The following is a 56546-nucleotide window of genomic DNA, read 5'->3' as shown; positions in this document are numbered from 1 at the left end:
CGGTGAACAACCAGGACTTCTGGATTCAGGCGGACGACATCGTCCTGGAAGAACTGCCCTGAGAGAGGGCTGGACGTTCCCGGGGCTCGCCCCGGGATTGTTCGCCGATCGTTGTTCACTTCTCGGCGTCCGAAAACTGACAACGCCCGCCCCGTACAACAGACCTGTCGGCGCCGGTGTCGCGCCGCCCCCGCTCTCCGGGACGTCCCGGAGAGAACCGGAAGGGGGAACGGCGCCCGCCTTCCTCCTGGCCCTCCCGGCCTTCCCGGCCTTCCCGACGAGCACCCGGCCGTCCGGCGACCGCGTATGACACCCGTGAATCCAAGAAAGCCCACGAAAGGCATGAGAAAATGAGACTGCGCAAGACACTGCTCTCCCTGACCGCCCTCGCCGCCCTGGTGCCGACGGTCGCCCTCAGCGCCCCGGCGCAGGCCCAGACCGCCTCGAGAGTCTCCTGCGCCGGAGAGGTCTGCGTCGAGTACAGCGGCAGCAAGAACGGCTTCTACGCCGTCACCCACGGATTCGGCTTCTACGGTCACGTCGACCTGTGGGGTCCGGGCGTCTCCTTCCGGCACAGCCCCGACATGCAGGACCCCGGTGTCGGGGCCAACGGCATCGGCGCGGGCTGGCTGTGCGCCCACGGCTGGAAGCACGAGAACGGCAACTTCATCGACATGGGCTTCCCCTGCGTCGAGGTGCCGGCGTAACACCGCCAGACTTCCCGTCCGGCTCGCCGCGCCCCGCCCTCGCGCCTCAGGCACGGTCCGGCGAACCCCTGGCCGGTCGGGAGTCCACCCCGGGACGCCGCGTGGGCCGTACCGGGGAAAGGGGGCGGCGTGGTGTCCCCGCACCGCGTCGCCCCCGCCCGCCGCGGGCGCTCACCTCGCGCATGGCCGCAGCACACCCGTACAGGACGTACGTTGAAGTGCACAGGTGTTTGCCCTGCCGGCTCCATGAAGGATGTGATCGCCGTGACGGCCTCCGCTGAGGACAACGTGCTGATCTTGGCCGACGACGATGACGACCTTCCCGGAAGCCTCGCGACGGCCCCTGGCGCGACCACGGACCCGGTCAAGGACTACCTCAAGCAGATCGGCAAGGTCTCCCTGCTCAACGCCCAACAGGAGGTCGAGCTGGCCAAGCGCATCGAGGCGGGCCTGTTCGCCGAGGAGCAGCTGGACACCGACGGCGACAGACTGCCGGTCGACGTCCGCGCCGAGCTGGAGTGGATCGCCGAGGACGGCCACCGGGCCAAGAACCACCTGCTTGAGGCCAACCTGCGTCTGGTGGTCTCGCTGGCCAAGCGCTACACCGGGCGCGGCATGCTCTTCCTGGACCTGATCCAGGAGGGCAACCTGGGCCTGATCCGCGCGGTCGAGAAGTTCGACTACACCAAGGGCTTCAAGTTCTCCACCTACGCCACCTGGTGGATCAAGCAGGCGATCACCCGTGCCATGGCCGACCAGGCGCGGACCATCCGCATCCCGGTCCACATGGTGGAGGTCATCAACAAGCTGGCCAGGCTGCACCGGCAGATGATGTCCGACCTGGGCCGCGAGCCCACTCCCGAGGAGCTGGCGGTCGAGCTGGAGATGACCCCGGAGAAGGTCGTCGAGGTCCAGCGGTACGGCCGCGAGCCGATCTCCCTGCACAGCCCGCTCGGCACCGAGGGCGACAGCGAGTTCGGCGACCTCATCGAGGACTCCGAGGCGATCACGCCGGACGACGCGGTGGTGTTCAGCCTGCTGCAGGAGCAGCTGCGGGCGGTCCTGTCCGGGCTGTCCGAGCGTGAGGCCGGGGTGATGTCGATGCGCTTCGGCCTCGTCGACGGCCAGCCGAAGACGCTGGACGAGATCGGCAAGGTCTACGGGGTGACGCGCGAGCGCATCCGGCAGATCGAGTCGAAGACCATGACGAAGCTGCGTCACCCGTCCAGGTCCCAGGCCCTGCGCGACTACCTGAGCTGACGCCGCGCCCCCGCTACGGGACGACGCCGTCGAAGGCCACCTGGAGGTGGCGGGGACCGCGCAGGACCGGACTGGGCCGGTACGGAGGCGGGTCGTCCACGAGCCGGGGGTTGCTCAGCCTGCGGGCGAGCTCGGCCAGCGCGACCTGCGCCTCGAGCCGGGCCAGCGGCGCGCCGAAGCAGTAGTGGATGCCGCTGCCGAACCCGAGGTGCTGGTTGTCGCGGCGGTCGGGGTCGAACCTGTCGGGGTCGTCGAAGCGCCTGGGGTCCCGGCTTCCCGAGGCCAGGACGAGCCAGATCGGAGCGCCCTTCGGGATGACGGCGCCCGCGACGTCGATGTCGGTGAGGGCGGTGCGCTGCGGCAGCAGCTGAACCGGCGGCTCGTAGCGCAGCAGCTCCTCGACGAGCGGGACGGCCAGCCCCGGTTCGCCTCTCAGCCGTTTGAGGACGTCGGGATGGCGCAGCAGGGTCAGCGTCCCGTTGGCGATGAGGTTGACGGTGGTCTCGTGACCGGCGATGAGCAGCAGGACGGCGGTCGTGACCAGCTCGACCAGTGACATCCGCTCCTCCGGGTCCCGCTCGGCGACCATCGCGGAGAGCAGGTCGTCGCCGGGCGCGCGGCGGTGCTCCTCGGCGAGCTCGGCGAGATAGCGGCCCAGTTCGAGCCGGGCCTGCTGGACGACGCGCTGCCGCTCCGCCTGGTCCTGGTCGGGGCTGGGGTCGAGGCCCGTGACGATCCGCTCGGCCCAGACGTGGAAGCGCGGCTCGTCCTCGTGGGGCACGCCGAGAAGCTTGCAGATCACCATCACGGGGAAGGGGTAGGCGAAGTCGTCCACGATGTCGGCCTGCTCCCTGCCCTGGAGGCCGTCGACCAGGCCGGCGACCATCCTGGCCAGTTCGCCGCGCATGTCGTGGATCCGCCTGGGGCTGTGCGGCGGCCCGAACGGCCGCATCGCCAGCCTGCGCAGGCGGTCGTGCTCGGGCGGGTCGAGCCTGATGAAGCTGGGCGGCAGGTTCGCGTCCTCCCCGGGCTCCGCCAGCGGGCCCCCCGCCAGAGGGTCGCGGTTGCGCGCGTCGGAGCTGATCCGCGGGTCGTGGAGCAGGCCGAGGATCTCCCAGTACGTGCTGACGGTGTAGACCCCGCTCTCCTGCCGTGCCACCGGTGTCCTGCGAAGCTCGGCGTACAGGGGGTAGGGGTCGGCACGGCTGGCGTAGTCGGTGATCTGCTGCAGCAGTGTGGCCTGCGTCATGGCGGAGTCCTTGGGCGTGGTCGGTCGAGGGGCCGTCTTCAGGCACGGGCCGGGGTGAACTGGAGCCTGCGCTCGCTGGGCGAGTAACCGCTCAGCGTCACGGTCGGCCCGTGGGTCGGCAGGGAGGGGTCCGGGAAGTCGGCGGGAACCGGCCGTGCGCCCTCGGGGCGTCTGTCGACGCCCGCGAAGACGGGCGGGAAGGGCGCGGCCGACTCGATCAGCCTCCGGTAGAAGTCGATCCATCTGGCCTGGTCGAAGGCGACCGCGGCGATGACCCGGCCCTGGTAGCCGTAGGCCGCGACGAAGCGGTTCTCGCCGAGTGCCCCCTGGGTGACGACGATCTCCTCTCCCATGGGCGGGACGCCGACCGACTTGATGTTGACGCCGAACTGGGCGGACCAGAAGGCGGGCACCCACAGGTGCGGGCGGCGCTCGAGCCCGGAACTGATCATGTTGTGGGCCGCGACCTCGGCCTGCGCGACCGCGTTGCCCCAGTGCTCCAGGGAGAGGAACTGGTATCCGAAGAGCGGATGGGGGGACCGGGCGACGTCACCGGCGACGAAGACGTCGTCGGTGACGATGCCGTGGACGTCGAAGGCGCGGCATCCGGCGTCGCAGGCGATCCCTCTCGGGCCCGCGGCGAGCCCGGATCCGGCGAGCCACTTGGTGTTGCGCATCGCGCCGAGCCCGATCACCGCCACGTCGACGTCGAGGGCGGTGCCGTCGGACAGGTGCGCGCGCCTGAGCCGTCCCGCCATGTCGCCCTCGAGGGAGGTCACCGTGATGCCGCAGCGCAGGTCGACGCCGTGCTCACGCTGCAGCCGCGCCGCGACCGCGCCGACGACGCCGCCGAGGGCTCCCACGAGAGGGGCGGGACCGCGTTCGGCGACCGTGACCTCGAGTCCTCGCTCACGGCAGGCCGAGGCGATCTCCGAGCCGGTGAACCCCGCGCCGACGACGAGCACCCTGCGGGGGCCCGCGGCCAGCTTCCGGTCGAGCCGGGACGCGTCGTCGGCGGTGCGCAGGACGAAGACCCCGTCGAGGGCGGCCTCGCTCTCCCTGAACCACGGCCTGGCGCGGGCGCCGGTCGCGATCAGCAGGCGGTCGAACTCGACCTCCTCGCCGTCCGCGAGGCGAACCCTCCTGTCCGCCAGGTCCAGCCCGGTGGCGGCGACGCCGAGCCGCCACCGGGCGTCGAGCCTGCGACGCCTCGGCAGCTCGGTGTCGTCCGCCGCCGTCCTGCCCAGCAGCACCTGCTTGGACAGGGGCGGCCGGTCGTAGGGGTCGTGCGGCTCGTCGCCGATCATGGTCAGTGACCCGGTGAAGCCCTCCTCGCGCAGCGTCTCGGCGGCGCGCAGCCCCGCCAGGGACGCGCCGACGACGACCACCCGCCCCTGACGCCTGAACTCCCGCGCGGCCGTGTCAGCGGGCATCGGTCCGTGTCTCCTCCGCGTCGGCCCCGTCCACGGTGATGGCCTGCACGGGACAGGCGGCGACGGCCCTGATGACCTGTTCGCGCTGCGCCTGACCGGCGCGGGGACTGTACATGAGGGCCTCCTCACCGTGCATGGTGAAGACGTCCGGAGCCAGGAAGGCGCACTGGGCGTACCCTTCGCACCGGTTCAGATCGACGACAAGCCTCACGGGAACCCTTGTCCCTTCGACGTCCCCCGCAACGGGTACGGCCATCAGGTGCTGCTCAGCCTAGGCCTGTGACCAGGGAAAACAACATCCACAATCACCGTGTTGCGGCTTTTGGCGCTATCTTTGCCGGTTCCCTCCCGAGGCCGGAGGGGTCCTTCGCCGATCATCCGCGTGCGGGGGCGGGCTCGCCGCCGGCCGGGCCGTGGGCGTCGCCGGGCGGGGCGGACGCGTCAGGAGACCTCCATGGGGTCGACGATCGGCGGAGCCGTACGGCCCAGCCTGGCCCTGACCGTGTACGCGAGCCGCGTCACGGCCAGGATGACGAGGACGCCGAGCACGATGGGCCCGACGCCGGGAGAGGTCGCGACGGCGAGCAGCGCCGCGACCAGCAGGACGATCACGGCCCAGCTCAGCCACGGGTGTCCCCACATCCGGACCGGCAGCGTCGCGGGGTCGGCGAGGGCGCGCAGCCTGAGCTGGCTCACCGCGATGAACAGGTAGATGACCAGCGTGAGCAGGCCGGAGGTGTTCAGCAGGAAGCCGAAGATCTCGTCGGGGCCGAGCAGGCCCGCGACGGCCACGACCACGAAGGCGAGGCCGATGCTGGCCAGGATCGAGGGCGCGGGCACGCCCGAGGGGCGCACCCTGGCGAGCGGGGCGGGCGCGTCCCCGCGCTCCGCCAGGGACATGAGCATCCGGGAGGAGCCGTAGATCCCGGCGTTCAGGATCGACAGCACCGCGACCAGGACGACCACGGTCATCAGGCCGCTCGCGCCGGGGACGCCGAACGCGCCGATGGCCGCGGCGAAGGGGCTGTCCTCCCCGTTCGCCGGGACCTTGTTCCACGGCACGACCGCGACGATCAGGAAGACCGAGCCGACGTAGAAGATCAGCACCCGCCACACCACGCGGACGGTGGCCCGCGCGACCTCCCTGGCGGGTTCGGCGGACTCCGCGGCGGCGATCGTGACGAGCTCCGCGCCGAAGTAGGAGAAGATCACCGTCACCAGCGCGCTCAGGACCGCGGTCCAGCCGTTCGGGGCGAATCCCCCGTGAGCGGTCAGCGCGGACAGCCCGGCCCCTCCGTCCGGCCAGAGTCCGACGAGGTACAGCGCGCCGACGGCCAGGAAGCCGACGACGACCGCGACCTTCGCCGAGGACAGCCAGAACTCGGTCTCGCCGAACACCTTCACCGAGACCAGGTTCGCCGCGGTGAGGGCGAGCAGCAGGGCGGGCGCGCCCAGCCACACCGGCAGGCCGGGAACGAGGCCGGACACCAGCCTCGCACCCGCGACCGACTCGAACGCGATCGCCGAGACGGTGAAGTACCAGTAGCTCCAGCCGACGAGGAATCCCGCCCAGCGGCCGAGCGCCAGTTCCGCGTAGCGGGAGAACGACCCGGTGGTCGGGTACGCCGCGGACATCTCTCCGAGCATCCGCATCACCAGGATGACGATCACGCCGCCCACGGCGTAGGCGACGACCGCGGCGGGCCCCGCCGTGGAGATCACCGCGCCGCTGCTGACGAACAGGCCCGCGCCGATGACGCCGCCTATGCCGATCATTGTCATGTGCCGCCGCCGCAGTCCGCGGCGGAGCGCTGTCTCGCCTTGCGCCATCGATGCTCCTTGGTTTCGTGGCCCCCGAGCCGGTTTTCCGGCGTGGAGGGTCCGGGCGCGGCTGAGCGCCCGGACGCCGGCCGCCGAGGCAGGGTGGGAGACGGAGATTCAGCCGCCGCGGAAGTCGGGGCCGCGTTTCTCGCTGAAGGCGTGCAGCCCCTCGGCGAGGTCGTCGCTGCGCAGGCAGGCGAGGGAGCCCTCGACCTCCAGGGCGAGCATGCCCTCCAGGTCCAGTTCCCAGGTCCTGCGCATGTGCTGTTTGATCAGCCTGACCGGGACCGGCGCGGCCGATCCGATGGTCTCCGCCAGCGCGACGGCCGCGCTGAGAAGTTCCTCGCCGGGGACGACGCGGCTGACCAGGCCGGCGGCGAGCGCCTGCGCGGCGCCGATCCGCTCCCCGCCCAGCAGCAGGTCGATCGCCCTGCCGTGACCGACCAGGCGGGGCAGGAAGTACAGGACGCCGTTGGTCGGGTACAGGCCGCGGCGCACCTCCATGAAGGCGAACTCCGCCTCGGAGGCGGCGATCCGCAGGTCGCTGGCTATCGCGAGCTCGGCCCCGACCCCGACCGCGATCCCGTTCACCGCGGATATGACGGTCTTCGGGTAGTCGACGAGCCTCCTCGTGACGTTCTGGAACTCCTCGACGCTCGCCGCGAGGTCCGCCGCGGCCGTACCGTGCAGGCGGGTCATGGTCTCGGCCAGGTCGACGCCTGCGGAGAAGGCGCGGCCGTGTCCCGTGAGGATCACCGTCCGCACCGTCTCGTCGTGTTCGGCCTCGTCCAGGGCCGCGCCGAGTTCGGCGAACGTCCGGTCCCTGAAGGCGTTCAGCACCTCGGGGCGGTCGAAGGTGATCACCAGCGCGGCGCCGTGGCGCGCCGTGCGGATGTCGGTCGCGCCCCCGCTCCCGACTCCGGCCGCGTCCTCGCGCCCGTCCCGCGCCCCGCCCGCCCCTCGGCCGGAGATGTGGCCGGAGACGTCGTGTCCGCCGGTGTCCTCCCGCTGCCCGGTCATCCGGCCTCCCGCCGTGCGTCGTAGGCGTCGCCTCGTCCTGTGGGCAGCAGATGCTTGGCGATCCGCTCGGACGGGGTCATCGGAAACTCGTCGACGTACTCCACGAAACGCGGCACCTTGAACCCCGCGAGCCGCTGCCCGACGAACTCGACCAGTTCCTGCGGCGGAACGGCGGAGCAGACCTGGACGAACGCCTTGACCTCCTCGCCGCGCAGCTCGTCGGGCACCGCGACCACGGCGGCGGCGCGGACGGCGGGATGCCGGGCGAGGGCCGCCTCCACCTCGGCCGCCGCGATGTTCTCGCCGCCACGGCGGATCATGTCCTTGCGCCTGCCGACGAGGTGGATGTATCCGCGCTCGTCGCGACGGCCGAGGTCCCCGGTGTACAGCCTGCCGTCGCGGATGCGTTCCGCGGTCGCCTCGGGGTCGTTCCAGTATCCGAGCATCATCGGGCTGCCGGTGACGACGATCTCACCGTCGACGAGCTCGACCTGTTTGCCCGGCACGGGCACGCCTGCCGCCCCGCTGCCCACGCAGGCGTCGTCGTCCAGGGGGACCGCGAGGTCGACTCCGGTCTCCGTCATGCCGTACGCCTCCCGCCACGGTGCCCCCCAGCGCTGTTCGAAGGCGGCGTGCAGGTCGGCGACGATGCCGGAGCACAGGACCAGCCGCACCCGGTGCGCCCGGTCCTGCGGATCCTCCGGCTGTCTGAACAGGTAGGTCGGCATGGTGCCGAGCAGATAGAGGAAGGTGGCGCCCTCCTCGCGCACCGACCGCCAGAACGTGGAGGCGGAGAAGCGCGGCAGGATCACCAGGGGGATGCCGACCTGCAGGCACAGCACGGTGTTCCACTGCGGGTCCATGTAGGAGAAGGGCTGCGCCGTCAGGTCGACGTCCCCCCGCCTCGCCCCGACGAGTCCGGCCGCCAGCTCGGCCAGGCGCAGCCAGTATCCGTGGGTGAGCATGCACCCCTTGGGGAAGCCGGTCGTCCCCGAGGTGTACTGCAGGTTCACGAGGTCGTCCTGGCCGATCCCCGGCAGTTCGAGGTTCCGCTCGGCGGCGGCCGCCTCGGCGCCCGCGTCGAAGGCGCCGGGAACGGCCTGACGCGCGGGACCGGCGTCCGCCGGGTCCATGAGCCCGACCTGCCCGACCCGCGTGCCGAGGAGCGCGAGCGCCGCCTCCGCCGTGCCCGCGAGCGCCAGCGCCGCCCCCGAGTCCTCGATCACGTGGGCGAGGTCGTCGTGGCGGTAGCCGACGTTGACCGGCACGGCGACCGCGCCGAGCTTGCCCACGGCCAGCCAGGCCACGGGGAAGCCGGCGCCGTTGGGGAGCATCACCGCCACCCGGTCGCCGCGGCGGATCCCGCGGGCTCGCAGCACGTTGGCCAGCCGGTTCGTCCGCTCCTCGACCTCGGCGACGGTGGTGGTGACGCCCTCGAAACGCAACAGCGGGCGTTGCCCCCCGGTGGCGGCCCGTTCCCTGAGCAGGTGGCCGAGGCTGGCGGCGCTCATCGGCCGTCCCCGGTCACGGGGTCGGGCCCGGCGGGGTTCCTGGTGGCGAGGTCGAACATGGCGGTCAGCTCGGCGGCGCACTCGGCGAGGTCGACGGCCGCCTCGTCGAAGACCCACTGGAGCATGACCCCGTCGATCGCGCCCTGGATCGTCGCGGCCAGGGTCCGGGGCGTGAAGTCCCGGAAGTCCCCGTCCTGCTGGCCCTTGCGCAGGATCGACTCGATGTGCCGCCTGCAGGGGTCGTAGGCGGTGGCGTTGAAGGCGCGCTTGGCCTCGGCCGTGCCGAAGCTCCCCCAGATGTCGACCATCGCGACGAAGTTGTCCCGGTGCCCGGCCATGAACGCGAAGCTCGCCTCGACGTACGCGCGGAGCTTGGCGGGACAGCCGCTCTCCTGCTCGACCCTGGATCTGATGAACCGGTTCGACTCCGCCAGCAGGGCGGTGACGATCTCCTCGATCAGCTCGTCCCGGCCGTCGAAGTGGTAGGAGATCACGCTCTTGCTGATCCCCACCTCGTCCGCGATCCGGGCCAGCGACGCCTGGGCGAGTCCCGCGCCGGCGATCGTCGTGATCGCGCTCCGCACGATCTGACGCCTGCGGGCCTCCTCGATGAAGGTGGACTTCTTCCTTCCGGACGACTTCCGTCCGTCCGGCATGTTTTTCGACCGCATGGCCTACATTTAGGCCGCACGGTCCTGACATCGCAAGAGGCCTGTGCGAACTCTCCGGTTTTCCCTACCCCGTGAAGCTGGTGCGCCATGGATGACCTCCCCCCGCTCCGGCCCCGCGAAAGAGAGGTCCTCGCGCTGATGGCGGAGGGCTGCTCGAACGCCGAGGTCGCGGCGCGGCTCCACCTGTCGGCGGGAGCGGTGGAGAAGCACGTCTCCAGCGTGTTCGCGAAGCTGGAGCTGCCGCCGACCGCGACGGGAAACCGTCGCGTCCTGGCGGTCCTGCGTTACCTGGGCCACCAGAGCGCCCCCGCCGACGGGCGGAACCGCCTCAAGCCGGACTGAGCGGTCCCGCCGCGTGGACGCGGTCAGCCGGTCGGCATGCCGCTGGGGGTGACGCCCCCGGTCGGAGTGCTCTGGGGCGAAGGCTCCTCGCCACCGCCGCCTCCTCCGTTGCCGCCGCCACCGCCGCCGCGGGCCTTCTCCAGCATTTCCAGGTGCCCCTGCACGATGGGCTTGGCCTCGGAGGCGAGCTTCTTCACCTCGGCGGAGGAGCCGTCCTGCAGCTCGTTGTTGATGTTGGAGAGGGTCTGCCGGTGCCCGGCGATCTGTGCCCTCACCCAGCCGGTGTCGAAGGCCGCCCCGTCCAGCCTCGCCAGCGCCTCGAGCGCGGCGCGCTGCTTGGGCCCCGGCTGCTGCGGAAGCTCCACGCCGGCCTTCTGAGCCGCCTGCTTGACGGCGTCGTCCAGCTTGGTGTGGTCGGTGATGAGTTTCTGGGCGATGTCCTTCAGAGTGTCGTTGCTCGACTTCCTCTCCGCGAGCTTCGCCGACAGGATCTCGGCCAGATTGGACCGGTGGGCCTGTACGAGGAACTTCTTGTCCTGCTCATTGAGCTCGGGTTGAGCCAGAGCGCCGGTGGTGGTGCCGCCGACTACGACGAACACGACGGTCAGCAGGACCATGATCCTTCGAATCATTCGAACCTCCGTCGATCGGTTCTTGAGCGTAATTAGGACTTTCTCCTCATCAGCACCGATATTCACCGTTATAGCAATAGTTATCCGCAAACCATGTCAAAGGTTCTATAGAGAGGTGCGCCGCCCGGTGACCCGCGGGCGGACGGCGTGCCCGCCCGTCAGGCCGTCGCGTGGAAACGGCGGTGCAGCTCGCGCACCTGTTCCGCCAGAGCGGGAACCGGGCCCTCGACCACGACGCCGGGGACGATCTCCCCGATGGGCAGGGGCCGCACGGGAGCCGGGGGGACCCCCAGCTCGGCGAGCCAGGCCGCCGTCTGCGCCGAGGAGCTCGCGTACACGATGCGGCCCAGCCCGACCCAGCCGTGCGCGGCGGCGCACATCGGGCAGTGCTCGCCCGAGGTGAAGACCGTCGACGTCGCCCGCTCCCCCGGAGCCATGTTCGCCGCCGCCCAGCGCGCCAGCTCGAACTCGGGATGGCGGGTCCGGTCTCCGGAGGCCACGCGGTTGCGGTCCTCCGCGAGGAAACTCCCGTCCCCGGCGACGAGCACGGAGCCGAAAGGCTCGTTACCCGCCTCCAGCGCCTCGGCCGCCAGCTCCACGCAGCGGCGCAGGTGCCCCAGATCGGCGTCGCTCACCATGACGGCCTCCTCGAATGTGATCTCCGGCGCGGCTCCGGCCCTTTCCCTCATGGTCCTCCGGCCGCCCCGTCACCCGGGCGTCACCCCGGCCAGGCGTGGGAACGGCGTGGGAACACGGTGAGCGAACGATGCCTCTCAGAAATTCGCCCCGTGCCCGGCCGTTCGCTCGCCTTGACGGTTATCCCCGTTTCCGCGGTGACGGACGCCGATCGACGCGGCGGCTGAGGCGCTCAGCCCGCCTCGCGACGGGGCGCGGCGGCCGGCCCGTCCTCGCCGACCGGATCCGCCTCGCTCCTGTGGGTCGGACCGTGCGGATCGGCGCAGTGGGGACCGGTCTCGCCGATGGTGAGCAGTTCGGCGGGCGCGTGGTCGACCTGCATCGTGGTGTGGCGGATGCCGTACTCCTCGTGGACCATCCGCTCGGCGGCGGCGCGCACGGCGTGGCAGTCGGCTCCCGGCTCGACCAGGATGTGCGCGGACAGCGCCGCGTATCCCGAGGTGACCTCCCAGATGTGCAGGTCGTGAACTTCGACGACGCGCTCGAGGGCGGCCGTCCTCCTGCCTATCTCCGCGGGGTTCATCCCGGCGGGGGCGGCCTCCATGAAGACCCTCCCCGCGTCGCGGACCAGGCCCCAGCCCGCCTTGAGCATCAGCGCCGCCACGACGAGGGCGGCGACGGCGTCGGCCCTGCTCCAGCCGGTCAGCCAGACGACGGTCCCGGCCACGGTGGTCGCGATGAACGCGTAGAGGTCGTTGAGAATGTGCTGAAAGGCCCCCTCCACGTTGAGACTCGACCGGTTCGCCCTGCTGAGCAGCCAGGTCGCGACGAGGTTGACCGCGATCCCGGCCAGACCTGTCACCACGACGTACAGGCCCTCGACGTCCGGCGGCTCGATCAGCCGGCGGACGCCCTCGTAGACGAAGTAGACGCTGAGCAGCAGCAGGGTGATGCCGTTGATCTGCGCGGAGACGATCTCCGCTCGTTTGAGCCCGTAGGTGAAGCCGCCCTGCGGGGGTCGCGCGGCGATCCGCATCGCGACCAGCGCGAAGACGATCGCGATGGCGTCGGTCAGCATGTGCCCGGCGTCCGAGACCAGCGCGAGCGAGCGGGCGGCGAGGCCGATGACCACCTCGACCGCCATGAATCCGGTGATCAGCACGAGCGCGCCGGTCAGGTAGCGGCGGTCCGCCTCGGCGCTAACGCCGTGCCCGTGCCCGTGACCGTGCCCTCGCCCCCGGCCGTGGTCGTGCCCCTCGTCCCGGTTCCCCGCGGTGGCGTCAGACATCGTCCGGCCCGCCCTCACCGTGCCCGATGTGGGTGATGGCCAGGTCGAAGAGCATCCGCACGTGGGAGTCCGCGAGGCTGTAGTAGGCCATCCGCCCCGATCTGCGGACCTTCACCACCCGGTGCGCGCGCAGCAGCCGCAGCGCGTGCGAGGCGGCCGACATGCTCTGCCCGGTCGCCGCCGCGAGGTCGCACACGCACATCTCACCGCCCTCGAGCAGCGTCGCCAGCAGCCGCAGCCGCCCCGGGTCGGCCAGCAGGCCGAAGACCTGGGCCAGGTCCTGCACCGCCTCGTCGGAGGGCAGGAACCGGCGCACCGAGGACACGCGCCCGGCGTCCACCGCCTGGGCCTGGCACGCGTCCTGGTCCAACGGCACAACAGTTGAACGATTACTCATATGTTCAATTTAGCACGCGTTCTGGAGGCCGTGCCGTACGGCTGTGGCCGCACGGCACGGCCGGTGACCGCGCCTGTCGGAGCGGTGCTCACCCCGGGCCGAGCGCCGCCCGCGCCGGTACGGCCGCGCCGAGACGGCCACGCCGTTCGAGACCGCGGACGAGGGCCGAGGAGACCAGCCCGGCGGCGGCCAGCAGCAGCCAGGGCAGGCTCGCCAGGCCCGAGGAGGCCGCCAGGTCGATCACCGCGCCGCTGAGCAGGTTGCCCGCCAGGACGCCCACGCCCGACAACAGGTTGTAGAGCCCGTAGTAGGTGCCGATCAGACGCTCGCCGCCCAGATCGGTGATCATGGCCATCTCGAAGGGGAAGGCCACCATGGTTCCCAGGGTGAGCAGGACCACGCACGCCACGACGGGGGCCAGCGCCGCCCACGAGGACGGCCCGGCCCCGGGCGAGGCGGTCAGCGGCACGAAGGACACCCCCATGAGCAGCAGGCCGAAGGCGACCGCCCGTCCTCCGCTCAGCCTCGCCGAGCACCAGGCGGTCAGCCGTATCTGGCCGAGGACGCCGAGCAGGGCGGAGATCGTGTACAGGAGCGCCACCCCGGAGCCGGAGCCGGTGACCCGCCGTACCTCGAGGGGCAGCCCCAGGTACATCTGGTACGACAGTGCGTACGAGGCCGTCATCGCGGCGGCGAAGGACAGGAAGGCCCGGTTGCCGAACGCCTCCCTCCAGTCGTGCAGGACCGGCCGCGCCGACCCCGCCTCCGCCCCCCTCCTGGCCGGCAGGCAGGCCCACTGCAGAACGGCCAGCAGCGCGAAGACCGCCGCCGCCGACAGGCAGACCGCGCGGAAACCCGCCCCCAGCAGAGCCATGCCCACCGGCGGCCCGAGCAGGATTCCCGTCTGGTAGAAGACGTTGAACAGCGCGAACGCCTCGACCTTGCGTGCCCCCGCCTCGTGGGCGAGGTAGGCGCGGGCCGCGGGGTTGAACAGCGCCCCGGCGAACCCGGTCAACACCGCGGCGACGACCAGGATCGGCAGCGACCCCGAGAGCCCGAAGAGGGCGAACCCCGCTGTGCGGAGCGCGCACCCCGCCATGATCATCGGCTTGTAGCCGAGCCGGTCGGACAGGGTGCCGCCGACCAGGAACAGTCCCTGCTGACTCAGGCTGCGCAGCCCCAGGACCAGCCCCACGGTCCAGACCGCCAGGCCCGCGTCACGGACCAGGTGGTCGGCCAGGTACGGCATGAGCATGTAGAAACCGAGGTTGATGCCCATCTGGTTGACCTGGAGCACCTGGATCGGGCGGCCGAAGGAGCGGAACCGCCTGACGGTCTCGATCACCGCCTCCTCCCCCGGGCACGGACGTCGGCCGGGTCGGCCACGTCGGCGCAGCGCGTCCAGCGGCGCACCTCGCGTTCCGTCAGGGAGGCGACCTCGTCGGGCTCCTCCGCGGGGACGGTCGCGAGCAGGCCGTTGGCCAGGCAGTAGTCGTCGGCGAAGATGGTGTTCCAGTACCGCCACGGCCCGTCGGGGAAGATCGCCACGATCGTCCGGTCCGCGGGACCGGTGCGGGCCAACCAGCGGGCGACGAGGGTGACGGCTCCGGTGCTCCACCCTCCTGAGACGTAGTGCCGCGCGGCGAGCGCGCGGCAGGCCCAGACGGCCTCGGCCGCGCTCACCCAGTGCACCTCGTCGAAACTGTCGTAGGCGACGTTGCGAGGATGGATGCTGCTGCCCAGGCCCCTCATGAGCCGGGGCCTCGCGGGCTGGCCGAAGATCGTCGAGCCGACGGTGTCGACCCCGACGAGCTTCACACCGGGGTGGTGCTGGCGCAGCACCCGGTGGATGCCCGCGCTGTGCCCGCCGGTGCCGACCGAGCAGACCAGCACGTCGATCTGGGGCAGCCTGCCCATCAGTTCGTGGGCGAGCCCGGCGTAGGCGGTGACGCTGTCGGGGTTGTTGTACTGGTCGGGGCAGTAGGAGCCCGGCAGTTCCTCCGTCAGCCGCCGGACCCGCCTGCGACGGGCCTCCTGCCACCCGCCGACGGGGTCGGGCTCGGTGACGATCTCCAGGCGCACGCCGTACGAGGTCAGCAACCTGCGCATCAGGGGCTCCAGGCCGGGGTCGCCGACCAGGACGACCGGATGGCCGAAGACGATCCCCGCCAGGGCCAGGCCGAGGCCGAAGGTGCCGCTGGTCGACTCGACGACGGTCCCGCCGGGGACCAGGTCCCCCCTGGCCCTGGCCTGGCGGATCATGTGCAGTGCCGGGCGGTCCTTGATGCCGCCGGGGTTGAAGCCCTCGAGCTTGGCCCAGAACCCTCGCCCCTCGGGGACGATCGGCCCCGAGACGAAGGCGAGCGGGGTGTTGCCGACGGTCAGGGCGAGCGAAGGGCAGCCCGAGGAGGCCGCGCGCCCGGGGCGCGCGGCGGTGTCATGTGGTGTCATGGTGGATCCCTGATGTGAACGACGTGGTCACGGCATGCCGTACGGCCACGTCACGGATAAGGAAGTGGACGCGGATGGGACGACGGGACAGGCCCGCCACGCACGGGCGGGCGAGCGGCGCGTCGGCCTATATGCGCATCACGCAGAGATCCAGGAGGCCGGGCGTCTGACGCGCGGAGCCGTCATGGCGGGCCCGCGGCCCGCGTGCCGTCGGCGAGGACGGGAGCTCGGGGAGCGACGCCGCCTCGGACGGGGACCCGGACCCCGCCGCGACGACAGCCGAGCAGTCGCCCTCCGTGCCGTGACGGTGCCCGGACGGCAGGTCGCGATGGTGACATCCCGTGTCACGCGGCGCCTCGGGGACACGGCACTCCTCGCCCCGCCACACCGAGGTTCTGTGGGGCCCCTGCGCCGTGTGGGCGGCGTGCCCGCCCTCCTCCGACATGACCACCGCCGCGCAGGCCCCGCCGTGCGCGAAGACCAGCCCGACGAGCACCGACAGGGCCAGCAGGGCGCCCGCAAGTGCCGAGCCCGCGGCGGGTGCGGCGGGCCTGTGACGACGAGGTGATCGTGTCCGGGACATCAGCCGTGATGATGCCCGCGAAACGGCAGGACGCGCCCCGCGGGAACAGAGGATTGCGTAAAGCCCGCCGCCCCGGCCCCGGACGCCGGACCGTCCCGCGGCGGGCGCCGGACGCCGCGTCGCCCTCACCTCGCCCCGCCGCGGACGCCTGGCGACGGAGGCAGGGCGGGGGCAGGGCGGGGGCAGGGCGCTCTCGCCACGCCACGGCGGCGCGAATGCCGCCCCGGCAGGCCCGGGTCGCCCACACTGGGACTCGACCAGCCACCACCCCGGTCGCCGTCCGGGCAGCGCGCCGGCGACCGCCGCCTCGGACGCCGCCGGGCGACCCCGCAGGCGGCCGCGACCACGGGCCGGGGCTCCGCCGCGTCGCGGACCCTCGCCGTCCCGCGCGGAGGGCTTCGATGATCCTGTCCAGACGTGAGGTGCTCGCCGGGCTCGGCTCGCTGGCCGCCCTCCCCGATCCCGGAGCCCGGGCTCCTCTGCCGCCGGTCGTCCCCACCGGCCCCGCTCCCGAACGGCTCGCCGAGGACGAGGCCCTCTGGCGCGCGGTCGCACGGCACTACCGGGTCAGCACGGACTTCGTCAACCTGGAGAACGGCTACTACGGGATCATGCCCGACCCGGTGCGCCACGCCTACCGCCGCGTCACCGACCATCTCAACGAGGTGAGCTCCCACCTGCTGCGCACGACCTACAAGGCCCAGGCGGAGCGGGCCAGGCGTCGTGTGGCCGCCGTCGCCGGGGTGTCCGAGGAGGAGATCGCCTTCACCCGCGGCGGCACCGAGGCCCTGCAGAACCTGATCTCCGGCTATCGCGGGCTGCGCCCCGGAGACTCCGTGCTGTACGCCGACCTCGACTACCACAGCGCGCAGTACGCCATGAACTGGCTGCGTGACCGGCGCGGCGTGCGGGTCGAGCGGATGGTCGTCCCCGAGCCCGCGACCCGGCAGGCGGTGCTGGACGCCTACGAGCGGGCACTGAACGAGCACCCCCGGCTCAGGCTGCTGCTGCTCAGCCACATGAACAACCGCACGGGGCTCGTCCTTCCGGTCAGGGAGATCGTCGCGATGGCCCGGGACAGAGGGGTCGACACGATCGTCGACGCCGCCCACTCATGGGGGCACCTGGACTTCACCGTCGGAGATCTCGGGGCGGACTTCGCCTTCTTCTCCCTGCACAAGTGGATGGGCGTCCCACTGGGGGCGGGCTTCCTCTACATCCGCAGGGAGCGTCTCCCCGACATCGACCCGGTCTTCGCCGACGAGACCTACCCTACGGACGACATCCGCTCGCGGGTCCACTCGGGCACGATGGACGTCGCCCCGATCCTCACCGTGGAGACCGCCCTGGACTTCCACGACGCCCTCGGCGCCCCGGTCAAGCAGGCGCGCCTGCGCTTCCTGCGCGACCGCTGGGTCCATCAGGTGCGCGACGTCCCCAACCTGGAGATCCTCACCCCGGAGGACCGGGACATGTACGGGACGATCACGGCGTTCCGGGTGGCCGGACGCACCTCGGAGGCGGACAACGTCGCCGTCGCCGCATATCTGATGGATCGCTACCGCGTCTTCACGGTGCGCCGAGGAGGCCCCTCCGCGGGCGACTGCGTCCGGGTCACCCCGGCGTTGTTCACCTCGGCCGACGACGTGGACCTGCTCGCGACGGCGCTGCGGGACGTCGCCCAGCGGATGCGCCGCTGACGCCTCCCGCCCGGAATGTCTCCTTTTACGGTGTTGCCACCATCGAAAAAACCAGGTTATATCACGTTAACAATTATTTTTGTGCTGACAGTAAACCCGGCCCTCCACCCCCACGTCGGTTTGTCATGCTCCTCATATGCGGCAACGGCCAGCCCGATTCCCAACATCAAATGATTTGTCGGAATTGCGAGTAATGCCTGCTTTAACGGCCTACGGAACGCCGGTCCTCCACGACGGGCCAGGAAGCCGCCCGCGACCGTCGCGGACGGACCGGCCGTTCCCGGCGGCACGCGGTTGACCGTCCCCGGCCGGGCCAGGGTTCTCCCTCCCGCCCGCGGACGCGGTCTGAGATCGGAACGACAAGAAAGCACCGATGTGAAGCAACTCCAGGCGAAACCCCGATTCATCCCGGCGGGAAGAGTCCTCGACCCGCTCGTCATCGGCCGCGGGCCGAAGACGCGTCCGGTCACCGGCGTGATCCCGGACGCGACCGGAAAAAGGCCGGACAGCGAGCTCGACGGCGCCGACCTGCCGGACCTGGCCGTCAGGGCGGCCTCCGTCAGGGGAGAGGACCATCGTCGCCGGGGAACCCCGCGCCGGGACGCGATGGGACTGTGGCAGATCGACGAGGCCCGGCTCCTCGCGTGCGTCGCCACGGGGGTCGCGGACGGGGAGCTGTCGCACGTCGGATCGGCCGACGCCTGCTCCGCGGCCTACCGCAACCTGCCCGGCCTCCTGCGCCACGTGGAGCGCGGCGCCCCCGCGGAGTCCTTCTTCGCGGACGTCGCGGGCGATCTTCGCGGACGGGCCGAGCGCGACCGGGTCACGGTCGACGCCCTCGGCACCGCGCTCCTGGTGGCGGTGATCGACACCGGCGAGCACCGCGCCCACGTGGCGCGCGTCGGCGACGGCGCGGCGACGCTCCTGCGTGACGGGCTGTGGACGCCGTGCCTGCCCGAGGCCGCCGGGGCCGCCTCGTCCGCCACGCTCCCCGGGGACGCGGCCTCGGTGGAGACCGCGACGGTGGACCTGCGCAGAGGCGACATGCTGCTGCTGTGCACGGGCGGCCTGGCCAGGCCGCTGCGCGGCGAGCAGGTGAGCGACCAGGTGTCGGCCTGGTGGACCCAGCCGACGACGCCCTCCCTTCCCGAGTTCTTCTGGCAGCTCAGCTTCCGCGCGGAGTCCCACGAGGACGACCGCACGGCGGTGTGCGCCTGGCGGCTCTGAACGGCTCCCGGCACGATCTCCCCGGCGATCCCGGCCGACCGGAGACAACCTCCGGTCAGCCGGGGTCGCCGCCGGGTCTCACGCGTACGTTCCGGCCCGCGTTCACGCAGGCCGCAGACATCAGAGGTCTCGGCTTCCCCAAGGGCGCTCTCTCGTCGATCGCGTACAGCAGGGCCCGAACAGTCGGGCCTCCTTCGCGGACGGCCTGGGGGCGACGCGGGCGATCCGGGGCCGCTGCTCGCCGTCGCGTGAGCGCCGATCCACCGGTAAGCGACCCGGGGGAACGCCCATTCCCGCGGCTTCGCCTTCTTCCCTTTTCACCGATGGAGAACCCTGTTCCCGCCGGAGGACGTCACCGGCCGATTCGAGTTCCACCGGCCGACACGGCGATCGCTGGAACCCGGCGGCCTGGGCACGACGGTTTCACGGGCGCGACCCGGGGAATCTTGCCGGCTCGCGCCCGCGTTTCCATTACTTTTGTCCGCATAAATGACATCACCGCTAAAACAACCGGCTGCACTGTCCAGAGATTTCCTGCCAGGCGAGCTGGAAAACGGGGCTTACCCACGCGGTGGACATTCGATGCGGGGTGTTGCGGCGGTTCGCCGACCGGAGGCGCGCACCGGTCATGCGGCCTGGCAGCTCACCGTGGCCGCGGTGGGGATGAGCAGCCTGACCAGCGCTTCGGCCGCCTGGACGGTGGGGGCCTGAACCATCACCTCGATCGACGCGACGTTGAGGAATGTGACGGAGCACTTGAACGTCGCCGCGCTGGCCGGGGCGGCGAACAGGGTGGCGGCGAGAACGGCGCTCCCGAGAACGCCGGCCGCTTTGGCCGTAATACGCTTGCCGGACATGACTCCTCCTTAGAGTCTGATCACCGATAAAGCGCCTATAATTGGCGTCATGCGAAAAGTACGTCCGCATCAAGCAGGCGTCAATACCGCGCATCGGCGATTTCAAGTGAGACGGAATCCAAAAGAACGCAAATGCTCTCATAAGGATTGAAATCAGCGAACTGAATTCGAGGGATCGAATACCGGGAGACGAAGCAGATCTTTTCGGCCGCCCTGCGCACGGAATCGCCGATGCCGATCCCGCACGTCACGACCGCGGGAGGACCTGACGCCCCTGCCTGGCGGCGCCTGGCCGCCCCGGCACCTCGCCCCACCCGGCGGCGAGGATCCGGAGAGCGATCGGAGCGGGCCGTCCCAGGAATGATGTCGTCGTGGACATCAGAGACATCACGGATACCCTGCTCGCTTTCCTGCGTGCCCGTATCGATGAAGACGAGCAGGAATGGCGGGATCTTCGACCACCCCGACTGTCAGCCGGAGTGGTGGTCTCCGGACGATATCCCCGGCTTTCAGCAGGAGTGGTGGTTTTCTGATGGTTCCGCACCGCACGGGTGAGCCGTGTCGCCGGGAGACTCATGATTCGCGCACGGGTCGGCGGGAAATAACCTCCGGTTGGCCGGGGTTGCCGTTCTCATGGCTGAAGACAACATCCGTGGCGTGGCACGCGGCTCCGCCGAGGTTCCGCTGTCGATCCTGGAGCTGGCCGTCGTCGGGTCCGGGGTGACCCCGACGGAGACCCTGCGCGCCAGCACCGAGCTCGCCAGACGGGCCGAGGAGTGGGGATACCACCGGATCTGGGTGGCCGAGCACCACGGCATGCCCTCCGTGGCCAGTTCCTCCCCCGCCGTGTTGATCGCCCATCTCGCCGCCGCGACCAGGACGATCCGGCTGGGATCCGGCGGCGTGATGCTGCCCAACCACGCCCCGCTGATCGTGGCCGAGCAGTTCGGCACCCTCCACGCGCTGCACCCGGGACGCATCGACCTCGGGCTCGGCAGGGCTCCGGGAACCGACCAGGCCACGGCCAGGGCGCTGCGCAGGCACGGCCTGGACGCCGACGAGTTCCCCGAGCAGCTGGCCGAGCTGACCGCCTTCCTGGACGGGTCGTTCCCGCAGGGACATCCCCTGGAGAGGGTCGTCGCCACCCCCAGGTCCCCCGAGTCGGGGCGCCCGCCGATCTGGCTTCTCGGCTCCAGCGGCTTCAGCGCCCAGCTCGCCGGCATACTCGGCCTGCCGTTCGCGTTCGCCCACCACTTCAGCTCGGCCAACACCCTTCCCGCCCTGGAGCTGTACCGCTCCTCCTTCCAGCCGTCCAGCGTGCTCGACCGGCCGTACGCGCTGATCGGCGTCTCGGCCGTCGCCGCGGACACCTCCGCGCAGGCGCTCCGCCTGGCCCGTTCGGGCGCGCTGTCCACGCTCAGGCTGCGCCGCGGGGCTCCCCAGCCGGTCCCGACCCCGGAGGAGGCCGAGGCCTACCCCTACAGCCCGTTCGAGGAGGACTTCGTCCAGGAGCATCTGTCCAACGTGGTCCTCGGGGACGCGACCGAGGTCAGGGAAGGCCTCAACCAGCTGCGAAAGCGCACCGAGGCGGACGAGCTGATGATCACCACCATGGTCCACTCCCCCGCCGACCGGATCCGCTCCTACGAGCTGGTCGCCCAGGCGTACGGCCTTCCCGGCGGCTCGTGACCGCTCCTCCGCGACCCATGACACTCCGCCCGCGCGGGGCCTCCCCTCTCCGACGCGAAGCCCGCGCGGGCGGTCCTGACGCGCGGGCTTGATGCGAGCCGCGCGGGGACGGTCCGGACTCCGAATTCACGCGAAACATCCACCGGAAGGAGCCTGCCGCCCGCTTCCCCCTATAGCGTCTGTTCCAGACGACCTTGACCACCGTCGCCCGCCCCGTCCGGGCACGACGTGCAGGAGGAGCCGCGTGAACGACCTGCCGATCTGCCTGACCTGCGGCGTCCAGTACGCCGCCCCGCGTGAGAACTGCCCCATCTGCGAGGACGAACGGCAGTACGTCGGCTGGCAGGGCCAGCGGTGGACGTCGCTGAACGAGCTGCGCGAGGCGGGGCACAAGCCGATGATCGCCGAGGAGGGCGCGGGGGTGGTCGGCGTCGGCGTCGATCCCGCGACCGCCATCGGCCAGCGCGCGCTACTGGTCCGCACTCCCGCGGGGAACGTGCTGTGGGACATGGTCACCTACCTCGACGACGACATCCTCAGGGAGGTCACCGAGCTCGGCGGGGTCGACGCCATCGCGATCAGTCACCCGCACTTCTACGGGACGATGGTCGAGTGGGCGCACGCCTTCGACGCTCCTGTCTACATCCACGCGAAGGACCGTGAGTGGGTGGCGCGCCCCGACGAGTCGGTGGTGTTCTGGGAGGGCGAGACCCGCGAGATCGTGGAGGGCCTGACCCTGATCAACGCGGGCGTGCACTTCGACGGCGGCCAGGTGATGCACTGGCGCGACGGCGAGGAGGGCCGAGGCGCGCTGTTCTCCGGCGACATCCTCCAGGTGGTGCCGGACCGGCGGTGGGTCAGCTTCATGCACAGCTACCCCAACCTGATCCCCGAACGCCCCAGGACGGTCCGCCGCGCCCTGTCGCTGCTCGCGCCGTACGACTTCGACCGCGTCTACGGCGGCTGGTGGAAGCGGGTCGTGCACACCGACGGCGCCGACGCCGTGCGGCGCTCCGCGGAGCGCTACCTCGCCTTCGCCCTGGACGACTCCGACTCCTGAGAGCGAAGGCCTGGCCGGGGGGAAGCAGGTGGAAGGCGGCGCCGTCTCGCGGCGGCCTCGCAGTGATCTCGCCTCGCGGTGATCTCACAGTGACCTCGTCGCGGCCTCGCCGGTTACCGGCTTCGCGGCGGCTCACCCCGGCCGGTCGGCCTCCGGCGGCGGCCGGGACCCGGGAGCCGGTCCGGGATCCGGGACGTCGTAGTCGATGTCGACATCGAGCGGAGGGTGCTCCTCCGGCCAGTCGGCGGGCTCGATCAGCTGACGCATCGCGGGGCTGTCGAAGAACGAGGCGAAGGCTCCCATCACCCCCTCCCCCAGCGGACGGAAGGCCTCGACCACGGCCTGGGTGTGCACGCCGACCTCCTGCAGCAGCTCCTCGACGAGGTGCGGCAGGGGCGGCGACGGCAGCGCGAGCCGCGGTTTCGGCGGAGGCTTCTCCGGTGGCGCCCAGCGCATGGAGTCCTCGCTCATGGCGAGCCACTCGTCGACGACTCCGTCGATGGCGTCGAGCACGTGATCGGGATCGCTCGGCATGGCGTCTCCCCCCGTGTCCGGGATTCGATACCTCGACGTTACCTCGCCGAATGCCCTCAGGACAGGGCGCGGGCCCGCTGTACCCCCTCCCACCAGCGGACATGTCCTCGCCGAACGGGATCAACGCCTGGAATAAGCCCAGCCGAACAGGGTAGGAGTCCTCCGCTGGGATCATGGCGGGTCGGGTCGTCCGCCGCAGTCGTCGTGCGAAGGGAAACGTCATGGCCAGGCGACGGGCGGGATCCGGCGTTCTGCGCCGCAAACCCATCGAGCACATCGAGGAACCAGAGGGCGGCAGGAGCGAGCAGCTCACCCGCGTGCTGGGACTGTGGCAGCTGACCGCGATCGGGGTCGGCGGCATCATCGGCGCGGGCATCTTCACCCTCGCGGGCGCCGTCGCCAACGGCGTCGCCGGTCCCGCCGTCGTGATCTCGTTCCTGATCGCCGGCATCGCGAGCGCGGCGGCGGCGTTCTCGTACGCCGAGTTCGCCGGGCTCATCCCCAAGGCCGGATCCGCCTACACCTACGGTTACGCCGTCCTGGGCGAGCTGGCGGGCTGGTTCATCGGCTGGGACCTGCTGCTGGAGTACACCGCGATCGTCGCGGTCGTGGCCATCGGCATCTCGGGTTACTTCTCATTCCTGCTCGGCGACCTCGGCGTGCAACTGCCCGCGTGGATGCTGGGCGCGCCGGGAACCGGTGAGGGGCACCGGGTCGACCTGTTCGCCGCCCTGCTGTGCCTGTTGATCGCCTACCTGCTGAACCTCGGCATGAAGAACGCCGCCAGGTTCGAGATGGCGGTCGTGGGGTTGAAGGTCGCCGTGGTGCTGCTGGTCATCGTCGTCGGCTTCTTCCACATCAACACCGACAACTACACCCCCTTCTTCCCCTACGGCATCAGCGGCGCGATCACCGGCGCCGCCACGGTGTTCTTCGCCGTCTTCGGCTACGACGCCATGAGCACGGCTGCCGAGGAGTCGAAGGACTCCCAGCGCCACATGCCGAAGGCGATCATCTACTCCCTCGGCATCTCGATGGTGCTGTACGTGCTGGCCTGCCTGGTGCTGACGGGCATGCAGAAGTACAGCGAGATCGACAAGGAGAGCGGGTTCTCCACGGCGTTCAAGTCGGTGGGCCTGCGGGGCCTGGCGGACGTGATCGCGGTCGGGGCGATCGTCGGCATCCTCACCGTCATGTTCACCTTCATGCTCGGCGTGAGCCGCGTGTGGTTCTCGATGAGCCGCGACGGACTGCTGCCCAGGTGGTTCGCCAAGACGCACCCGACCCGGCACGTGCCGACCCGCGTGACGTGGATCGTCGGCGTCATCTCGGCCCTCATCGCCGGGTTCCTGCCCATCGTGGAGGCCGCGGAGCTGACCAACATCGGCATCCTGCTCGCCTTCGTCGTCGTGTGCGCCGCGGTGATCGTGCTGCGCTACAGGCGGCCCGACCTGCCGCGCACCTTCCGCTGCCCGGGAATGCCCTTCGTCCCGGCGATCGGCATCCTCTTCTCGCTCTGGCTGATCACCTTCCTGCAGTGGCAGACCTGGGTGCGTTTCGCGGTGTGGTTCCTGATCGGCCTGGTCGTGTACTTCGGATACTCCTACCGGCACTCCGCCCTGGCCCAGAGCGAGCCCGCGGCGCACGGAGACGGCGGCGCGGCGGGCGACGGCTGACGGCCTCCCGTTCCGGGCCCGCGGGACTCCTCCACCGGGAACGCCGGGAGAGCGCGAGCGCCGTCCGCCAGAGCCGCGTCAGCAGGTGTGACGGCCGGAGACGGTGTCGCGCAGACCGCGGACCGCGGAGTTCACCCTCTCGAGCGGCTCGTCCTCGGCGAGCTCGGGCCGCCTCGGCGGGCACCCCGCGCGGACGTCGGCCGCGATGTCCTCCAGGGAGGCGACCACGGCTCTGACCGCCTCCGGCGACGGCGGCGGCGCGCCGTGCTCGGCACGGGCGACGGTCGCGGCGGTCGCGTCCGCCACCTGTTCCAGCGCGGTCATCGCGGGCATCCACGTGGTGACGCGCCTGCTGACCACGGAAGGCTCGGTCACCGCCCGCTGGAAGACCGTCCGCAGATCGGCCAGGGCGTCGTAGACCCGGTGCCGCAGCAGCGCCCTGCCGGTGTGCCCCCTGTCGAAGGCGTGCCCGAGGTAGTTCGCGGTCGCGGAGACCGCGTCGGCGAACCTCGGGCCGACCGGCGCCTCCCAGCTCGCCGGCCACGGCAGGTATCCCAGCAGCAGGACGATCAGGCATCCGGCCAGGGTGTCGACCAGGCGGATCTCCGCCAGCCTCGGGCCGCCGTGGGTCAGCAGGTCGACCAGCAGCAGCACCAGCGGCGCCTGGAAGGCCGACATCAGGCCCCAGTTGCGTTGCATGCCGTACGGCAGGAGCGCCGCGAACACCGCGATCGGGACGAGGATCGCCGGGCCGTACGGCACGGCGACGAGCACCACGGTGCCGATCAACGTGCCCGCCAGGGTTCCGAGGGCGCGCTGCACGGCACGGGCGAACACGGACCCGAAGTCGGGTTTGAGCACCAGCGCGACGGTCAGCGTCATCCAGTAGGAGCGCTCGAACCAGCCGAGCTCGCTCACCGCGCCCGCGGCCCCCATGCAGAGCGCGAGCCTGGCCGTGTAGACGCGGGTCAGGTGGCCCGACCAGACCCTCTCCCAGATCTCGGCGATCCGCCCCCGGCGCCCGAGCCGCTCGTAGGGCAGCTGGTCGGCCACGACGTCCCCGCCGGAGAGCAGTTCGACGGCCCCTTCGACGGCGGAGCCGAGGGCCCGTGTCGCGGGCGAGTCGCCCTCGCGCCGAAGCGGCGCCGGGGGCGGACGCTCTCCCGCGAGGGCGGCGGCGATCTCACCGACGGCCGCCGCCTCCTCCGCCGGCGGCGCGCGGTCCTCCAGGTCCAGCGAGATCAGCGCGTTGCGGATCAGCGACGCCTGGTTCAGCAGGGCGACGAGGCGGGTGCGTTCCGGATCGGTCCCCGCCGCGGCGGAGCGGGCGCTGAAGACGGTGTCGTAGGCGTTCCTGAGAGCGGAGTCGAAGGCCGCCATGGCGTCGGCGCCCCGGCCGGCGAACAGCCTCTCGAGCGTCCGGTAGGCCGCGATCACCGCGGCCTCCTCCGGCGCCCTCGGGTGCAGCGGCCAGTCGGCCAGCGCCAGCGCGAGCGCCCACGCGACGCCGATCAGGAACATGACGGTGTTGGTTCCCGGCGGGCCCGGCAGCGGTATGCCTCCGCCGAGAACGGTCATCACGAGCAGCTGGAGCCCCGCCGTGGAGCCCGCCGCCCCGGTCGTGCTGATCAGCGCGGAGACCACCGCGGCCGCCACCAGGACCAGCACGGTCATCCAGCCGTGGCCGCGGAACGCCGCTCCGACGAGGTAGCCGAGCGCCCCCGCGAGGCCGGCGGCCCCCATCCGGATGATCCTGGCCCGGTAGGCTCCGCCCCGGTCGGCGAGGGCGGTGCCCATGGCCCCCATGGACGGCAGCAGCCCGAGTTCGATCCGCCCCGCGGCGAGCGCCGCCAGCAGCGGGGCCACCACGGCCAGCGCCATGCGCAGCATCGGCCACCACTGGGGCGCGGCGGGCGCGACCCTCACGGTTTCGACGAGCCATCCGGGGGCCGCGTCCGCGAGCGTGCCCGCCGCGCGTCTGAAGAGCCGGGGCATGGCTCGCGCCGCGCTCAGCGCACGAGTCTGTCGAGGCGGATCGGCAGGTCGCGGACACGGACGCCGGTGGCGTGGTACACCGCGTTCGCGACGGCCGCCGCGGTGCCGACGATGCCGATCTCCCCGATGCCCTTGGCCCCCATCGGGTTGAGGTGCGGGTCGTCCTCCTCGATCCAGACCGCCTCGACGTCCCTCACGTCGGCGCAGGCGGCGATGTGGTACTGGGCGAAGTCGTGGTTGAGGTAGTCGCCGAACTCCCGGTCCATGACGCTCTCCTCGAACAGCGCCATCGACAGGCCCATGGTCATGCCGCCGATGAACTGCGAGCGCGCGGTCTTCGGGTTGACGATCCGGCCCGCGGCGAACACACCGAGCAGCCGCAGCACCCGCGTCTCCCCCGTGTCGGGGTCCACGCCGACCTCGGCGAACTGGGCGCCGAAGGCGTGCTGGGCGAAGCGTCTTTTCGCGCCGACCTCCCGCGCGGTGTCGGCGGAGACCTCGAGCCCTTCCTCCGGTACCTCGCCGCCCCGCCGGTCCAGCTCCTCGGTCAGCGCCTCGCAGGCCCTGACCACGGCTGTGCCCCACGAGGCCGTGCCCATGGAACCGCCCGCGACCGAGGCGTCGGGCAGCGCGCTGTCGCCGATCTCCACGCTGATCCGCTCCGGTGAGGCGCGCAGCGTGTCGGCGGCGATCTGGGTCAGGACGGTCCTGGCGCCCGTGCCGATGTCCGTGGCGGCGATCCGCACGCTGAACGTGCCGTCCCACTCGGCGCGGGCGGTGGCCCTGGAGGGGACGCGGTACACCGGATAGGTGGACGCCGCGACGCCGGTGCCGACCAGCAGGCCGTCCCTGCGCCTGATCCCCGGCGCGGGGTCGCGCTCCGCCCAGCCGAACCTGCGCGCGCCCTCGCGCAGGCAGGCGACGAGGTTGCGGGAGCTGAACGGCAGGCCGCTCTCCGGGTCGGCGTCGGGCTCGTTGCGGACGCGCAGCTCGACCGGGTCGACTCCGCAGGCGACGGCCAGCTCGTCCAGCGCCGACTCCAGGGCGAACATGCCGGGGGTCTCCCCCGGGGCGCGCATCCAGGAGGGGGTGGGGACGTCGAGCCTGACCAGCCTGTGGGTGGTGCGCCGGTTGGGCGCGGCGTACATCATCCGGGTCGGCGTGGCGGTCTGCTCGGCGAACTCCCTGATCCTGGAGCTCTGCTCGAACGCGTCGTGGACGATCACACTCAACCGTCCCTCCGTGTCCGCGCCGAGCCGTACCCGCTGGATCGTCGGGGTGCGGTAGCCGGTCACCGCGAACATCTGCTGGCGGGTGACCGCGAGCTTGACGGGCCGTCCCGCGTGCTTGGCGGCGAGCGCGGCGAGCACGACCGGCGACAGGGGCATGCCCTTCGACCCGAAGCCCCCGCCGACGTGCGGGGAGACCACCCGGACGTTGCCCGGCGGCAGGCCGAACAGCGGCGCGACGGTGTCGCGGACCGAGGAGGCGCCCTGGGTCGAGTCGTAGAGGGTCAGCCCGTCGCCGTCCCACACGGCGACCGTCGCGTGCGGCTCCATCGGGTTGTTGTGCTCGGCGGGCGTGCTGTAGATCTCGTCGACCACGACCTGGGCCTCGGCGAGGGCGGCGTCGGGCTCGCCCTGCTCGGTGTCCGCGGGGTAGGCGGGGTTGACTCGCTCGGGGCGGTACATCTCCGGGTGGTCGGCGCGCAGCTCGACGTCGTGCTCCTCGACCTGGTAGTCCACCCGCAGTAGCCTGGCCGCCTCCCTGGCGTTCTCCAGCGTCTCCGCCACCACGACCGCGACGTACTGCCCCCGGTAGGCCACCTCTCGTGACTGGAGCACGGCCAGTTCGGCGTTCTCCGGGGGGGCCAGCCTGGGCGCGTTGCCGTGCCAGATGGCGGCGATCACACCGGGCAGCTTGACCGCGGCGTCGACGTCGACCGTGCGGATCTTCCCGCGCGCGACGGTCGCCTGCACGGGCACGGCGTAGGCGAGGTCGTCCGGGGAGTACTCGAAGGCGTATCTCGCCTGGCCCGTCACCTTCTCCAGGCCTTCGACCCGGTCCAGCGCCGAGCCGACGTACGGCGTGGCCTCACGCGCCGGCAGGGTCGTCGGCGGAGTCGTCGTGGTGCTCATGATGCCTCCGCGAGGTCGATGAGGGTGCGGACCAGCACGTTGCGGGCCAGGGGCACCTTGAACGCGTTGTCCGGCAGGGGACGCGCCGCGGCCAGCTCGGCGTCCACGGCGTCGGCGAACCCGGCCTCGGTGGCGGCGGAGCCGCGCAGCGCCGCCTCGGCCGTCTCGGCCCGCCACGGCACGTGGGCGACGCCGCCGAGCGCGATCCGGCAGTCGCGCACCACGCCGTCGGCCACGTCGAGCGCCACCGCGACCGAGACGACGGCGAACGCGAACGACGCCCTGTCCCTGACCTTGCGGTAACGCGACCTGGCCGCGAACGGCAGCGGAGGGACCTCGACGGCGGTGATCAGGTCGCCGGGGTCCAGCACGGTGTCGCGCTCGGGCTCGTCGCCGGGAAGCCGGTGCAGCCCGGGCATCGGCACGGTGCGAGGACCGTCGGCGCCCCGCACGTGGACGATCGCGCCGAGGGCGGTCAGCGCCACGGCCATGTCGGACGGGTGGGTGGCCACACAGCTCTCCGAGTGGCCGAGGATCGCCAGGTTGCGGTGGTCTCCCTCGCGGGCGGGGCAGCCGGTGCCCGGCAGCCGCTTGTTGCAGGGTTTGGTGACGTCCTGGAAGTAGGAGCAGCGGGTGCGCTGCAGCAGGTTGCCGCCGACGGTCGCCATGTTGCGGATCTGCCCCGAGGCCCCCGCGAGCACCGACTGGGCCAGCATCGGGTGGCGGCGCCGTACGAGGGGGTCGGCGGCCAGGTCGCTGTTGCGCACGCCCGCGCCGATCGTCAGGGTGCCGTCCGGCCCCTCCTCGACGGCGTCGGCGGAGAGCCTGCTGACGTCCACCAGGACCTCGGGGGAGACGACGCCGAGGCGCATCAGGTCGACCAGGTTCGTGCCGCCCGCGAGGTACATGGTGTTCGGCCGCTCGGCGGACGCGGTGACCGCCGACGGCGCGTCGGCGGGCCGCAGGTAGGCGAAGGGTCTCACCGCGCCACCTCCGTGATGGCCGCGACGATGTTGACGTAGGCGCCGCAGCGGCACAGGTTGCCGCTCATGCGCTCACGGATCTCGTCGTCGTCGAGCCTGATCCCGTCTCCGGGCGGAACGTCCCCGCCGGACGGGGTCCCTTCGTCCGGGGAGGTTCCGCCGCCCACGTCCGGGGTGACCGCGCTCGGCCACCCCGCCGCGGCCTCGGCCAGCATGCCGACCGCCGAGCAGAGCTGACCCGGCGTGCAGTAGCCGCACTGGAAGGCGTCGTGCTCGACGAACGCCGTCTGCAGCGGGTGCGGCCCGTCCTCCCCGGCCAGTCCCTCGACCGTGACGATCTCCCTGTCGTCCAGGGTCACCGTCAGCGTCAGGCAGGACTTCACCCGCCGCCCGTCGACCAGCACCGTGCACGCCCCGCACTGCCCGTGGTCGCACCCCTTCTTCGCCCCGGTCAGGCCGAGCCGCTCACGCAGGGTGTCCAGGAGCGTCTCCCGGGTGTCCACGGTGGTCGGGTGGCGGTCCCGGTTGACCGAAAGCAGAAGATCGACCGTGACCGGAGATGGCGCCGATGCCGATATGTCTGGTCCTGTGGTGTGCGCTTCGCCATTCACGGGCGCTCTCCTACCCACTCATCCGCCGCCCTTATCCCCGGGTTCGCCGACGAGCGTTTGACCGTAACAGCAGATGAGGCGTGATGCCGGTCCGGGCGTGGGGCGGCGCTCAGCCCGTCTCGGCGAGCGTCCGCTGCGCCACGGCGAAGGCGGCGTTCGCCGCCGGCACCCCGCAGTAGATCGCGGTCTGGAGCAGGACCTCCTTGATCTCCTCAGGGGTGAGCCCGTTGCGCAGCGCGGCGCGGACGTGCATGGCCAGCTCCTCCAGGTGCCCCCCGGCCACGAGCGCGGTCAGCGTGACACAGCTGCGGACGCGGCGGTCCAGGCCGGGGCGGTTCCAGATCTCGTCCCAGGCGTAGCGGGTGATGAGGTCCTGGAAGTCGCGGGTGAAGTCGGTGGTCGCGGCCGCCGCGCGGTCGACGTGCGCGTCGCCGAGGACCTGCCGCCGGGTCCGCGTTCCCCTGGCCGCGGCGTCGCCGCCGAGGTGGCGGACGATCGCGGCGGTGACCGTCGCGGCCTGCTCGACGTTCGCCAGGTGGGCGGCCTCGGGCACCACGGCGAGCAGCGCTCCGGCGATGCCCGTGGCCAGGGCGACGGCGTGGCCGACGGGCGTCGCGGGGTCGTCCGCGCCCGCCACGACCAGGGTCGGCGCGGTGATGGCGCCGAGCCCGCCGGTGAGGTCGTAGCCGGCGATGGCCTCGCAGCACGCCGCGTACGAGCCGGCGTCCGTGCCGTACGGCATCCGCAGCACCCTGGCGACGTCACCGGAGACGGCCGAGGCGGTCCTGTCTCCCCCGGGATCCCCCGTCCCCGGGACGCCTCCGCCGGGACCGCCGGCGCGGGCGTCTCCCCCCTCTGGGACGTCCCTCGCCTGGCACGAGGCGAACCACCGGCCCGGCAGGACGTCCGCGAGCGGCTTCATGCCGTCCCGTCGTACGGCCTCCGCGCGCTCCAGCCACGGTCCCGGCTCGCCGAAACGGGCGGAGCTGCAGCACAGCACCAGGTGGGTCACCCTGCCGGGGACCCGGGCGGCGACGGTGGCCGCGACCGCGCCGCCGAGGGAGATCCCCCCGATCGCGAACCTCTCCTCGCCGGTCAGCTCGCCGACCAGGTCGAGCACGGCGTCGGCCAGCAGGTCGAGGGTCGCCTCGGTGGCGGGGGCGGAGCCGCCGTGGCCCGGCAGGTCGTAGCGGAGCACCCGCCATGAGGCGGCCAGCGCCTCCAGCTGCGGGTCCCACACCTCCAGGGTGGTGCCCAGCGAGGGGCCGAGCACCAGGAGCGGCGCCCGCTCGGGGCCGTCGAGGCGGTGGGCGAGGCTCAGCCCCGGCCGGAGGGCCCGGTCCTTCGAGGACGGAGAGGGTGTCAAGGCTGCTCCCGGTAGGCGGTGAGGACACGGTCGATGAGGGCCTGCGCGGCCCCCAGGTAGTCGGCGGGGTCGAACACGTCAGCGGGGACCTCGCCCGCGAGCGCCTGCCTGAGCGGCCCGTCCTGAGCCGAGGCCAGGTCGACCCTGTCCCTGCCGAGCAGAGCGGCCAGGCGCTCGGAGACGATCCTGTCCCCGGTGAGGCCGACGTTCGCCCGCATCCGCCCGGGAAGGATCCGCAGTCCGCCGACCAGCTCCGCGGTGGTCTCCGCCGCCCCCGCGGTCAGCCGCAGGCACTCGCGCAGGGGGTGCCACTCGGCCTGCCACGCGCCCGCGGCCCGCTCGTGCTCGGCGAGCTGCGCGGAGGTCAGGAGCTGCGCGTACACCGGCACCTGGAGGGCGGCCGAGCGGACGAGCACCGACAGCGCGGGGTTGCGCTTGTGCGGCATCGCGGAGGACTGTCCGGCCGAGGACTCGGCGACCTCGCCGACCTCGGTCTGCGACAGCATGATCACGTCGAGGGCCACCTTGCCGAGCGCGCCCGCAGTCTGCGCGAGGGCGGCTCCGAGCTCGGCGACGACCGACCGCTCGGCGTGCCAGGGCACCAGGGGTGCCTGAAGTCCGAGCTCCTCGGCGAACAGGTGGGACAGCTCCGGATCCCCGCCGAGGGCCGCCAGGGTCCCCGCGGCCCCGCCCAGCTGGGCGGGCAGACGCAGCCCCCGCAGCCGGTCCCTGGCGTGGAGCAGGCCCGCCAGCCAGTCGGCGGCGCGGAGGCCGAACGTGGTGGGCACGGCGTGCTGCCCGAGCGTCCTGGCGGCCATCAGGGTGTGCCGGTGGGTCTCGGCCAGCCCGGCGAGCGTGCCCATGGCCCGTTCCAGCTCCGACAGGGTGATCCCGACCGCCTCGCGGGAGACCAGCATCGCGGCGCTGTCGAGGATGTCCTGGCTGGTGGCTCCCCGGTGGACGTGTTTGGCCGCCTCGGGGTCCCGCGCGGCCACGGCCCGTCTCAGCTCGGCGACCAGCGGCACGACGGGGTTGGCCGCCTGTCTGGCCCGCCTGGCGAGGTCCGCCGGGTCCACCGTGATCGTCTCCGTCACCCGGCCGATCACGCGGGCGGCGTCCTGCGGCGCCGCTCCGGCTCGCGCCTGGGCGCGGGCCAGGGCCGCCTCCGCCGCCAGCATGGCCCGCAGCCAGGCGTGGTCGGAGGTGGCGGCCTCGGCGGCGGTGCCCGCCCTGACGGGGGCGAGCAGCCCGGTGTCGGGACTCGCGGGGCCTTCGCCGGAAGCCGTGGCGGCGGCGCCGGAACTCTCAGAACTCAAGGAAGACCGTCTCCTTCTCACCCTGGAGCCTGACGTCGAACCGGTAGCCCTCGCCGTCGGGCTCGGCGATCAGGGTCGCCCTGCGGGCCGGGTCAAGGGCGTCGAGCAGCGGGTCGGGGCCGTCCTGAAGGTAGACGCGGGTCGCCACGGAGCGCAGCAGCCCCCTGGCGAAGACCAGCAGCGCGAGGTACGGCCCCGGCGGCCTGGCGGTGCGGAAACGGTAGACCCCGTCCTGCGTGGTCGGGCAGCGCCCGAACCCCGAGACGCCCGGCCCTCCCCTGCCGAGCGCGCCCCGGGTGCCGGTGCTGCCGAGCCACAGTTCCAGCAGGGCGTCGGGCACGGGCTCGCCGGCTCCGTCCAGCACCCGGCCGGTGATGGTGATCGCCCCCGGATGGCCTTCGGGGACCAGGTCGGGACCGCCGCCGTACGGCAGCGCGTAGCCGAAGAAGGGCCCGACGGTCTGGGACGGAGTGACGGCGACCGCGGTGGGCGGCGCCCCCTCCGCGGGCAGGAGAACGGTCATGACTCCTCCGTCGGAGTACGGCCGAGCACGATGTCGAACCGGTAGCCGAGCGCCCACTCGGGCACGGTCGTCTCCAGGTCGAAGCGGGAGACGAGCCGTTCGCGGGCCGCGGGGTCGGGGATGGACTGGAAGATCGGGTCGTAGGGGAACAGCGGGTCCCCGGGGAAGTACATCTGGGTGACGAGGCGCTGGGTGAAGGCGGTGCCGAAGACCGAGAAGTGGATGTGCGCGGGCCGCCACGCGTTGTGGTGGTTGCGCCACGGGTAGGCGCCCGGCTTGATGGAGACGAACCGGTAACGCCCCTCCTCGTCGGTCAGGCAGCGTCCCGCGCCGGTGAAGTTCGGGTCGAGCGGCGCCGGGTGCCGGTCGCCCTCGTGCGCGTAACGTCCCGCGGCGTTCGCCTGCCAGATCTCCAGCAGAGTGCCGGGGACCGGGCGGCCCGCCGCGTCCAGGACCCTGCCGGTGACGACGATCCGCTCGCCGATCGGCTCGCCCGCGTGGTGGCGGGTCAGGTCGGCGTCCAGCGCGCCGAGCTCGTCGTGCCCGAAGACCGGGCCGGTCAGCTCGATGGCGTCGGGGTCTGCGGCGAACACGACGGGCGGCTGGGAGGGGGCGCGCAGGACGCTGCTGCGGTAGTCGGGGCTGAGGTAGGGAGGATGGGTCCCCACGATCTTCGTCATTCGTTCGCCTTTCGCGCCCGCGGCGCCTCGGGGATGGGGTCGGCGAGGTCGCGCTCGTACGGCAGGCCGACGTAGTTCTCCGCCAGCGTGGTCGCGGCGGCCTCCGAGGAGGTCACGTAGTCCAGGTGCGAGACCTGCAACCGCCGCGCGTAGGCGTCGTCGGAGTCGAAGGTGTGCAGCAGCGTCGTCATCCACCAGGAGAAGTGCTGCGCCCGCCACACCCGCCTCAGGCAGGTGTCGGAGTAGTCGTCGAGCAGGCCGGTGGAGCCCGTGGCGTACCAGTGCGTCAGCGCCTCGGTCAGCACCCGGACGTCGGCGACCGCGAGGTTGAGCCCCTTCGCCCCGGTCGGGGGGACGATGTGCGCGGCGTCGCCCGCCAGGAACAACCTGCCGTGCCGCATGGGTTCGGCCACGAAGCCGCGCATGGGTGTGACGCCCTTCTCGAGGATCTCCCCGGTGGCCAGCGTGAAGCCGGGCACCGTCTCGAGACGGGTGCGCAGCTCCGCCCAGATCCGCTCGTCCGGCCAGTCTACGATGTCCTCCCCCGCGGGAACCTGCAGGTAGAAGCGGCTGACCTCCGGCGAGCGCATGCTGTGCAGGGCGAAGCCCCGCTCGGTCCGCGCGTAGATCAGCTCCTCGGCGGACGGTCTGACGCGGGCCAGGACGCCGAGCCACGCGAACGGGTAGTCCCGCTCGTGGACGGTGAGCACGCCTTCGGGGATCGAGGAGCGGGACACGCCGTGGAAGCCGTCGCAGCCCGCGATGACGTCGCAGTCCAGCCGCTCGCCGCCGAAGGAGAGGTGGGGCCGGTCGGTGTCGGCGTCGTGGACGGTCACGTCGTCCACCTCGAAGCGGACGTCCCCGCCCGCGGCGAGGCGGGCCGCGACGAGGTCCTTGACGACCTCCTGCTGGCCGTAGACCGTGACGGTCCGTCCGGGGACCAGCCGCTCGAAGGGCACGCGGTGGCCGGCGCCGCCGTAGCGCAGCTCGATGCCCCGGTGGACGAGCCCCTCCCTCCGGAGACGTTCGCCGACCCCCGCCGCGACGAGGGTCTCGACCGTTCCCTGCTCCAGGACTCCCGCCCGCACCCGTCGCTCCACGTGCTCACGACTGCGTCGTTCCAGCACGACGGAGTCGATGCCGCGCAGGTGGAGCAGGTGGGAGAGCAGAAGACCCGCGGGCCCCGCTCCGATGATCCCGACCTGAGTTCGCATGGGGAGAGCATGGTGGACCTTGGCGGGAAAACCGAGCCCGACCTTCCGCTCAGCGGAAGGTACGGGCAGGATTCTCCTTGGGGGCACGTGCGAAGGGCCTCCGGGGAGGGCGGAGGCCTTCGCCGGGGGCGGTCGCCTGCGAGCACACGGGGAGGTGGAGGATCTCCCCGGGCACGTGCGAACGGTCCTTTGGGAGGCGGACGATGGCCGGTGGTTCACGGGAGCCGGGACGGTCGGTGACGTCGAAGGCCCTGGCCATCCTGGGCGCCTTCGACGCCGAGCATCGCCAGCTCAGTCTCGCTGACATCGCCCGCCGCAGCGGGGTCGCACTGACGACCGCGCATCGGCTGGTCGGCGAGCTCGAGGCCTGGCAGGCGCTGAGCCGTACGGCCGACGGGCGGCTGCGGATCGGCCTGCGGCTGTGGGAGCTCGGCCAGCTGGCCCCGAGCAGGTTGCAGGACGTCGCCCACCCGTGGCTGCAGGAGCTGTTCGGCGACACCGGCGAGAACGTCCACCTGGCCGTCCGTGACGGCCTGGAGGTGCTCTACGTCGACAAGGTGCACAGCAGGCGGGCCGTGCCGCTCGTCTCCCGGACCGGCGGCCGGCTGCCCATGCACCCCACGGGCGTGGGCAAGGCCCTGCTGGCCCACGAGCCCGAGTGGTTCGTGGACTCTTACCTGGCGCGCAAGCTGGAGCGGCCGACCCCGCACACGATCACCGAGCCCGGGCGGCTCGCCCGCGAGCTCGCCTCGGTGCGCACCCAGGGCTACGCGCTCACCTTCGAGGAGATGACGCTGGGATCGTGCTCGGCGGCCGCGCCGGTCGTCGTCGACGGCAGGGCGGTCGCCGCCGTCGGAGTGGTCGTCTCGTCCCGGCGGGCCAGGGAGCTGCACCGCCTGGTCGACCCGCTGCTGACCGTGGCCGCCCAGATCGCGCGCGCGTACACCGAGTCGCGGACCGTCTAGTCGTCCCGGCGGGAGACGCCCACCGGGTCGGGCCGTGCGCTACTCGCCGAGAGGCAGGCCGTTCCCCGCGGACAGGCGGAGCAGGAGCAGGGCGATGTCGTCGCTGCGGTGGCTGGTCTGCTGCGCGTGTTTGATCAGGGTCTCCGCCACCTCCTCGAGGGGCCGGTCGCCGGCGCGGGCCAGTTCCGCGCCGAGGTCGGCCAGGGCGTCGTCGATGTCGACGCCGGGGGTCTCGACCAGGCCGTCGGTGTAGAGGGCGAGGACTGCGCCGGACGGCAGGGGGATCTCCGTGTGCGGGTACTCCACCGAGTGGTCGACGCCCAGCAGCAGGCCACCGGGCGCCTCGACCACCCGCACCTGCCCGTCCGGGTGGCGCAGCAGGGGCTGGGGGTGGCCCGCGCGGGCCAGGCAGCCGACGTTGCGGCGCAGGTCGATCCTGAGGTAGACGCAGCTGGCGAACAGACCGGGGTCCAGGTCGACCAGGAGGTGGTTGGTGCGGGAGAGGACCTCTCCGGGGTCGGCGCCCGCGGTCGCGTACGCGCGGACCGCGGTGCGCACCTCTCCCATGAGCGCCGCGGCGGTGACGTTGTGTCCCTGGACGTCTCCGACGACGGCGGCGACGGTGTCCTCGTCGAGCCGGATGACGTCGTAGAAGTCGCCGCCGATGTCCATGCCCTCCGTTCCCGGCAGGTAGCGGGCGGCGGCGCTCAGGCCCGGCAGCTGGGGAAGGGCGTGCGGCAGCAGGCTCTTCTGCAGGGCGTGGGCGAGTTCCAGCTTGGCGTCGTACAGGCGGGCGCGGTCGAGCGCCTGGGCGATCAGGCCGCCGAGCGAGGTCAGCAGGGCGCGTTCCTCGACGGTGAAGCGGTGCGGCCTGGCGAAGGCGAGCACGCAGGTGCCGATGGACCGCCCGGAGGCGATCAACGGCAGGAACGCCCACGCGGCCATCCCGTCGTCCCGGGCGATGGCCGGGCTGTGGACCGCGTCCAGCTCCTCCTGGGAGCCGAAGAAGCTGGGCACCCCGGTGACCATGGTCCGCACGCTCGGCACCGGGGAGGTGAGCGGAAGACCGTCGTAGTGTTCCCTGAGGTGGGGCGGGTAGCCCCGGTCGCCGACGACGCTCATCCTGCCGTCCTCGGTGACCATCAGGGCCATGCCGTCGCCGCCGAAGGCCGGCATGAGGCGGTCGGCGACCAGGTCGACCACGTCCTGCACGCTGGCGGCCTTGGTCAGCGTGCTGGCCAGGTGGAGGATGTGGTAAAGGGCTCCGACCCTGGTGGGGAGCGGCAGGTCGGTCTCCAGGGCGGGGACGGGGGGATCGGCCGACAAGGTGGGGGCCGGGATGTCGGCGGCCTCGACCTCCGCCGGGGTGATGCGCACGGTGACGCCGCTCTCCGCCGGGTACAGCTCGAAGGAGAGCCAGCGGTTCGGGGGGCGCAACGCGACGAAGGAGGTGGGCTGCTGGCTGATCATCGCCGCGCGGTGGCGGTCCTCGTAGACCGGGTCGTCCAGCCAGGGCACCGCCGTCCAGAGCGGGGAGCCGACCAACCGGCCGGAGAGCACCCCCAGCAGCTCCGACGCCCTCGGGGTGACGAAGGTGATGCGGCCGGTGAGGTCCAGGCCGCACACCCCCTCCGGCAGGCGCGCCGTCACCGCCTCGAGCACCTCGGCGGGCTGCATGCTGGGGGCGGTCACCACCCGCGGCGCCAGCCCCGGGCGCAGCCTGCGCCCCTCCTTGTCGGCCTCCTCCAGCCCCTTGGCCATCTCCGCGGCGGCGGCCGTGAGACGGTCGCGCTCGACCGAGGACAGCTCGCAGGGGTGCGTGCCCGACCACAGCGCGAACATGCTGCCGTAGACGGTCTCGGTCCCGATCAGCGGCACCGCGGCGAGCGCGAACTCGTAGGGCATGACGAGCGCGGCTCCCGGGTAGTCGCGGGCCATCTCCTTCTCGTCGCCCACCCACACCAGCCGCTCCTGCCGTATCGCGTCGGCGATCGGGACGGGCGTGGCCAGGCTCATCCTCTCCCAGGGCCGGATGAAGTCGCGGGGAGCCCCTTTCATCACCGCCAGTTCCAGCACCTGCGCGTCCGGCGCCAGCAGGTAGACGGCTCCCAGGTGGGCGCCGACCTCCTCCAGGACTCTGACGAGATCCTCCGCCAGCGCGTCGAGGCCGCCCCTGCGGGAACGGCCGTCGAGGAAGGTGGAGGATTCCGGCACCGTCAGCGCCTCGTCTCCGGCAGGCGAACGCCGTACGGTCGCGCTTCTCCTACGGCCCCCGCCGCCGTGCGGCGGCGCGCCCGTCCCGAACGGGCGGATCGGGGTGGGGACTGCGCCACCAGACGGCATGACTTACTGCACATATTTGGACGATACTCTCCTTGACCAGGGGTTTTGGGCGACCTGCACCTCCAGACAAGCGTCCCGTTCGCTAAATTTGCGGTCTTATGGGGACGGTCTGATGAGGAGATGAGGGCTCCAACGACATTTCACGACCTCGCCTCAGGAGGACAGACCCGGCGCGGCTCACCCCATGGGTATCGTCGAAACGGAGCCGCCACGGAGGAAACACAAGATCGCAACTCCTTGTCTGACATGCCGTTCGATGAGATGTTTTAAGACGATCTTGTCATCGAGCTCAGGGGGTGCCCTTCGGCCATGGACGACCACACCGACGACCACACCGGCCATGTCGACTCCGCCGACCTGCCGAGACTGCCCTTCGACCGGGCCAACCCCCTTGAGGTCCCGCAGGCGTACCAGGCGCTGCGCGACCGCGAGCCGGTGGCCCGGGTGCGCACCCAGGCGGGCGACGTCGCCTGGCTGATCTCCGGATACGAGGAGGCCAGGGAGGCCTTCGCCGACCGGCGACTCGGCCGCGCGGCCCCCAACCCCGAGCGGGCGTCCAGGATCTCCAGCTCGGTGCTGTTCGGCGGCTCGCTCGGTGACGTCGAGACCGAGAAGGCCAACCACGAGCGGATGCGCAGGCTGCTCACCCCCGCCTTCTCCGCCCGCAGGATGAGCGCCCTCGGACCGCATGTGCAGGAGCTCGTCGACGGTCTGCTCGACCACATGGCGGAGCAGCCGCGCCCGGCCGACCTGCGGGCGGAGCTCTCCCTTCCGCTGCCCGTGCTGGTGATCTGCGAGCTGCTCGGCGTGCCGTACGCCGACCGCGACCACTTCAGGAAACTGGCCGACGAGATGACGGACCTGAGCGATCCGCAACGGGCCGGAGCCGCGATGGAGGGGCTGCGGGAGTACACCAGGGAGATCGTCGTCGCCAAGCGGAGGCATCCGGCGGAGGACGTGTTCTCCGACCTGGCGACCATGGACGCGCCCGACGACGAGATCGCCGTTCTCTCCGCGGGCCTGCTGTTCGCCGGGCACGAGACGACCCTCAACCAGATCGACTACGGCGTGCTCCTGCTGCTGACCAACCCGGCCCAGCGCGACGCGCTGGTCGCCGACCCGTCGCTGGCGGAGGCGGCGGTCGAGGAGATCCTGCGGATGGCGGCGCCGGGCAACCACGGCCTGCCCCGCTACGCCCAGGAGGACGTGGTCGTCGGCGGCGTGACGATCAAGCGCAACGAAGCGGTGATCATCCTCACGACGGCGGCCAACCGCGACGGACGGGCCTTCTCCGACCCCGAGCGTTTCGACATCGGCCGCGGCTTCGACGACCCGCACCTGGCCTTCGGCTACGCCGCCCGCTACTGCATCGGGGCGAGCCTCGCCAGAGTGGAGCTGCGGACGGTGTTCGGCACCCTGTTCCGCCGCTTCCCCACCCTGGCCCTCGCCGCCCCCGTCGAGGAGCTGACCGAGCGTCACGACACCCTCACCGGGGGCGTCACCCGCATCCCGGTCACGTGGTGACGCGGGCGCGCCGCTGAGACCGGCCTCCCGCCTGCCGGGGCCCGGCCGAAGTGGTCCTGACAGCCTGATCCCTGATCCGGCTGTCAGGACGGGCGGCGTCGTGCCCGCGGGGCCGGCGTCGGCGGCCTCAGACTCGGCCTCAGTCTCAGTCTCAGACTCGGCCTCGGCCTCGGCCTCGGTCTCGGAGGATCCCGGACGCGGGGCCGCCACGGTGCCAGAATCGCTTTCGTCGATCAATGGATCCAGTCCGTGACAGGGGCCTTCCTCATGTACTTCCAGCACTCGAGTGCGATCTGGTCAGAGCATCCGGACCTCGCCGCGGGCGCGGTCTTCGCCACGGGGATCGGCGGGGACGTCTCCGTCGACTCCCGGATCGCGAAGTTCTGCGCCCTCGCCGAAGCCCGGCTCGCGACGAGTTCGGAGAGCGAGTTCCCCGAGATACAGGCGTGGCGGCGCACCTTCTCGAAGATGGGCCTCAAACCCACCCAGTACCGATGCGCCTCGGAGTCGCTGCTGCGGCGCTTCAGGAAGGAGCGGTCCCTGCCGCGCATCCACCCCCTGATCGACCTCTGCAACGCGATCTCGCTCGCGTTCGCGATCCCGGTGGCCGTCTTCGACGTCGCCGACGTCACCGCGAGCCTGGAGGTCAGGCACGCCCACGGCGACGAGGACTACCTGACCTTCTCCGGCGAGCACGAGAACCCCGACGCGAACGAGGTGATCTTCGCTGACGCCGCGGGACGGGCGCACGCCCGGCGGTGGACCAACCGGCAGAGCGGCCTGTCCGCCGTCAGGGACACGACCGCCACCGTCCTGATCGTCGCCGAGGCGATGCACGCCTCCGCGGCGGCCGACGTCTCCGAGCTCACGGCCACGGTCGCGGACGAGCTGGCCGGCGTCTGGCCGGTCATCACCAAGAGCGCGACGCTGAGCCCGTCCACACCGCGTTTCGACCTCCCGCTGTGACATCCCCCGACGGGGGCGTCACCGAGTCTCCGCACTCCGGGGAGAGCCGCACGGAGCGCGGAGGGCGGGCGAGACCGACGCGCGCGGGCGGCGCCCGCGTCCGGTGATCCGCGAAGCAGGGCTCAGCGAGGCCTCCGGCAGCGGCGGTGGATCTCGTCGAGGCGTTCGGTCAGCCCGCTGCGGTCGAGATGCTCCAGCAGCGGCACCGCGACCCTGCGGCTGGTGCCCAGGACCTGCCTCGCCTGGCTGACCGTGAAGGGCTGGGGCAGCTCGGCCAGCAGCCGCGCCGCCGTGACGTCCGCGCCGGGCAGCAGCACGATCCCGTCGGCCACCCGCAGCAGCGCCCCCGCGCGTACGGCGGCGGCCAGCTCCCTGGGCCCCAGCCCCAGCTCCGCGAGCCGTCCCGCCTCGGGCGCGAGGAAGGGGCAGGCGGCCAGCTCCGCGCCGAGCCGCCGGAGCGCGAGGGCGACCGGCGCGGGCAGGTCCCGGGACGTTCCGCTCACGATCCGCCCGTCCGTGACGGCCAGCGGCGGCCGTACGAGCGCGACGACCAACCGCCGATCCGGCAGTCCCAGCTCGTGGCGGGCCGCCTCGAGCGGCATGCCGGGCTCCAGCGGATGCCCGGCCGCGTACCTGGCCGCCGTCTCCGCCAGCCGCTCCCGCAGACGCGACCAGTACGCGGGGTCGGCGTGCCAGTCGCCGCACACGGGCCCGGTCACGGGGGCGCACCCCATGGCCCGCAGGTCACTCTCACGCAACAGCAGGTGCGTGCCCAGCAGCGAGACCGCGTCCGGCGCGGCCGCCGCCAGCTCGGCCGCGCGCTGCCGCGCCGCGCCCCTGCGGCGCAGCGCGGGAGGCCGCACGTCCAGGACGCGCGCCCCGGCGAGCACTCTGACCTCGCTCCTGTCCCTGCCGGGATCGCGCAGCAGCAGCACGTCGCCCACGTGCAACGGCAGTGCTCTGGCCAGGCGCAGCCGTACGACCAGGGCGTCGAGCGGCCTGACCTCGCACACGACGGCCGCGGAGCCGATGTGCGCGGTCAGCCTGCCCGGCAGGACGGCGTCCCCCGCGTCTGGCCGCGCGCGATCCTCCCGTCCGCGTCCACGGGCCGCGACCGGGGACAGGCGCGCGTCGACCAGGTCGGTCAGGGTCCAGGAGCCCGGCGTGAGGAGCGCCCCGCCCCGCTCGGGAAGGCCTCCGCCGCGGAGGTTCACCGCCACCCTGGCGACGCCGGTCACCGAGGCCACGGGTTCCTTCAGGCATTCGAGCGCCCGCACCCTGACAAGGCCGCCGTCGGAGGCGAGCTCGTCCCCGACGGCGATCCGGCCCGCGGGCAGCGTCCCGGTCACGACCGGGCCGCTGCCGCGCACGCTGAACGCGCGGTCGATCCAGAGTCGCACCGGGGCCTCGGGGTCGGGGGCGGGCAGCTTCGCGGCCAGCCGGTCCAGCGCCTGTCTCAGCTCGCCGAGGCCCTGTCCGGTGCGCCCGCTCACCGCCAGCGCCTCGACCTCGCCCAGGCTCCCTGCCGCCAGGCGGGCCCGGGCCCGTTCGGTCGCGGGCCCGGGTTCGGCGAGGTCCGCGCGGGTCACCACGAGCAGGCCGTGCCGTACCCCGAGGGCCTCCAGCGCCACCAGGTGCTCCTCGGACTGCGGCATCCAGCCCTCGTCGGCCGCGACCACGAACATGACGGCGGGCGCCGAGCCGACCCCCGCCAGCATGGTGCCGAGGAACCGTTCGTGCCCGGGGACGTCGACGAAGGCCAGCCGCTCGCCCGAGGGCAGGGTCGTCCAGGCGTGACCGAGCTCGATCGTCAGCCCTCTGCGCCGCTCCTCGGCCAGCCGGTCCGGCTCCATCCCGGTGAGCGCGCGCACCAGCGTGGACTTCCCGTGGTCGACGTGGCCCGCCGTGGCGACGACGTGCATCAGCCGACGGCTCCGAGGACGGCGCGGGTCACGTCGCCGTCCCTCTCCCCGGGGACGGCCCGCAGGTCGAGCAGAAGCCTTCCGCCCTCGATCCGGCCCACGACGGGCGGGTCGCCGGTCCGCAACGGCGCGGCGAGCAGCGTAGGCAGGCTCACCGCGGCGCTCCGCAGCGGCACGCCGGGGGCCCCGCCGCCGCCCACGGTGGCCTCACTCGGCACGGCCCTCGCGTCGACGCCCGCCTCGGACAGCCGCCTGGCGATCGCCTCGGCGCGTTCGCGCAGCGTCGCCGGGTCGGCGCGCAGTGCCTGGCGCACAGGGGGCGCGGGGCCGCGCAGCGTCGCCTCCAGCGCGGCCAGCGTCAACTTGTCCACCCGCAGTGCGCGGGCGAGCGGATGCCGCGCGCACCGCTCGACCAGCTCACGACGGCCCAGCAGCAGGCCCGCCTGCGGCCCGCCGAGCAGTTTGTCCGCGCTGGCGGTGACCAGGTCGGCTCCCGCGCCGAGCGTGGTCGCCGCGTCAGGCTCCTCCGGCAGCAGTGGCTCCCTGGTGAGCAGCCCTGAGCCGAGGTCGGCGACGACGGGCACCCCGAGCCCGGTCAGCTCGGCGACCTCGACGGATCCGGTGAAGCCCTCGATCCGGAAGTTCGACGGGTGCACCTTGAGCACGAACCCCGTCCGCTCCCCCACGGCCTCGGCGTAGTCCGCGTACGACGTGCGGTTGGTCGTGCCCACCTCGCGCAGCCTCGCGCCGGTCGAGACGAGCAGGTCGGGGATGCGGAAGCCGTCCCCGATCTCCACCAGCTCGCCCCTGCTGATCACGATCTCCCTGTCCGCGGCGAGCGCGGTGGCGACCAGCACGAGCGCGGCGGCGTTGTTGTTGACCACGTGCGCGGCCTCGGCCGCGGGCACGGCCCTGACGAGCGCGTCGAGGACTCCCCTGCCCCTGCGGGCCCTGACCCCGGCGGCCAGGTCGAACTCCACGTCGGTGCAGCCCGCCGCGGCGACGGGGGGCGCCGTCGCGGCCGCCGACAGGGGCGCCCTGCCGAGGTTGGTGTGGACGAGCACGCCGGTCATGTTGATCACAGGACGCAGGCTCGCGGCGTACGGCGGGAGCGCCGCGACGGCCGCGTCCGCGACCTCCTCCGGGCTGAGCCGGCCCTGCCGCGCCCGTAGCTGTGCCTGCGCCACCGCGTCCTTGACGACCCCCCGCCCGAGCCGTCCCTCCGCCGCGACCAGCCGAGGGTCGGCGAGCACGACGTCGGTGCGGGGCACGCGCCTGCGTGGGTCCATTCCTCGAACATAGAGCGCAGGAGGGCGGGAACCGAAACCGCCGGGCCGAGAGACGCCGTCGACGGCGTCCCGCGGGCGGCACTCGTCGGCCCCAGGGGGCGCGCGGGACACCGTCGCGGAAGGACGAGCAGCCCCCTGGCCTTCACGCGCACCCTTCTGACAATCTCACGGACTCCGTGTAACCGGTGGCTGAAAACCGTCGATCGCCGTCCGTTTTCCCGCTGTCCCGCGCATGATCCACAAAATTATGATTGGCCTTCCGGATCCGGATTCACGCGGCCATTCGAGGAGAAAGAAGCTGAGTCGATGATCCGACAGAACCGGCGGCGCACCGTGCGTGCGATCGTCGTGACCGCGCTGTTCGCCGTCGCTTCACTGACGGCTCCGGCGGACGCGACCGCGGAATCCGGGAAAGACGCGAACTGCGCCTTCATCGTCCACGGATCCCAGCCGGGGAGGGACGCCTCCCCGATAAGCAGGGCGTGCGGCGACACGGCGACCCTGAACGCGGCCAGCGCGGGAAAGACGTTGCTGGTGAGAGTGTACGAGCACGCCGGCTGGCGGGGAGGGCGGGCCGACATCTACGGCGACGACGGCCCCTGCGACCGGAAGGGGTACCTGATCGACGTCTCCGCCGTCGGCTGGGGTTACCGGATCAGCTCCTACCGGCTCTACGGCGCCTGCCACTGGTCCCACTACAGCGACATCGTGAACAACACGAGTTACGGGCAGATCGGCGACGTGGAGTACGTCGGCGACCGCTGGAACGACTTCGTCGCACTGCTGAAGGTCTGGTCGCGGGTGTGAGAGGACGCCCGCGACCCCGTCAGGGGAGCCCTGACCGCACGCGCGCACAGCCCACCCGAAACCCCAGTCCAAAAAGCCCAGAATTGGCTATGCCGACTTTCGCCTTGAATCGGCATAGTGACCCGTGAGCCCAGTGGGCTCCGCGCTCCCCTTCCGGCGCCCAGGCGCGATGGCAGGGGGAAGGGGAGCGACCCAATCTCGCGCGGAGCCCGGGCGTTCGCGAAAGGCGCGGGAGGGACAGGCCTTGACGGGACGCGGCATCCGTCTATTTTCTAAAAAGAAGCTTTCTTAACAGTGCGCCACCTTCGGGGGACCGTCCACGCACCAGCCAACATGCTGGAGGTCAGCACATGCACCTCAGAAAGCACGCCGCGGCCCTGTCCGCCACAGCTCTCCTCGCCGTCACCGCGCTCGTCGGCGCGGCCTCTCCCGCAAGCGCCTCCGCCGTCAACTGCTCGGTCGGCAGGTACGAGGGCACCCGCACCGCCTGGGCGCTCTGCACCGAGGGCTACGCCCGGTACGCCGTCCTCATCTACGTCACCCACCCCAACCCCAATTCCGGCATGGGCTCCTGGTACGAGGGAGGCCCCTGCGTATCCCTCGGACAGCTCTCCGAGTACACGCCCTCCCACAGCTACTCCTTCGTTGTGGCGAGCGTCATCCCCAACTGCTGACGTCGGCTCCGCACTCCGGTCCCCGCCGTGACGCCGAGCCGGCGGCGGGGGCCCCGATCGGGCCCCCGGCCGAAGGTCAGTAGTCGAGACTCGGGAACCAGTCGCCCCGGCCGTGAGGAGTGAGGTCGAGGAGGTGCCAGACGGGGGCGAGGAGGTCGATGCCACGCTGGGCGATGTCGTCGGCCATGCGGGGGTGGGTGGAGTAGAAGTAACGGACCACGCCGTCGCCGTCGCGGGTGAAGACGGAGATGGTGGAGTCCTGTTCGCCGTCCTTGTCCTCGCTGCCGAGGTCGTACTTGAAGGTGCTGTCGCCGCAGCTCAGCAGCCGCAGCCGGTGCCAGCCGCGGTTGCGGGCGTGCCGCCGCAGGGCGGGCGGGTCAGCGGCCGCGGCGACGGCGAAGTCGGCGTTCCGGGCGACGTGGTGGGCGATGCCGTTGAAGCCGTCGATCCACAGGGTGCACATGGGACACGGGTCGGTCTGCAGCTTGCCGTACATGAGGTGGTAGACGATCAGCGGGCGGTCCGGCGCGGTGAAGAGCTCCCTGAGGGAGACCTCGCGGACCGGCGCGTCGCCCGTCTCGAGGTCGGCGGGGCCCTCGAGGAAGACGTAGTCGTCGACGGGCGGCCCCTGAGGGAGCGCCCGCCGCTGGGCCGCGACTTCTTCCCGGTGGCGCATGAGGTCGATCTCGGCCAGGCGGAGCTCCTCGCGGGCGGCGAGGTACTCCGCCGACTCGCCGGCCAGTCTTGTCTGCCGCATGGCGTCCTCCTGGGGTGACGATCACCCGGTCCGGATCCCCTGCCCTCGACTCTCCAAGTCTATGGCGGCGTCTGCGGCGACTCTGAATCCGGAGCCGTCGCGGCGGCGTCGGCGCCGTCGAGCACACGACGACGCCCGGCGAACGAGCCTGCGGGCCGCCGACAGCGTCCGCCTATGCGCCTCCCACACCGCGCAGCAGCGTGTCGACCACCACGTCGGCGGCCTGCGCGGCGCTCAGGCCGGACAGTTCCTCGGCGGCGTGCAGCATCAGCGGCGGCAGCAGCGTGCTCACCCAGCCGGGCGGCAGGTCGGACCGCAGCAGACCCTCGTCGGTCGCCCGCCGGACGAAGGCGTCCACCTCGTCGATCAGGCGCCGGCGACGCTCGCGGATCGACTCCTCGGCGAGCAGGCGGCTCGTCTCCACCGGCCATCTGCGGTTGACCGCGATGATTCCCTCGACGTAGCGGTGCAGCGCGACGGCGACGGGCGCCTCCCGCAGCCTGGCCGCGTCGACGGCCTTCTCGACCGCGTCGTACCGCGCCTGGTACACAGCGGCCAGGAGCTCTTCTCGGGAGGTGAAGCGCCGGTAGACCGTGCGGCGGTCCACGCCGGCCTCGGCGGCGATGGCGGCGATGCTCACCGAGGGGTCGTCGGCGAGCATGCGGGCGCCCGTGCTCAGGACACGTTCCAGGTTGCGTGCGGCGTCGGCTCTCACCCACCCAAGATAGCCGACTCTGTAGCACATGAATAAACTGTTGACACATCCATCTGAATTTTCAAGAGTTAACCTCTACACTTATGAGACGTTTATGGGGACGCCCGACGGCGGCCCCATGGCTCGACGGTTCCGCCGCGGCCGCCGACGGCCGCGGCGGAACCGTCGCACGGAGGAGGCCCTGGAGCATGTCCACGCGTGGCCTCGACCTCGGCCGCACCGCCGGGGGCGCGGCGATCGAGAGCCCGCGCCAGGACGGCGCGCGATCGCGTCTCACCGTCAACTGACTGATGTGCCCGGTTCTCCCGGAGGCAAGGGTGGGAGCACCGCTCGCGAACGGTCATCCCCGCGCTCACGACGCACAGAGGACTTCACATGATCAACAGGCGTACCTTCGGCAAGACCCTGGGACTGGCCACCGTCGCCTCGCTCGCGGTCTCCCAGGCCGCGTCCGCGACCACGCGGAGCGCACCCGCGGGCGCGCACACGTCGTTCGCCGCCCTGAAGCAGGTCAGGGCCGGGCTGTTGAACGTCGGCTACGCGGAGGCGGGCCCGGCACGCGGGCCCGTGGTCATCTGCCTGCACGGCTGGCCGTACGACATCCACAGCTTCGTCGACGTCGCCCCCCTGCTGGCGGCACGGGGGTACCGGGTGATCGTCCCCTACCTGCGCGGGCACGGCACGACCCGGTTCCTGTCCTCCCGGACCTTCCGCAACGCCCAGCAGTCGGCGATCGCCCTGGACGTCATCGCCCTGATGGACGCCCTCAGGCTCGACAAGGCCGTGCTCGCCGGGTTCGACTGGGGGTCGCGGACCGCCGACATCATCGCGGCCCTGTGGCCGGAGCGCTGCAAGGCGCTGGTGTCGGTGAGCGGCTACCTCATCACGAACCTGGAGGCCAACCTCCAGCCGCTGCCGCCGAAGGCCGAGCACGCCTGGTGGTACCAGTACTACTTCGCCACCGAGCGGGGCCGCCTGGCCATGGAGGACAGGACCAAGCGGCACGACCTGACCCGGCTCGTCTGGGACACCGTCTCCCCCACATGGGACTTCGACGACGCCACGTTCGAGCGCACGGCGGCGGCCTTCGACAACCCCGACTACGCCGCCGTCGTGATCCACAACTACCGCTGGCGGCTGAGCCTGGCCGAGGGCGAGCGCCGCTACGACGGCTTCGAGCGGCGGCTCGCCGCCCGGCCGGCGATCAACGTCCCGACCGTCACCCTGGACGCCGAACTCGACCCCTTCACCGCGCCGGGCGACGGCTCCTCCTACCGGGACATGTTCACCGGCCCCTATGACCACCGCACCCTGAAGGGCATCGGCCACAACCTGCCGCAGGAGGCGCCCACGGCCTTCGCCCAGGCCGTCGTGGACGCGGACCACCTCTGACGAGGCCTCCAGTCCTCCGCGCCACTCCCGGCCCGGAACGCCGCACCGTCGTCGGCGTCGCGTTCGCGGGACCGGGCGTGGCGGGACTCCTCCACCCGGCCGCCGTGGCCGTCCCCGGCGAAACGCCCTCGACCGCCTCCGGCATGCCGGGCCTCTCCCGCGATCAGCGAGGTGTGGCTGCGGCCGCCTTGGGACGCATCACGACCGAGGCCCCTCATGTGGCACAAAAGGTAATACATGTCACCTTCAGATGAAGTTGTTCAGTTTAAGTGCTACATTGATGAGGCAGTTAAGAGCACCGAACGGAGGAACGAGTCATGGCCAGGACATGGTTGATCACCGGCGCGTCGCGCGGTTTCGGGCGTCAGCTCGCCGAAGCCGTCCTGGAGACAGGCGACCAGGTCGTCGCCACCGCGCGACGCCCCGAGCAACTGGACGACCTGGCGTCCCGCCACGGCGAGCGCGTCCGGGTGGTCCCCCTCGACGTCACCGACCCCGGCGCGGCCGCCCACGCGGTGCATGAGGCCGTCGACGCCTTCGGCCGCCTCGACGTGGTCGTCAACAACGCCGGCTACGCCAACAGCGCGCCCATCGAAGAGATGACCGAAGACGACTTCCGCGCCCAGATCGAAACCAACCTCTTCGGAGTCGTGAACGTCACCCGCGCCGCCCTGCCCGTCCTGCGCGCCCAGCGGTCAGGGACCTTCGTGCAGTTCTCCTCCATCGGCGGACGCGTAGGCGGAACACCCGGCATGGGCGCGTACCAGACCGCGAAGTTCGCCGTCGAGGGCTTCTCCGAGGTGCTCGCGAGCGAGACCGCCCCGTTCGGCGTGAAGGTCGTCATCGTCGAACCGGGCGCGTTCCGCACCGACTGGCAGGGCTCCTCCATGGAGCTCCACCCCGTCGGCCCCGACTACGAACCGACCGTGGGCGCCGTCAACCGCTACCGGCGGGAGAACGACGGCACCCAGCCCGGCGACCCGGCCCGCGCCGCGAGGATCATCATCGACGTGGTCGGCCACGACGACCCGCCCCGACGGCTCGTCCTCGGCGGCGACGCCCTCTCCTCCGCCCGGGAGGCCGCGGAGATCCGCGCCGCCGAGACCGAGAAGTGGGCCGACGTGAGCCGCTCGGCCGACTACCCCGCCGACGAACGATAGCCCCAGCCTCGGCGCGCGCGTCAGGCGTATCCGCCGGGAATTTCCCAACGATCACGACCGCCGCCGTTGTCCGTGCATCTTCGTGACATCGGCTTTCGCGGCAGCCCTCTGGGACGGCGCCGCACCGAGGCCGGCTCCGGGAACGCGCCCCGGAGGGCGCGACGTTCGGCCGGCGCCGTTACGTCACATGACCCAAGCCCTCGATCCCTCGACGCCTCGTCGTCGGATGCGTCAGAACATGGCGTCCGGCGAGAAGCCGGGCCCGCCTCGGCCCGGCAAGGGATCGAGATGTCTTCATCGATCAAGAAGGTTCGTCCCGATGCCGACGGTCAGCTCGTTCGAACCCGAAGGTGTGCTCGCTGTCCGTGCTGCCCGAACAGGATGAGCAGCTCGATGGCACGGCCGTCGGCACTGCCGAGCCAGTGCGGGAGCGTGGTGTCGAACTCAGCCGCCTCGCCTGGCGGGAGCACCAGGTCGCGCTCACCGAGCAACAGCCGCAGACGTCCGTTGAGGACGTAGAGCCATTCGAAACCCTCGTGGGTCTTCCGGTCCGGTTCGACGTGCCCTTCCCCGCCCGGAATGATCATCTTGTAGGCCTGCGTACCACCCGCCCGTCGAGACAACGGCACAAACGTCATGCCGAACCGGTGGATCGGGGCCAGATGGATCCGCGGATCACCGGTGCGGGGAGCGCCGACGAGATCGTCCAACGGGACGTCGTACTCGCGGGCCAGCCGCAGCAGCAACTCCAGACTGGCTCGCCGCTGCCCGCTCTCCAGCCGGGACAGCGTGCTCTCCGACACCCCGGTCGTCACGGCGAGGTCGGCCAACGTCATCCCGCGGTGCCGGCGCAGAGCCCGTAACCGAGGCCCGACCGCGTGCAGCACGTCCTCGAAGTCATCGCTCACCCTGTCATCTTGCCGGAACCGCAAGAAATCATGCCAGTTTCCGCAATCAGGGCAATGCTGACCTCACCAGCACACCACGAGGAGCATCCGTATCCATGTCCGCCACCGACCGTCCCGACGAATCCGCCCGCTTCTGGGATGACCATTACCGGCGACACACCCCGCCCATCGACCTCCGGGTGAACACCCGGCTCGCGGAGATCACCGCCAACCTGACCCCGGGTGAGGCTCTCGACCTGGGCTGCGGCGCCGGCGGTGACGCCCTGTGGCTCGCCCGCCGCGGATGGCGGGTCACGGCCGTCGACGTCTCCGCCGTCGCGATCGCCCGGCTGGCCGAGCGCGCGCACGCCCTCGCGCTCGACGAGCACATCACCGCGGAGCGACACGACCTGGCGCGGAGCTTTCCCGCCGGCCGGTTCGATCTCGTGTCCGCGCACTACCTGCACACCTCCTTCGACCTGCCGCGCGAGCACGTCCTGCGAGCCGCCGCACACGCGCTGTCTCCCGGCGGGCGACTGCTGGTCGTCGACCACGGCTCCGTCGCGCCCTGGTCCTGGAACCAGGACCCGGACGCCCGCTTTCCGTCCCCGACGGAGATCGCGGCGGGCCTCGACCTCGACCCCGGACGCTGGAGCGTCGAGCGCACGGACGCGCCCCGCCGGATGGCCACCGGCCCCGACGGGCGCACCGCCGAGGTCGTCGATCACGTCCTGCTGATCCGCCGGACCGGCTGACCCCCGATCACCGGTCAAAGGACCCACCATGACATCGCCACTCGAAGGAGCCGCCATGACATCCCCGCACGCCCGCCGAAGGGACACTCCGCCCCCGCGCACCGGCCCCGGAGAGAAGGACGTACTGCGCGGCTTCCTTGACCACCTGCGCACCGCGGTGGCCGCCAAGGCCCAGGACGTCCCGGAACCGCAGGTCCGTGCCCCCGGTGTCCCCTCGGGCACGTCGCTGCTGGGACTGGTCCGCCATCTCGCGCACGTCGAGCGGTATCACTTCCTCGGCGAGGAGGTGACCGACTGGCCGGGCACGTTCCGGCCGCGCCCCGAGGAGACCGTCGCCTCCGTTCTGGCCGACTACCGCGACGCCGTCGACCGGGCGAACGCGGTCATCGAGGGCTGCACCGACCTGACGGCGCCGGTGGCCCGCCCCTCCACCGCCGGTCACCCGCCCTCGATGCGCTGGACGCTGGCCCACATGGTCGAGGAGACCGGCCGCCACGCCGGACACGCCGACATCCTCCGCGAACTGATCGACGGCTCGACCGGCCGCTGACGCAGCCGGCCGCCGGCGAGGAACCGGCCGTCCGCTCGTGGCAGGACACGCGCGGCGTCACCGAGGAGAGAGGACAGGAGGGAAGACAGCCACGGTGAGAGCCACTTCCCCTCCCCACGGACAGCTCGCGCCGCTCAGCCCTTGTAGTTGAAGATCTGCCGCAACGTGTGCTGCACGGCGACGAGGTCCTTCTGGTCGTCCATCACCTGGTCGATGGACTTGTAGGCCTGCGGGTGCTCATCCACCAGGGCGCCTGCGCGGTCGGCGTTCCAGGTGCGGTCGCCCATCGCCTCAGCGAGTGATGCGGCGGTGAGTTCGCGGCGGGCCTGCGTACGGGACATGCGCCGGCCTGCACCGTGGGAGCACGAGTTGTAGGAGGCCGGGTTGCCGAGACCGGTCACGATGTAGGAGCGGGTGCCCATGCTTCCGGGGATCACTCCCTCGTCGCCCACGTCGGCCTTGATGGCTCCCTTGCGGGTGAGCCACACATCCTTGCCGCGGTGCTTCTCCTGCTGCGTGAAGTTGTGATGGCAGTTCACGGTCTTGACCCGCTCACCCTTCCCGACCACGCCGAACAGGGCTTGGCTGAGGACTCGATCCATCCGTGCCCGCGATTCCATGGCGTAGCGCTGCGACCAGAGCATGTCGCTGATGTAGGCGGTGAACTGCGGGGTTCCCTGCACGAGGTAGGCCAGGTCGGGGTCGGCCAAGGTGATGAAGTACTGGGCCATCAACTTCTTGGCCTCGCCGATGTGGCGGGTGGCGAGCTGGTTGCCGATACCGCGGGATCCGGAGTGGAGCACGGTCCAGACCCGATCGCGCTCGTCGAGGCACACTTCCACGAAGTGGTTGCCGCTTCCGAGCGTTCCGAACTGGCTGGCGACGGTCTTCTCCTGCCTCACTGTGAGGTCAGTGTGCGGCGTACCGAGCGCGCCCAGCGCCTCGTCGACGGCCGGATCGTGGTGACCCTTGCCGACGCCGGCCGGGATGAGCTGTTCCACGAGCGGCATGAGCGCGGACAGGTCGTCGGGCAGGTCCGCGGCGGTGAGGTCCGTCTCAGTGGCGATCATGCCGCAGCCGATGTCAACGCCGACCGCTGACGGGATGATCGCGCCACGGGTGGGGATGACGGAGCCGACAGTGGCCCCCATTCCGACATGGGCGTCGGGCATGAGGGCGACGTGGCCTTCGACGAATGGGAGACGGGCGGCGCGGGCGGCCTGCTCGATCGTCCCGGGCTCGATGTCGCTGGCCCAGGAGATGAGGTTGGGTGCTACCTGCTTCGGCATGGGGGTCTCCGATCGGAATGGGTGGGTGCCGCGCACCGTGGTGGCAGCGTAGGCCGTCATGGTGCGCGGGTTGTACTGGTTTTTGGGGTTCACGCCTGGCGGGCTCCGGTGTCGATCGCCGGAGTACAGGCGCACGAGCGAAAGGCCGGCTGGATCGAGGGCTCGACCACTGCCGCACGCTGTCGCCTCACCGCCTGGTGATCACCGGGGCGCCAGGAGGGGGCAAGGCCGTACTGACCGTGTCACCGAGGGTTCGAGCGACTCAGAGGTCGGTCAGGCGAGGTGAAGGTGACGTGTTCGCCCATGGGCCGGATCAGGCTGTCGAAGCTCACCAGCTCAGATCGCCGAGGAAACCGCTGAGCGCCGCGTTGACCTCCGCGGGCCGCTCCAGCGGCGGCAGATGGCCCGTTGCCGGTAGATCGAGCCGCCGGGCGCCTTCGATCTCATCGGTCAGCAGATCCGACACCGCCTGGATGCCCGGCACATCCGCCAGTCCGTTGATCACCAGAGTGGGTGCGGTGATCTCGTGGAGTCGCTCCTTGGCCGACAGGTGCCGCTCGGTCACCGGCCGACGGCTCCAGGAGCGCTCGAACACCCGGCGCGTCATCGCGAACGCCAGCTCCCACACCTCCGGATCGAGATCGTCCGGTCCCCGGTCCGGCCCGGCCACCTGCCACAGCACATGCGCCCTGGCGAAGGCGTCGAGATCTCCGGGAAGCACCCTGTCCGCCGTCCCACTCCGATAGCGGGCCAGCCTGTCGGCGGGAACGGTGCTGTGCACCCGCTCCCGCGCCTGCGCGATCATGTCCTCGGGCCATGAGTGGCCCGACAGCCCAGAGGAGATCAGCACGAGCCCCGCCACCCGGTGCGGAGCCGCCAAGGCCGCCTCCACCGCGTAGGAGCCCCCCATCGAGTCGCCCACCAGCGCGGCCCGTTCCACACCGAGTCCGTCCATCAGGCGCAGCAGGTCTTCGTGGTGAACGAGATCACCGGCCGGATCGGTCGACTCGCCGTACCCGCGCCAGTCGTAACTGATCACCCGGTAACAATCGGACAGGGAGCCGCACTGGTGTCGCCACATGCGCCGGTCGGCGATCCCCGCGTGGATGAGCACCACCGCAGGCCCCTCGCCCACTTTGTCATAGGCCAGGCCATCGATCCGCGTCACGTCCCAGATCGTATGAGTCGAATCGCAGCTTCTCGGCCTGGTTCGCAGTCGGCGTATCCCGCCCATGTCCACGACCTCGGCTCCAAGGGCGGACCGGGCGTTCCGCTGTTCAGACCAGGCGAAACAGCCGCGAAACGCGGACCATGCAGCCGAAATATGGAGAACCGGGAGCTCCTCAGACTCCGCAATCGTTGCTCCCCTGGAAGTGTCCGCCTACCGAGCACAGGAGCACCGTGGAAGATATTCTGGAAGAAATTCCGGACGGGCCGTTCGGGGTATTTGTGTTTTTGATTATCATCATGGTCACCGGGATATTCATTCTGGCCGTGGTGCTGTCGATATGCGGGCTCTTCACCGGGACAGGTGAGTTCAGGTGGGGAGGCTACGGGTCAGGCGGCTCCGACGGCGATGACGACGGGGACGGGGACGGGGGCGACTGGGATTGAGCCTCTCAGCGTCGGGATCGTCCGTCACCGGCTGAGCGGACGGCGCCGTCCCGTCCAGCAGCCCGCCATACGGAGGCGCGTCCCCCTCCAAGCCGCCGGCACAACACAAAGCGGTCCCGCTCACCGGACCATGCAACCGAAATATGGGAAACCGTGAGCCCGTCGACCTCGGCAATCGGTGGTCACCTTGAGATGTCCTCCCTCCCAGCCGTGAGGAGCCACCGTGAAGATCCGCCGACTGTCCGCCGCAGCCCTGCTCGCGGCGGCGCTGGGCGCCGGCATGCTGGCCAACGCCGCACCCGCCGCGGCCACCCCCGCCGCGACCTCATTCGCGTACATCGTCGGCTACTACCCCAGCTACGCGTCCTGCTCCTACGTCGGCGAGCAGGGCAGGAGAAACGGCACGTGGCCCTGGTACACCTGCTTCCAGTCGGGGAGCGTCTGGGCTCTTCAAGTGCCCGGATGAAGTCGCACGGGCGCGCCTCGGCCACCGGCGCGGGGCGTGCCCGGTCAACCCCTGGCGGCTTTCCTGAGCGCCGTTCACGCCGGTCTTCGCTCACCCACCACTTGTGGGCGTCGAGCGCCTCCAGGGCTTCCAGGCGGGCCGGACCTGGCCCCTCCACGCTCGTGCGGTGCGACCTTCTGTTCCCGATGACCGACCGACTTCGACCCGCTCCCCTGCTCGTCAGCCCTGTCGACGGTGCGGATGTGGGAGCTCCGACCGGCCGTTTAGGCGTCCTGGGCCGCTAGACGACGAACCCCTGAGGGTCCGGCAGGATTCGAACCTGCGTCACCCGCTTGGAAGGCGATAACCGATCAAGATTCGACCCGCACCGCCGACAGGACCGACGAACGACCAGGTCTGGATCCGGCACGGATGTGGGGACGCCCACCGGCCTTCTCGGTGCTCTGCCGACTGAGCTACACGGACCGAAGTCCGCGGCGAGAATCGAACTCGCGGCCACCCCATTAACAGTGGATAACCGATGATGCTTCGACCCGTGTCAACACCAGACCTGACCAGTTCACCGGGCCGGGAGAAGGCACGGATATGGGGATGGGCGCCGGTAGCGTCTGGTTCAAAGAGATAACCGACGTCCTTCGACCCGCACCCGCTCCAGGCCCGATGAACTGCATGCGACGCTACCGATTCCCGTCACGTTTCACACCTGAATTTCCAGGCGTGGCGCGGGAGAGCGCTGGATGGCCTCAGGGCGGCATCGGTCCGCTGACCGAGGTGAGGTCCTCGCCCGGTCATCGACCAAGAAGGACCGCAGGTCTCACGCCCGGAACGTCCGGCGGTAGGCGTCCGGCGGGACGCCGATCGCGCGGTGGAAGTGGCGGCGCAGTGTCGTCGCCGTGCCCAT

The 56546-nt window shown here is 71.6% G+C and carries 53 protein-coding genes and 1 pseudogene (2 of these 54 cut by a window edge); 20 read left to right on the top strand and 34 right to left on the bottom strand.

Going from position 1 to position 56546, the window contains the following annotated elements; genetic code table 11:
- From PKF00_RS27820 to PKF00_RS27810, 3 genes and pseudogenes are all read left to right on the top strand, one after another.
- On the top strand, positions 1–62 hold the final stretch of the coding sequence (locus PKF00_RS27820; protein WP_271220607.1) for a glycoside hydrolase family 183 protein. The gene continues 1528 nt to the left of window position 1, outside the view; 62 of the gene's 1590 nt are visible here — the last part of the coding sequence; its start codon lies beyond the left edge, outside the window; its stop codon occupies positions 60–62.
- A 288-nt stretch (positions 63–350) separates the two neighbouring features.
- The gene (locus tag PKF00_RS27815; protein ID WP_271220606.1) at positions 351–707 is read left to right on the top strand and encodes a hypothetical protein; all 357 of its coding nucleotides are present in this window, start codon (positions 351–353) and stop codon (positions 705–707) included.
- Positions 708–986: 279 nt separating this feature from the next.
- Positions 987–1967 (top strand): annotated as a pseudogene (locus PKF00_RS27810) (RNA polymerase sigma factor); the annotation flags it as partial.
- Between the two features lie 13 nt (positions 1968–1980).
- On the opposite strand, the gene PKF00_RS27805 reads toward PKF00_RS27810, so the two are convergent.
- From PKF00_RS27805 to PKF00_RS27775, 7 genes are all read right to left on the bottom strand, one after another.
- Positions 1981–3216 (bottom strand): cytochrome P450, encoded by a 1236-nt coding sequence (locus PKF00_RS27805; protein ID WP_271220605.1) that lies wholly within the window; start codon positions 3214–3216, stop codon positions 1981–1983.
- Between the two features lie 38 nt (positions 3217–3254).
- Entirely contained in the window at positions 3255–4649 is a 1395-nt protein-coding gene (locus PKF00_RS27800; RefSeq protein ID WP_271220604.1) for an NAD(P)/FAD-dependent oxidoreductase, read from the bottom strand.
- Positions 4639–4860 carry a ferredoxin gene (locus PKF00_RS27795; protein WP_271220603.1) on the bottom strand — a complete coding sequence of 74 codons (222 nt, stop codon included), beginning with the start codon at positions 4858–4860 and terminating at the stop codon, positions 4639–4641. Before PKF00_RS27795 ends, PKF00_RS27800 begins: the two co-directional genes overlap by 11 nt.
- A gap of 230 nt (positions 4861–5090) precedes the next feature.
- Entirely contained in the window at positions 5091–6479 is a 1389-nt protein-coding gene (locus PKF00_RS27790) for an amino acid permease (RefSeq protein ID WP_271220602.1), read from the bottom strand.
- 108 nt (positions 6480–6587) lie between these two features.
- Positions 6588–7490: an enoyl-CoA hydratase/isomerase family protein gene (locus PKF00_RS27785; protein WP_271220601.1), complete on the bottom strand. Its 903-nt coding sequence runs from the start codon at positions 7488–7490 to the stop codon at positions 6588–6590.
- Complete coding sequence (locus PKF00_RS27780; protein ID WP_271220600.1) at positions 7487–9001, bottom strand: AMP-binding protein; 1515 nt, start codon at positions 8999–9001, stop codon at positions 7487–7489. The genes PKF00_RS27785 and PKF00_RS27780 overlap by 4 nt, the downstream gene beginning before the upstream one ends.
- Positions 8998–9657 carry a TetR/AcrR family transcriptional regulator gene (locus PKF00_RS27775; protein ID WP_271220599.1) on the bottom strand — a complete coding sequence of 220 codons (660 nt, stop codon included), beginning with the start codon at positions 9655–9657 and terminating at the stop codon, positions 8998–9000. The genes PKF00_RS27780 and PKF00_RS27775 overlap by 4 nt, the downstream gene beginning before the upstream one ends.
- Before the next feature lie 102 nt (positions 9658–9759).
- On the opposite strand from PKF00_RS27775, the gene PKF00_RS27770 reads away from it, so the two are divergent.
- On the top strand, positions 9760–10014 hold the full coding sequence (locus PKF00_RS27770; RefSeq protein ID WP_425582155.1) for a response regulator transcription factor: 255 nt from the start codon (positions 9760–9762) through the stop codon (positions 10012–10014).
- A gap of 23 nt (positions 10015–10037) precedes the next feature.
- Here the strand turns inward: PKF00_RS27770 and PKF00_RS27765 are convergent, their stop codons facing one another.
- From PKF00_RS27765 to PKF00_RS27735, 7 genes are all read right to left on the bottom strand, one after another.
- Positions 10038–10646, bottom strand: coding sequence for a DUF4142 domain-containing protein (locus PKF00_RS27765; RefSeq protein ID WP_271220598.1), 609 nt, complete (start codon positions 10644–10646; stop codon positions 10038–10040).
- A gap of 158 nt (positions 10647–10804) precedes the next feature.
- Positions 10805–11284 (bottom strand): nucleoside deaminase, encoded by a 480-nt coding sequence (locus tag PKF00_RS27760; RefSeq protein WP_271220661.1) that lies wholly within the window; start codon positions 11282–11284, stop codon positions 10805–10807.
- 230 nt (positions 11285–11514) lie between these two features.
- Positions 11515–12570, bottom strand: a complete 1056-nt coding sequence (locus tag PKF00_RS27755; RefSeq protein ID WP_271220597.1) for a cation diffusion facilitator family transporter — start codon at positions 12568–12570, stop codon at positions 11515–11517.
- Positions 12563–12967: an ArsR/SmtB family transcription factor gene (locus tag PKF00_RS27750; RefSeq protein ID WP_271220596.1), complete on the bottom strand. Its 405-nt coding sequence runs from the start codon at positions 12965–12967 to the stop codon at positions 12563–12565. The genes PKF00_RS27755 and PKF00_RS27750 overlap by 8 nt, the downstream gene beginning before the upstream one ends.
- Positions 12968–13055: 88 nt before the next feature.
- Positions 13056–14312: an MDR family MFS transporter gene (locus PKF00_RS27745; protein WP_271220595.1), complete on the bottom strand. Its 1257-nt coding sequence runs from the start codon at positions 14310–14312 to the stop codon at positions 13056–13058.
- Positions 14309–15418 carry a PLP-dependent cysteine synthase family protein gene (locus tag PKF00_RS27740; protein WP_271220594.1) on the bottom strand — a complete coding sequence of 370 codons (1110 nt, stop codon included), beginning with the start codon at positions 15416–15418 and terminating at the stop codon, positions 14309–14311. The genes PKF00_RS27745 and PKF00_RS27740 overlap by 4 nt, the downstream gene beginning before the upstream one ends.
- A 127-nt stretch (positions 15419–15545) precedes the next feature.
- Positions 15546–16001 carry a hypothetical protein gene (locus PKF00_RS27735; RefSeq protein WP_271220593.1) on the bottom strand — a complete coding sequence of 152 codons (456 nt, stop codon included), beginning with the start codon at positions 15999–16001 and terminating at the stop codon, positions 15546–15548.
- Positions 16002–16402: 401 nt separating this feature from the next.
- Between PKF00_RS27735 and PKF00_RS27730 the strand changes: the two genes are divergently transcribed.
- Both PKF00_RS27730 and PKF00_RS27725 read left to right on the top strand, forming a co-directional pair.
- Positions 16403–17701, top strand: coding sequence for an aminotransferase class V-fold PLP-dependent enzyme (locus PKF00_RS27730; protein ID WP_271220592.1), 1299 nt, complete (start codon positions 16403–16405; stop codon positions 17699–17701).
- 375 nt (positions 17702–18076) lie between these two features.
- Positions 18077–18928: a protein phosphatase 2C domain-containing protein gene (locus PKF00_RS27725; RefSeq protein WP_271220591.1), complete on the top strand. Its 852-nt coding sequence runs from the start codon at positions 18077–18079 to the stop codon at positions 18926–18928.
- Positions 18929–19554: 626 nt separating this feature from the next.
- Here the strand turns inward: PKF00_RS27725 and PKF00_RS27720 are convergent.
- Positions 19555–19785, bottom strand: a complete 231-nt coding sequence (locus tag PKF00_RS27720) for a hypothetical protein (protein WP_271220590.1) — start codon at positions 19783–19785, stop codon at positions 19555–19557.
- Between the two features lie 657 nt (positions 19786–20442).
- On the opposite strand from PKF00_RS27720, the gene PKF00_RS27715 reads away from it, so the two are divergent.
- Together PKF00_RS27715 and PKF00_RS27710 are read left to right on the top strand one after the other, a co-directional pair.
- Positions 20443–21474 carry an LLM class flavin-dependent oxidoreductase gene (locus PKF00_RS27715; protein ID WP_271220589.1) on the top strand — a complete coding sequence of 344 codons (1032 nt, stop codon included), beginning with the start codon at positions 20443–20445 and terminating at the stop codon, positions 21472–21474.
- A gap of 244 nt (positions 21475–21718) precedes the next feature.
- Complete coding sequence (locus PKF00_RS27710) at positions 21719–22534, top strand: MBL fold metallo-hydrolase (RefSeq protein ID WP_271220588.1); 816 nt, start codon at positions 21719–21721, stop codon at positions 22532–22534.
- A gap of 132 nt (positions 22535–22666) precedes the next feature.
- Here the strand turns inward: PKF00_RS27710 and PKF00_RS27705 are convergent, their stop codons facing one another.
- Positions 22667–23068 carry a hypothetical protein gene (locus PKF00_RS27705; protein WP_271220587.1) on the bottom strand — a complete coding sequence of 134 codons (402 nt, stop codon included), beginning with the start codon at positions 23066–23068 and terminating at the stop codon, positions 22667–22669.
- A 221-nt stretch (positions 23069–23289) separates the two neighbouring features.
- Here PKF00_RS27705 and PKF00_RS27700 point away from each other — a divergent pair, with 221 nt between their 5' ends.
- Positions 23290–24744, top strand: coding sequence for an amino acid permease (locus PKF00_RS27700; protein WP_271220586.1), 1455 nt, complete (start codon positions 23290–23292; stop codon positions 24742–24744).
- 78 nt (positions 24745–24822) lie between these two features.
- Here PKF00_RS27700 and PKF00_RS27695 read toward each other — a convergent pair whose 3' ends face one another.
- The 9 genes from PKF00_RS27695 to pobA all read right to left on the bottom strand — a co-directional run bounded on the left by PKF00_RS27695 (position 24823) and on the right by pobA (position 35570).
- On the bottom strand, positions 24823–26739 hold the full coding sequence (locus PKF00_RS27695) for an FUSC family protein (RefSeq protein ID WP_271220585.1): 1917 nt from the start codon (positions 26737–26739) through the stop codon (positions 24823–24825).
- 14 nt (positions 26740–26753) lie between these two features.
- Positions 26754–28877, bottom strand: coding sequence for a xanthine dehydrogenase family protein molybdopterin-binding subunit (locus PKF00_RS27690; protein ID WP_271220584.1), 2124 nt, complete (start codon positions 28875–28877; stop codon positions 26754–26756).
- Positions 28874–29860: an FAD binding domain-containing protein gene (locus PKF00_RS27685; RefSeq protein WP_271220583.1), complete on the bottom strand. Its 987-nt coding sequence runs from the start codon at positions 29858–29860 to the stop codon at positions 28874–28876. The genes PKF00_RS27690 and PKF00_RS27685 overlap by 4 nt, the downstream gene beginning before the upstream one ends.
- Positions 29857–30363, bottom strand: a complete 507-nt coding sequence (locus tag PKF00_RS27680) for a (2Fe-2S)-binding protein (RefSeq protein WP_425582154.1) — start codon at positions 30361–30363, stop codon at positions 29857–29859. Before PKF00_RS27680 ends, PKF00_RS27685 begins: the two co-directional genes overlap by 4 nt.
- A gap of 217 nt (positions 30364–30580) precedes the next feature.
- Positions 30581–31837 (bottom strand): 4-carboxymuconolactone decarboxylase, encoded by a 1257-nt coding sequence (gene pcaC, locus PKF00_RS27675; protein WP_271220582.1) that lies wholly within the window; start codon positions 31835–31837, stop codon positions 30581–30583.
- Complete coding sequence (gene pcaB / locus PKF00_RS27670) at positions 31834–33153, bottom strand: 3-carboxy-cis,cis-muconate cycloisomerase (protein WP_271220581.1); 1320 nt, start codon at positions 33151–33153, stop codon at positions 31834–31836. Before pcaB ends, pcaC begins: the two co-directional genes overlap by 4 nt.
- A complete protein-coding gene (locus PKF00_RS27665; protein ID WP_271220580.1) occupies positions 33143–33676 on the bottom strand; it encodes a dioxygenase family protein in 534 nt (177 codons plus the stop codon). The genes pcaB and PKF00_RS27665 overlap by 11 nt, the downstream gene beginning before the upstream one ends.
- The gene (gene pcaH / locus PKF00_RS27660; RefSeq protein WP_271220579.1) at positions 33673–34356 is read right to left on the bottom strand and encodes a protocatechuate 3,4-dioxygenase subunit beta; all 684 of its coding nucleotides are present in this window, start codon (positions 34354–34356) and stop codon (positions 33673–33675) included. The genes PKF00_RS27665 and pcaH overlap by 4 nt, the downstream gene beginning before the upstream one ends.
- Positions 34353–35570: a 4-hydroxybenzoate 3-monooxygenase gene (pobA, locus tag PKF00_RS27655; protein ID WP_271220578.1), complete on the bottom strand. Its 1218-nt coding sequence runs from the start codon at positions 35568–35570 to the stop codon at positions 34353–34355. Before pobA ends, pcaH begins: the two co-directional genes overlap by 4 nt.
- Positions 35571–35773: 203 nt before the next feature.
- On the opposite strand from pobA, the gene PKF00_RS27650 reads away from it, so the two are divergent.
- A complete protein-coding gene (locus PKF00_RS27650; protein WP_271220577.1) occupies positions 35774–36535 on the top strand; it encodes an IclR family transcriptional regulator in 762 nt (253 codons plus the stop codon).
- 39 nt (positions 36536–36574) lie between these two features.
- Here the strand turns inward: PKF00_RS27650 and PKF00_RS27645 are convergent, their stop codons facing one another.
- Positions 36575–38749 (bottom strand): SpoIIE family protein phosphatase, encoded by a 2175-nt coding sequence (locus PKF00_RS27645; protein WP_271220576.1) that lies wholly within the window; start codon positions 38747–38749, stop codon positions 36575–36577.
- A 438-nt stretch (positions 38750–39187) separates the two neighbouring features.
- On the opposite strand from PKF00_RS27645, the gene PKF00_RS27640 reads away from it, so the two are divergent.
- Positions 39188–40402 carry a cytochrome P450 gene (locus tag PKF00_RS27640; protein WP_271220575.1) on the top strand — a complete coding sequence of 405 codons (1215 nt, stop codon included), beginning with the start codon at positions 39188–39190 and terminating at the stop codon, positions 40400–40402.
- A gap of 249 nt (positions 40403–40651) precedes the next feature.
- Complete coding sequence (locus tag PKF00_RS27635) at positions 40652–41368, top strand: B3/B4 domain-containing protein (RefSeq protein ID WP_271220574.1); 717 nt, start codon at positions 40652–40654, stop codon at positions 41366–41368.
- A gap of 122 nt (positions 41369–41490) precedes the next feature.
- Here the strand turns inward: PKF00_RS27635 and PKF00_RS27630 are convergent, their stop codons facing one another.
- Positions 41491–43290 (bottom strand): SelB domain-containing protein, encoded by a 1800-nt coding sequence (locus tag PKF00_RS27630; protein WP_271220573.1) that lies wholly within the window; start codon positions 43288–43290, stop codon positions 41491–41493.
- Positions 43290–44579: an L-seryl-tRNA(Sec) selenium transferase gene (gene selA, locus PKF00_RS27625; protein WP_271220572.1), complete on the bottom strand. Its 1290-nt coding sequence runs from the start codon at positions 44577–44579 to the stop codon at positions 43290–43292. The genes PKF00_RS27630 and selA overlap by 1 nt, the downstream gene beginning before the upstream one ends.
- A gap of 306 nt (positions 44580–44885) precedes the next feature.
- Here selA and PKF00_RS27620 point away from each other — a divergent pair, with 306 nt between their 5' ends.
- Entirely contained in the window at positions 44886–45386 is a 501-nt protein-coding gene (locus PKF00_RS27620) for a hypothetical protein (RefSeq protein ID WP_271220571.1), read from the top strand.
- A 350-nt stretch (positions 45387–45736) separates the two neighbouring features.
- On the top strand, positions 45737–46060 hold the full coding sequence (locus PKF00_RS27615) for a hypothetical protein (protein ID WP_271220570.1): 324 nt from the start codon (positions 45737–45739) through the stop codon (positions 46058–46060).
- Between the two features lie 76 nt (positions 46061–46136).
- On the opposite strand, the gene PKF00_RS27610 is transcribed toward PKF00_RS27615, so the two are convergent.
- Together PKF00_RS27610 and PKF00_RS27605 are read right to left on the bottom strand one after the other, a co-directional pair.
- Entirely contained in the window at positions 46137–46817 is a 681-nt protein-coding gene (locus PKF00_RS27610; protein ID WP_271220569.1) for a DUF899 family protein, read from the bottom strand.
- Between the two features lie 172 nt (positions 46818–46989).
- On the bottom strand, positions 46990–47532 hold the full coding sequence (locus tag PKF00_RS27605; protein ID WP_271220568.1) for a TetR/AcrR family transcriptional regulator: 543 nt from the start codon (positions 47530–47532) through the stop codon (positions 46990–46992).
- Positions 47533–47907: 375 nt separating this feature from the next.
- Between PKF00_RS27605 and PKF00_RS27600 the strand changes: the two genes are divergently transcribed.
- The gene (locus PKF00_RS27600) at positions 47908–48924 is read left to right on the top strand and encodes an alpha/beta fold hydrolase (RefSeq protein ID WP_271220567.1); all 1017 of its coding nucleotides are present in this window, start codon (positions 47908–47910) and stop codon (positions 48922–48924) included.
- 317 nt (positions 48925–49241) lie between these two features.
- Positions 49242–50084: an oxidoreductase gene (locus PKF00_RS27595; protein WP_271220566.1), complete on the top strand. Its 843-nt coding sequence runs from the start codon at positions 49242–49244 to the stop codon at positions 50082–50084.
- Between the two features lie 329 nt (positions 50085–50413).
- Here the strand turns inward: PKF00_RS27595 and PKF00_RS27590 are convergent, their stop codons facing one another.
- Complete coding sequence (locus tag PKF00_RS27590; RefSeq protein ID WP_271220565.1) at positions 50414–50992, bottom strand: helix-turn-helix domain-containing protein; 579 nt, start codon at positions 50990–50992, stop codon at positions 50414–50416.
- Between the two features lie 95 nt (positions 50993–51087).
- On the opposite strand from PKF00_RS27590, the gene PKF00_RS27585 reads away from it, so the two are divergent.
- Positions 51088–51726: a class I SAM-dependent methyltransferase gene (locus PKF00_RS27585; RefSeq protein WP_271220564.1), complete on the top strand. Its 639-nt coding sequence runs from the start codon at positions 51088–51090 to the stop codon at positions 51724–51726.
- A 55-nt stretch (positions 51727–51781) separates the two neighbouring features.
- Positions 51782–52276 (top strand): DinB family protein, encoded by a 495-nt coding sequence (locus PKF00_RS27580; RefSeq protein ID WP_271220563.1) that lies wholly within the window; start codon positions 51782–51784, stop codon positions 52274–52276.
- Positions 52277–52410: 134 nt separating this feature from the next.
- On the opposite strand, the gene PKF00_RS27575 is transcribed toward PKF00_RS27580, so the two are convergent.
- On the bottom strand, positions 52411–53565 hold the full coding sequence (locus PKF00_RS27575; RefSeq protein WP_271220562.1) for an RtcB family protein: 1155 nt from the start codon (positions 53563–53565) through the stop codon (positions 52411–52413).
- Between the two features lie 328 nt (positions 53566–53893).
- The gene (locus PKF00_RS27570; protein ID WP_271220561.1) at positions 53894–54733 is read right to left on the bottom strand and encodes an alpha/beta fold hydrolase; all 840 of its coding nucleotides are present in this window, start codon (positions 54731–54733) and stop codon (positions 53894–53896) included.
- Between the two features lie 233 nt (positions 54734–54966).
- Between PKF00_RS27570 and PKF00_RS27565 the strand changes: the two genes are divergently transcribed.
- Positions 54967–55179: a hypothetical protein gene (locus tag PKF00_RS27565; protein ID WP_271220560.1), complete on the top strand. Its 213-nt coding sequence runs from the start codon at positions 54967–54969 to the stop codon at positions 55177–55179.
- A gap of 223 nt (positions 55180–55402) precedes the next feature.
- Positions 55403–55645 carry a hypothetical protein gene (locus PKF00_RS27560; protein WP_271220559.1) on the top strand — a complete coding sequence of 81 codons (243 nt, stop codon included), beginning with the start codon at positions 55403–55405 and terminating at the stop codon, positions 55643–55645.
- 814 nt (positions 55646–56459) lie between these two features.
- Here the strand turns inward: PKF00_RS27560 and PKF00_RS27555 are convergent.
- Positions 56460–56546, bottom strand: the 3' end of a protein-coding gene (locus PKF00_RS27555) for a helix-turn-helix domain-containing protein (RefSeq protein WP_271220558.1). Its footprint extends 861 nt past the window's final position; 87 of the gene's 948 nt are visible here — the last part of the coding sequence; its start codon lies off the right edge, out of view; its stop codon occupies positions 56460–56462.

The organism is Streptosporangium carneum (assembly GCF_027922005.1).
Lineage (GTDB): Bacteria > Actinomycetota > Actinomycetes > Streptosporangiales > Streptosporangiaceae > Streptosporangium > Streptosporangium carneum.
Note: the sequence above shows the minus strand (reverse complement) of the source record. Positions and strands in the feature narration are given on the sequence as shown.

Bases quoted from the DNA above. Each gene is read 5' to 3' on its own strand.
- PKF00_RS27815 (WP_271220606.1), top strand. From the start codon at position 351: ATGAGACTGCGCAAGACACTGCTCTCCCTGACCGCCCTCGCCGCCCTG.
- PKF00_RS27805 (WP_271220605.1), bottom strand. From the start codon at position 3,216: ATGACGCAGGCCACACTGCTGCAGCAGATCACCGACTACGCCAGCCGT.
- PKF00_RS27800 (WP_271220604.1), bottom strand. From the start codon at position 4,649: ATGCCCGCTGACACGGCCGCGCGGGAGTTCAGGCGTCAGGGGCGGGTG.
- PKF00_RS27790 (WP_271220602.1), bottom strand. From the start codon at position 6,479: ATGGCGCAAGGCGAGACAGCGCTCCGCCGCGGACTGCGGCGGCGGCAC.
- PKF00_RS27785 (WP_271220601.1), bottom strand. From the start codon at position 7,490: ATGACCGGGCAGCGGGAGGACACCGGCGGACACGACGTCTCCGGCCAC.
- PKF00_RS27780 (WP_271220600.1), bottom strand. From the start codon at position 9,001: ATGAGCGCCGCCAGCCTCGGCCACCTGCTCAGGGAACGGGCCGCCACC.
- PKF00_RS27775 (WP_271220599.1), bottom strand. From the start codon at position 9,657: ATGCCGGACGGACGGAAGTCGTCCGGAAGGAAGAAGTCCACCTTCATC.
- PKF00_RS27770 (WP_425582155.1), top strand. From the start codon at position 9,760: ATGGATGACCTCCCCCCGCTCCGGCCCCGCGAAAGAGAGGTCCTCGCG.
- PKF00_RS27765 (WP_271220598.1), bottom strand. From the start codon at position 10,646: ATGATTCGAAGGATCATGGTCCTGCTGACCGTCGTGTTCGTCGTAGTC.
- PKF00_RS27760 (WP_271220661.1), bottom strand. From the start codon at position 11,284: ATGGTGAGCGACGCCGATCTGGGGCACCTGCGCCGCTGCGTGGAGCTG.
- PKF00_RS27755 (WP_271220597.1), bottom strand. From the start codon at position 12,570: ATGTCTGACGCCACCGCGGGGAACCGGGACGAGGGGCACGACCACGGC.
- PKF00_RS27750 (WP_271220596.1), bottom strand. From the start codon at position 12,967: ATGAGTAATCGTTCAACTGTTGTGCCGTTGGACCAGGACGCGTGCCAG.
- PKF00_RS27740 (WP_271220594.1), bottom strand. From the start codon at position 15,418: ATGACACCACATGACACCGCCGCGCGCCCCGGGCGCGCGGCCTCCTCG.
- PKF00_RS27735 (WP_271220593.1), bottom strand. From the start codon at position 16,001: ATGTCCCGGACACGATCACCTCGTCGTCACAGGCCCGCCGCACCCGCC.
- PKF00_RS27730 (WP_271220592.1), top strand. From the start codon at position 16,403: ATGATCCTGTCCAGACGTGAGGTGCTCGCCGGGCTCGGCTCGCTGGCC.
- PKF00_RS27720 (WP_271220590.1), bottom strand. From the start codon at position 19,785: ATGTCCGGCAAGCGTATTACGGCCAAAGCGGCCGGCGTTCTCGGGAGC.
- PKF00_RS27705 (WP_271220587.1), bottom strand. From the start codon at position 23,068: ATGCCGAGCGATCCCGATCACGTGCTCGACGCCATCGACGGAGTCGTC.
- PKF00_RS27700 (WP_271220586.1), top strand. From the start codon at position 23,290: ATGGCCAGGCGACGGGCGGGATCCGGCGTTCTGCGCCGCAAACCCATC.
- PKF00_RS27695 (WP_271220585.1), bottom strand. From the start codon at position 26,739: ATGCCCCGGCTCTTCAGACGCGCGGCGGGCACGCTCGCGGACGCGGCC.
- PKF00_RS27690 (WP_271220584.1), bottom strand. From the start codon at position 28,877: ATGAGCACCACGACGACTCCGCCGACGACCCTGCCGGCGCGTGAGGCC.
- PKF00_RS27665 (WP_271220580.1), bottom strand. From the start codon at position 33,676: ATGACCGTTCTCCTGCCCGCGGAGGGGGCGCCGCCCACCGCGGTCGCC.
- pcaH (WP_271220579.1), bottom strand. From the start codon at position 34,356: ATGACGAAGATCGTGGGGACCCATCCTCCCTACCTCAGCCCCGACTAC.
- pobA (WP_271220578.1), bottom strand. From the start codon at position 35,570: ATGCGAACTCAGGTCGGGATCATCGGAGCGGGGCCCGCGGGTCTTCTG.
- PKF00_RS27650 (WP_271220577.1), top strand. From the start codon at position 35,774: ATGGCCGGTGGTTCACGGGAGCCGGGACGGTCGGTGACGTCGAAGGCC.
- PKF00_RS27640 (WP_271220575.1), top strand. From the start codon at position 39,188: ATGGACGACCACACCGACGACCACACCGGCCATGTCGACTCCGCCGAC.
- PKF00_RS27630 (WP_271220573.1), bottom strand. From the start codon at position 43,290: ATGCACGTCGTCGCCACGGCGGGCCACGTCGACCACGGGAAGTCCACG.
- selA (WP_271220572.1), bottom strand. From the start codon at position 44,579: ATGGACCCACGCAGGCGCGTGCCCCGCACCGACGTCGTGCTCGCCGAC.
- PKF00_RS27620 (WP_271220571.1), top strand. From the start codon at position 44,886: ATGATCCGACAGAACCGGCGGCGCACCGTGCGTGCGATCGTCGTGACC.
- PKF00_RS27615 (WP_271220570.1), top strand. From the start codon at position 45,737: ATGCACCTCAGAAAGCACGCCGCGGCCCTGTCCGCCACAGCTCTCCTC.
- PKF00_RS27610 (WP_271220569.1), bottom strand. From the start codon at position 46,817: ATGCGGCAGACAAGACTGGCCGGCGAGTCGGCGGAGTACCTCGCCGCC.
- PKF00_RS27600 (WP_271220567.1), top strand. From the start codon at position 47,908: ATGATCAACAGGCGTACCTTCGGCAAGACCCTGGGACTGGCCACCGTC.
- PKF00_RS27595 (WP_271220566.1), top strand. From the start codon at position 49,242: ATGGCCAGGACATGGTTGATCACCGGCGCGTCGCGCGGTTTCGGGCGT.
- PKF00_RS27585 (WP_271220564.1), top strand. From the start codon at position 51,088: ATGTCCGCCACCGACCGTCCCGACGAATCCGCCCGCTTCTGGGATGAC.
- PKF00_RS27580 (WP_271220563.1), top strand. From the start codon at position 51,782: ATGACATCCCCGCACGCCCGCCGAAGGGACACTCCGCCCCCGCGCACC.
- PKF00_RS27575 (WP_271220562.1), bottom strand. From the start codon at position 53,565: ATGCCGAAGCAGGTAGCACCCAACCTCATCTCCTGGGCCAGCGACATC.